This is a genomic window from Pseudomonas sp. A-RE-22, from assembly GCF_019956035.1.
GTDB classification, from domain to species: Bacteria; Pseudomonadota; Gammaproteobacteria; order Pseudomonadales; family Pseudomonadaceae; genus Aquipseudomonas; species Aquipseudomonas brassicacearum.
In genome coordinates this window covers 56,722-112,917 of the sequence record NZ_JAHBCZ010000006.1, presented here as the reverse complement: position 1 = coordinate 112,917, position 56,196 = coordinate 56,722, and the positions used below count along the sequence as shown (strand labels likewise).

General features: G+C 60.4%; 53 protein-coding genes, 4 tRNA genes and 1 pseudogene (2 of these 58 cut by a window edge). 41 read left to right on the top strand and 17 right to left on the bottom strand.

All coding sequences use genetic code 11. The annotated features are described in order from the left end of the window. The 7 genes from KGA89_RS04040 to KGA89_RS04010 form a co-directional block, all read left to right on the top strand. A protein-coding gene (locus KGA89_RS04040; protein ID WP_053163104.1) for a 2-oxoglutarate dehydrogenase E1 component crosses the window boundary here: on the top strand, positions 1–2,811 show its 3' portion. 21 nt of this gene lie to the left of the window's left edge; the window shows 2,811 of its 2,832 coding nt (coding positions 22–2,832); its start codon lies off the left edge, out of view; it ends in the stop codon at positions 2,809–2,811. A 44-nt stretch (positions 2,812–2,855) separates the two neighbouring features. Next, entirely contained in the window at positions 2,856–4,076 is a 1,221-nt protein-coding gene (odhB, locus tag KGA89_RS04035; protein WP_014339583.1) for a 2-oxoglutarate dehydrogenase complex dihydrolipoyllysine-residue succinyltransferase, read from the top strand. Between the two features lie 113 nt (positions 4,077–4,189). After that, positions 4,190–5,626 (top strand): dihydrolipoyl dehydrogenase, encoded by a 1,437-nt coding sequence (lpdA, locus tag KGA89_RS04030; protein ID WP_003204429.1) that lies wholly within the window; start codon positions 4,190–4,192, stop codon positions 5,624–5,626. A gap of 196 nt (positions 5,627–5,822) precedes the next feature. Then, the gene (gene sucC / locus KGA89_RS04025) at positions 5,823–6,989 is read left to right on the top strand and encodes an ADP-forming succinate--CoA ligase subunit beta (RefSeq protein ID WP_003179235.1); all 1,167 of its coding nucleotides are present in this window, start codon (positions 5,823–5,825) and stop codon (positions 6,987–6,989) included. Next, complete coding sequence (gene sucD, locus KGA89_RS04020) at positions 6,989–7,873, top strand: succinate--CoA ligase subunit alpha (RefSeq protein WP_003179236.1); 885 nt, start codon at positions 6,989–6,991, stop codon at positions 7,871–7,873. Before sucC ends, sucD begins: the two co-directional genes overlap by 1 nt. A gap of 426 nt (positions 7,874–8,299) precedes the next feature. Continuing rightward, positions 8,300–9,613 carry a branched-chain amino acid transport system II carrier protein gene (gene brnQ / locus KGA89_RS04015; RefSeq protein ID WP_223470672.1) on the top strand — a complete coding sequence of 438 codons (1,314 nt, stop codon included), beginning with the start codon at positions 8,300–8,302 and terminating at the stop codon, positions 9,611–9,613. Between the two features lie 233 nt (positions 9,614–9,846). Continuing rightward, positions 9,847–10,584, top strand: a complete 738-nt coding sequence (locus KGA89_RS04010) for a DUF599 domain-containing protein (protein WP_223470671.1) — start codon at positions 9,847–9,849, stop codon at positions 10,582–10,584. 73 nt (positions 10,585–10,657) lie between these two features. Here KGA89_RS04010 and KGA89_RS04005 read toward each other — a convergent pair whose 3' ends face one another. Further along, positions 10,658–10,906 (bottom strand): hypothetical protein, encoded by a 249-nt coding sequence (locus tag KGA89_RS04005; protein WP_223470670.1) that lies wholly within the window; start codon positions 10,904–10,906, stop codon positions 10,658–10,660. 157 nt (positions 10,907–11,063) lie between these two features. Between KGA89_RS04005 and KGA89_RS04000 the strand changes: the two genes are divergently transcribed. The 4 genes from KGA89_RS04000 (at position 11,064) to KGA89_RS03985 (ending at position 14,788) form a co-directional block, all read left to right on the top strand. Continuing rightward, entirely contained in the window at positions 11,064–11,540 is a 477-nt protein-coding gene (locus tag KGA89_RS04000) for a PaaI family thioesterase (RefSeq protein WP_223470669.1), read from the top strand. Further along, positions 11,537–11,998 (top strand): PaaI family thioesterase, encoded by a 462-nt coding sequence (locus KGA89_RS03995; protein ID WP_223470668.1) that lies wholly within the window; start codon positions 11,537–11,539, stop codon positions 11,996–11,998. Before KGA89_RS04000 ends, KGA89_RS03995 begins: the two co-directional genes overlap by 4 nt. Before the next feature lie 87 nt (positions 11,999–12,085). Then, entirely contained in the window at positions 12,086–13,990 is a 1,905-nt protein-coding gene (gene htpG, locus KGA89_RS03990) for a molecular chaperone HtpG (protein WP_003204412.1), read from the top strand. Between the two features lie 69 nt (positions 13,991–14,059). Then, positions 14,060–14,788, top strand: a complete 729-nt coding sequence (locus KGA89_RS03985) for a dienelactone hydrolase family protein (protein WP_223470667.1) — start codon at positions 14,060–14,062, stop codon at positions 14,786–14,788. A 141-nt stretch (positions 14,789–14,929) separates the two neighbouring features. On the opposite strand, the gene KGA89_RS03980 is transcribed toward KGA89_RS03985, so the two are convergent. Continuing rightward, entirely contained in the window at positions 14,930–15,790 is an 861-nt protein-coding gene (locus KGA89_RS03980; protein ID WP_223470666.1) for a pirin family protein, read from the bottom strand. Between the two features lie 126 nt (positions 15,791–15,916). On the opposite strand from KGA89_RS03980, the gene KGA89_RS03975 reads away from it, so the two are divergent. Further along, the gene (locus tag KGA89_RS03975; protein WP_027911517.1) at positions 15,917–16,933 is read left to right on the top strand and encodes an amidohydrolase family protein; all 1,017 of its coding nucleotides are present in this window, start codon (positions 15,917–15,919) and stop codon (positions 16,931–16,933) included. A gap of 136 nt (positions 16,934–17,069) precedes the next feature. Next, entirely contained in the window at positions 17,070–17,534 is a 465-nt protein-coding gene (locus tag KGA89_RS03970) for a DUF3859 domain-containing protein (RefSeq protein ID WP_027911516.1), read from the top strand. A 116-nt stretch (positions 17,535–17,650) separates the two neighbouring features. On the opposite strand, the gene fabB is transcribed toward KGA89_RS03970, so the two are convergent. The 5 genes from fabB to KGA89_RS03945 form a co-directional block, all read right to left on the bottom strand. Beyond that, complete coding sequence (fabB, locus tag KGA89_RS03965) at positions 17,651–18,871, bottom strand: beta-ketoacyl-ACP synthase I (RefSeq protein WP_013694028.1); 1,221 nt, start codon at positions 18,869–18,871, stop codon at positions 17,651–17,653. 11 nt (positions 18,872–18,882) lie between these two features. Further along, positions 18,883–19,398 (bottom strand): 3-hydroxyacyl-[acyl-carrier-protein] dehydratase FabA, encoded by a 516-nt coding sequence (gene fabA / locus KGA89_RS03960; protein WP_003204400.1) that lies wholly within the window; start codon positions 19,396–19,398, stop codon positions 18,883–18,885. A 248-nt stretch (positions 19,399–19,646) separates the two neighbouring features. Further along, a complete protein-coding gene (locus tag KGA89_RS03955; RefSeq protein WP_013694027.1) occupies positions 19,647–21,548 on the bottom strand; it encodes an ATP-binding protein in 1,902 nt (633 codons plus the stop codon). Continuing rightward, positions 21,545–22,477, bottom strand: a complete 933-nt coding sequence (locus KGA89_RS03950) for an ABC transporter substrate-binding protein (protein ID WP_003204397.1) — start codon at positions 22,475–22,477, stop codon at positions 21,545–21,547. The genes KGA89_RS03955 and KGA89_RS03950 overlap by 4 nt, the downstream gene beginning before the upstream one ends. Then, positions 22,478–24,601, bottom strand: a complete 2,124-nt coding sequence (locus KGA89_RS03945) for a TonB-dependent receptor plug domain-containing protein (protein ID WP_223470664.1) — start codon at positions 24,599–24,601, stop codon at positions 22,478–22,480. It abuts the gene before it with no gap. A 199-nt stretch (positions 24,602–24,800) separates the two neighbouring features. Between KGA89_RS03945 and KGA89_RS03940 the strand changes: the two genes are divergently transcribed. From KGA89_RS03940 to KGA89_RS03905, 8 genes are all read left to right on the top strand, one after another. Then, a complete protein-coding gene (locus KGA89_RS03940; protein ID WP_223470662.1) occupies positions 24,801–25,826 on the top strand; it encodes an NAD(P)H-dependent glycerol-3-phosphate dehydrogenase in 1,026 nt (341 codons plus the stop codon). Between the two features lie 30 nt (positions 25,827–25,856). Beyond that, positions 25,857–26,204 carry a DUF4389 domain-containing protein gene (locus tag KGA89_RS03935; RefSeq protein WP_003204392.1) on the top strand — a complete coding sequence of 116 codons (348 nt, stop codon included), beginning with the start codon at positions 25,857–25,859 and terminating at the stop codon, positions 26,202–26,204. After that, positions 26,201–26,653 carry a phosphohistidine phosphatase SixA gene (gene sixA / locus KGA89_RS03930; RefSeq protein ID WP_003204390.1) on the top strand — a complete coding sequence of 151 codons (453 nt, stop codon included), beginning with the start codon at positions 26,201–26,203 and terminating at the stop codon, positions 26,651–26,653. Before KGA89_RS03935 ends, sixA begins: the two co-directional genes overlap by 4 nt. Positions 26,654–26,705: 52 nt before the next feature. Continuing rightward, positions 26,706–27,149 carry a hotdog fold thioesterase gene (locus KGA89_RS03925; protein WP_003204388.1) on the top strand — a complete coding sequence of 148 codons (444 nt, stop codon included), beginning with the start codon at positions 26,706–26,708 and terminating at the stop codon, positions 27,147–27,149. A gap of 274 nt (positions 27,150–27,423) precedes the next feature. Beyond that, positions 27,424–28,218, top strand: coding sequence for an alpha/beta fold hydrolase (locus KGA89_RS03920; RefSeq protein ID WP_013694026.1), 795 nt, complete (start codon positions 27,424–27,426; stop codon positions 28,216–28,218). Further along, positions 28,215–29,066 (top strand): alpha/beta hydrolase, encoded by an 852-nt coding sequence (locus KGA89_RS03915; RefSeq protein ID WP_223470660.1) that lies wholly within the window; start codon positions 28,215–28,217, stop codon positions 29,064–29,066. Before KGA89_RS03920 ends, KGA89_RS03915 begins: the two co-directional genes overlap by 4 nt. Before the next feature lie 129 nt (positions 29,067–29,195). Next, positions 29,196–30,014, top strand: coding sequence for a DUF4892 domain-containing protein (locus KGA89_RS03910; protein ID WP_223470658.1), 819 nt, complete (start codon positions 29,196–29,198; stop codon positions 30,012–30,014). Between the two features lie 64 nt (positions 30,015–30,078). Further along, positions 30,079–31,116, top strand: coding sequence for an AI-2E family transporter (locus tag KGA89_RS03905; protein ID WP_003204378.1), 1,038 nt, complete (start codon positions 30,079–30,081; stop codon positions 31,114–31,116). An 87-nt stretch (positions 31,117–31,203) separates the two neighbouring features. Here KGA89_RS03905 and xopAW read toward each other — a convergent pair whose 3' ends face one another. From xopAW to KGA89_RS03890, 3 genes are all read right to left on the bottom strand, one after another. Next, positions 31,204–32,043: an EF-hand domain-containing protein gene (xopAW, locus tag KGA89_RS03900; protein ID WP_223470656.1), complete on the bottom strand. Its 840-nt coding sequence runs from the start codon at positions 32,041–32,043 to the stop codon at positions 31,204–31,206. Between the two features lie 131 nt (positions 32,044–32,174). Next, positions 32,175–33,221 (bottom strand): sensor histidine kinase, encoded by a 1,047-nt coding sequence (locus KGA89_RS03895; protein WP_223470654.1) that lies wholly within the window; start codon positions 33,219–33,221, stop codon positions 32,175–32,177. After that, the gene (locus tag KGA89_RS03890; RefSeq protein WP_053163098.1) at positions 33,221–33,979 is read right to left on the bottom strand and encodes a response regulator; all 759 of its coding nucleotides are present in this window, start codon (positions 33,977–33,979) and stop codon (positions 33,221–33,223) included. The genes KGA89_RS03895 and KGA89_RS03890 overlap by 1 nt, the downstream gene beginning before the upstream one ends. A 289-nt stretch (positions 33,980–34,268) precedes the next feature. On the opposite strand from KGA89_RS03890, the gene pyrF reads away from it, so the two are divergent. Then, a complete protein-coding gene (gene pyrF / locus KGA89_RS03885) occupies positions 34,269–34,967 on the top strand; it encodes an orotidine-5'-phosphate decarboxylase (RefSeq protein ID WP_013694023.1) in 699 nt (232 codons plus the stop codon). Between the two features lie 121 nt (positions 34,968–35,088). On the opposite strand, the gene KGA89_RS03880 is transcribed toward pyrF, so the two are convergent. After that, positions 35,089–36,093: an NADP-dependent oxidoreductase gene (locus KGA89_RS03880; protein ID WP_223470652.1), complete on the bottom strand. Its 1,005-nt coding sequence runs from the start codon at positions 36,091–36,093 to the stop codon at positions 35,089–35,091. A gap of 226 nt (positions 36,094–36,319) precedes the next feature. Here KGA89_RS03880 and KGA89_RS03875 point away from each other — a divergent pair, with 226 nt between their 5' ends. The 4 genes and pseudogenes from KGA89_RS03875 (at position 36,320) to KGA89_RS30650 (ending at position 40,752) form a co-directional block, all read left to right on the top strand. Continuing rightward, positions 36,320–37,081 (top strand): SDR family oxidoreductase, encoded by a 762-nt coding sequence (locus tag KGA89_RS03875; protein ID WP_003204364.1) that lies wholly within the window; start codon positions 36,320–36,322, stop codon positions 37,079–37,081. Positions 37,082–37,285: 204 nt separating this feature from the next. Further along, positions 37,286–38,674 carry a PLP-dependent aminotransferase family protein gene (locus KGA89_RS03870; protein WP_003204362.1) on the top strand — a complete coding sequence of 463 codons (1,389 nt, stop codon included), beginning with the start codon at positions 37,286–37,288 and terminating at the stop codon, positions 38,672–38,674. A 110-nt stretch (positions 38,675–38,784) separates the two neighbouring features. Beyond that, positions 38,785–39,891, top strand: a pseudogene (locus KGA89_RS30655) (HAMP domain-containing protein); the annotation flags it as partial. After that, entirely contained in the window at positions 39,871–40,752 is an 882-nt protein-coding gene (locus tag KGA89_RS30650; RefSeq protein ID WP_411740666.1) for a methyl-accepting chemotaxis protein, read from the top strand. The pseudogene KGA89_RS30655 and the gene KGA89_RS30650, both read left to right, overlap by 21 nt. A gap of 165 nt (positions 40,753–40,917) precedes the next feature. Here the strand turns inward: KGA89_RS30650 and KGA89_RS03860 are convergent, their stop codons facing one another. After that, positions 40,918–41,676: a hypothetical protein gene (locus KGA89_RS03860; protein ID WP_223470648.1), complete on the bottom strand. Its 759-nt coding sequence runs from the start codon at positions 41,674–41,676 to the stop codon at positions 40,918–40,920. Positions 41,677–42,047: 371 nt separating this feature from the next. On the opposite strand from KGA89_RS03860, the gene KGA89_RS03855 reads away from it, so the two are divergent. The 5 genes from KGA89_RS03855 to KGA89_RS03835 all read left to right on the top strand — a co-directional run bounded on the left by KGA89_RS03855 (position 42,048) and on the right by KGA89_RS03835 (position 43,365). Then, a tRNA-Glu gene (locus tag KGA89_RS03855) sits at positions 42,048–42,123 on the top strand. Between the two features lie 2 nt (positions 42,124–42,125). After that, positions 42,126–42,201, top strand: a tRNA-Gly gene (locus KGA89_RS03850). A gap of 104 nt (positions 42,202–42,305) precedes the next feature. Continuing rightward, positions 42,306–42,381 (top strand) — tRNA-Glu (locus KGA89_RS03845). Between the two features lie 3 nt (positions 42,382–42,384). Beyond that, positions 42,385–42,460, top strand: a tRNA-Gly gene (locus tag KGA89_RS03840). Between the two features lie 272 nt (positions 42,461–42,732). Beyond that, positions 42,733–43,365 (top strand): LysE family translocator, encoded by a 633-nt coding sequence (locus KGA89_RS03835; protein ID WP_003204356.1) that lies wholly within the window; start codon positions 42,733–42,735, stop codon positions 43,363–43,365. 67 nt (positions 43,366–43,432) lie between these two features. On the opposite strand, the gene KGA89_RS03830 is transcribed toward KGA89_RS03835, so the two are convergent. From KGA89_RS03830 to KGA89_RS03815, 4 genes are all read right to left on the bottom strand, one after another. After that, a complete protein-coding gene (locus tag KGA89_RS03830; protein ID WP_223470646.1) occupies positions 43,433–44,689 on the bottom strand; it encodes a PLP-dependent aminotransferase family protein in 1,257 nt (418 codons plus the stop codon). 61 nt (positions 44,690–44,750) lie between these two features. Continuing rightward, positions 44,751–45,896, bottom strand: a complete 1,146-nt coding sequence (locus tag KGA89_RS03825) for a PLP-dependent transferase (protein ID WP_027911509.1) — start codon at positions 45,894–45,896, stop codon at positions 44,751–44,753. Continuing rightward, on the bottom strand, positions 45,893–47,377 hold the full coding sequence (gene amrS, locus KGA89_RS03820; protein ID WP_223470644.1) for an AmmeMemoRadiSam system radical SAM enzyme: 1,485 nt from the start codon (positions 47,375–47,377) through the stop codon (positions 45,893–45,895). The genes KGA89_RS03825 and amrS overlap by 4 nt, the downstream gene beginning before the upstream one ends. Before the next feature lie 102 nt (positions 47,378–47,479). Next, positions 47,480–48,193 (bottom strand): YczE/YyaS/YitT family protein, encoded by a 714-nt coding sequence (locus tag KGA89_RS03815; protein ID WP_013694020.1) that lies wholly within the window; start codon positions 48,191–48,193, stop codon positions 47,480–47,482. A 188-nt stretch (positions 48,194–48,381) separates the two neighbouring features. Here KGA89_RS03815 and KGA89_RS03810 point away from each other — a divergent pair, with 188 nt between their 5' ends. Then, positions 48,382–48,813, top strand: coding sequence for an Lrp/AsnC family transcriptional regulator (locus KGA89_RS03810; RefSeq protein ID WP_003204346.1), 432 nt, complete (start codon positions 48,382–48,384; stop codon positions 48,811–48,813). 47 nt (positions 48,814–48,860) lie between these two features. On the opposite strand, the gene KGA89_RS03805 is transcribed toward KGA89_RS03810, so the two are convergent. Beyond that, positions 48,861–49,730, bottom strand: a complete 870-nt coding sequence (locus KGA89_RS03805) for a DNA-binding response regulator (RefSeq protein ID WP_003204344.1) — start codon at positions 49,728–49,730, stop codon at positions 48,861–48,863. Positions 49,731–50,042: 312 nt separating this feature from the next. Between KGA89_RS03805 and KGA89_RS03800 the strand changes: the two genes are divergently transcribed. From KGA89_RS03800 to KGA89_RS03760, 9 genes are all read left to right on the top strand, one after another. Beyond that, entirely contained in the window at positions 50,043–50,234 is a 192-nt protein-coding gene (locus KGA89_RS03800) for a Flp family type IVb pilin (protein WP_003204342.1), read from the top strand. Positions 50,235–50,379: 145 nt separating this feature from the next. Continuing rightward, the gene (locus tag KGA89_RS03795; protein WP_003204340.1) at positions 50,380–50,571 is read left to right on the top strand and encodes a Flp family type IVb pilin; all 192 of its coding nucleotides are present in this window, start codon (positions 50,380–50,382) and stop codon (positions 50,569–50,571) included. Between the two features lie 26 nt (positions 50,572–50,597). Beyond that, positions 50,598–51,128 (top strand): prepilin peptidase, encoded by a 531-nt coding sequence (locus KGA89_RS03790; RefSeq protein WP_003204338.1) that lies wholly within the window; start codon positions 50,598–50,600, stop codon positions 51,126–51,128. Positions 51,129–51,130: 2 nt separating this feature from the next. Next, on the top strand, positions 51,131–52,459 hold the full coding sequence (locus KGA89_RS03785) for an ATPase AAA (RefSeq protein WP_003204336.1): 1,329 nt from the start codon (positions 51,131–51,133) through the stop codon (positions 52,457–52,459). Between the two features lie 15 nt (positions 52,460–52,474). Beyond that, positions 52,475–53,290, top strand: coding sequence for a Flp pilus assembly protein CpaB (cpaB, locus tag KGA89_RS03780; RefSeq protein WP_223470642.1), 816 nt, complete (start codon positions 52,475–52,477; stop codon positions 53,288–53,290). Between the two features lie 70 nt (positions 53,291–53,360). Then, the gene (locus tag KGA89_RS03775; RefSeq protein WP_027911502.1) at positions 53,361–54,677 is read left to right on the top strand and encodes a pilus assembly protein TadG-related protein; all 1,317 of its coding nucleotides are present in this window, start codon (positions 53,361–53,363) and stop codon (positions 54,675–54,677) included. A gap of 8 nt (positions 54,678–54,685) precedes the next feature. Continuing rightward, positions 54,686–55,165: a TadE/TadG family type IV pilus assembly protein gene (locus KGA89_RS03770; protein WP_003204330.1), complete on the top strand. Its 480-nt coding sequence runs from the start codon at positions 54,686–54,688 to the stop codon at positions 55,163–55,165. Beyond that, positions 55,165–55,659, top strand: coding sequence for a TadE family protein (locus KGA89_RS03765; RefSeq protein ID WP_013694016.1), 495 nt, complete (start codon positions 55,165–55,167; stop codon positions 55,657–55,659). The genes KGA89_RS03770 and KGA89_RS03765 overlap by 1 nt, the downstream gene beginning before the upstream one ends. Then, positions 55,653–56,196, top strand: the start of a protein-coding gene (locus KGA89_RS03760) for an AAA family ATPase (RefSeq protein ID WP_003204325.1). Its footprint extends 677 nt past the window's final position; the window shows 544 of its 1,221 coding nt (coding positions 1–544); the start codon lies at positions 55,653–55,655; the stop codon falls past the right edge of the window. The genes KGA89_RS03765 and KGA89_RS03760 overlap by 7 nt, the downstream gene beginning before the upstream one ends.

Below are 56,196 nucleotides of genomic sequence, written 5' to 3'. Positions count from 1 at the left end.
CGCATGTGGAACAGTGCCCACCTTTCCGGTGGTAACGCTGCCTATGTGGAAGAGCTCTACGAGCTCTACCTGCACGACCCTAACGCTGTGCCAGAAGAATGGCGCACCTACTTTCAGAAGTTGCCGGCTGACGGTAACTCTGCCACTGATGTTTCGCACTCGACGATTCGCGATCATTTCGTGCTGCTGGCAAAGAACCAGCGCCGCGCTCAACCGGTGTCTGCCGGCAGCGTGAGCTCCGAGCACGAGAAGAAGCAAGTTGAAGTATTGCGACTGATCCAGGCCTACCGGATGCGTGGCCACCAGGCAGCCCAGCTTGACCCGCTGGGACTGTGGCAGCGTCCTGCACCTGCAGACCTGTCGATCACTCACTACGGCTTGACCAATGCCGACCTTGATACGACCTTCCGTGCCGGCGACCTGTTCATCGGCAAAGAGGAAGCGAGCCTACGCGAAATTCACGAAGCGTTGCAGCAGACATATTGCCGCACCATCGGCGCTGAATTTACGCATATCACCGATTCCGAGCAGCGCCAGTGGTTCCAGCAGCGTCTGGAAAGCGTTCGTGGCCGTCCGACGTACTCCGCCGACATCAAGAGCCACTTGCTCGAGCGCGTCACCGCCGGTGAAGGCCTGGAGAAATACCTGGGTACCAAATACCCGGGCACCAAGCGTTTCGGCCTGGAAGGCGGCGAGAGCCTGATTCCAATGCTCGATGAGCTGATCCAGCGTTCCGGTTCCTACGGCACCAAGGAAGTTGTCATCGGCATGGCCCACCGTGGCCGCCTGAACGTACTGGTCAACACCTTCGGCAAGAACCCGCGCGAGCTGTTCGACGAGTTCGAAGGCAAGAAGAAGGTCGAACTGGGTTCCGGTGACGTGAAGTACCACCAGGGCTTCTCGTCCAACGTAATGACCACAGGTGGCGAAGTCCACCTGGCCATGGCCTTCAACCCGTCCCACCTGGAAATCGTTTCCCCGGTGGTCGAGGGTTCGGTCCGTGCGCGCCAGGATCGTCGCAACGATCCGACCGGCGAGAAGGTACTGCCGATCTCCATCCACGGTGACGCGGCATTCGCCGGTCAAGGCGTGGTCATGGAAACCTTCCAGATGTCGCAGACCCGCGGTTTCAAGACCGGCGGTACCGTGCACATCGTAATCAACAACCAGGTCGGTTTCACCATCAGCAACCCGGAAGACTCGCGCTCTACCGAGTACGCAACCGACGTTGCGAAAATGATCCAGGCGCCGATTCTCCATGTGAATGGCGATGACCCGGAAGCCGTGCTGTTCGTGACCCAGTTGGCCATCGACTACCGCATGCAGTACAAGCGCGACGTGGTGATCGACCTGGTCTGCTACCGTCGTCGCGGCCACAACGAGGCCGACGAGCCAAGCGGCACCCAGCCCCTGATGTACCAGCAGATAGCCAAACAGCGCACCACCCGTGAGCTGTATGCCGAGCGCCTGACCCAGAGCGGTGTGCTGGATGCAGCGCGCGTCCAGGAAAAAGTCGATGAATATCGCAATGCCCTGGATAACGGCCTGCACGTTGTAAAAAGCCTGGTCAAAGAGCCGAACAAAGAGCTGTTCGTGGACTGGCGTCCTTACCTGGGCCACGCCTGGACCGCGCGTCACGACACCCGTTTCGACCTCAAGACCCTGCAGGAACTGTCCGCCAAGCTGCTGGAAATCCCGGACGGCTTCGTGGTTCAGCGCCAGGTCGCGAAAATCTACGAAGACCGGCAGAAGATGCAAGCCGGCGGCCTGCCGATCAACTGGGGTTATGCCGAAACCATGGCGTACGCGACCCTGGCGTTCGAAGGTCACCCGGTGCGCATCACCGGCCAGGACGTAGGCCGCGGCACTTTCTCGCACCGCCACGCGGCGCTGCACAACCAGAAAGACGCCAGCACCTACATCCCGCTGCAACACCTGTACAAAGGCCAGCCACGTTTCGACCTGTACGATTCGCTGCTGTCCGAAGAAGCCGTCCTGGCGTTCGAATATGGCTACTCCACCACCGAGCCGAATGCGCTGGTGATCTGGGAAGCCCAGTTCGGCGACTTCGCCAACGGTGCCCAGGTGGTTGTCGACCAGTTCATCACCAGTGGCGAACACAAGTGGGGCCGTCTCTGCGGTCTGACCATGCTGTTGCCGCACGGTTATGAAGGGCAGGGGCCGGAGCACTCTTCGGCACGTCTGGAGCGTTACCTGCAACTGTGTGCCGAGCACAACGTCCAGGTCTGCGTACCGACCACGCCGGCACAGATCTACCACCTGCTGCGTCGTCAGGTCATCCGTCCGCTGCGCAAGCCGCTGATCGTGCTGACACCCAAGTCGCTGCTGCGTCACAAACTGGCGATCTCCACGCTCGAGGATCTGGCCGAAGGCTCGTTCCAGACCGTTATTTCGGAAATCGACACCCTGGACGCGGCGAAGGTCACTCGCCTGGTCCTGTGCAGCGGCAAGGTCTACTACGACCTGCTGGAAAAACGTCGTGCCGAAGGCCGCGAAGACATCGCCATCGTGCGTATCGAGCAGCTTTACCCGTTCCCGGAAGAAGACCTGATGGAGGCCATCGCGCCTTACACCAACCTCACCCATGTGGTGTGGTGTCAGGAAGAACCGATGAACCAAGGCGCTTGGTACAGCAGCCAGCATCACCTGCGTCGCAGCATCGGCAACCATAACAAGGCCCTGGTCTTGGAGTATGCCGGCCGTGATGCTTCCGCTGCACCTGCGTGTGGTTATGCGTCGATGCACGCCGAGCAGCAGGAAAAACTGCTGCAAGATGCCTTCACTGTTTAACGCCTTCGCGCTGACTGAAACCGAATTTTAAGGACCCACAGATAATGGCTATCGAAATCAAAGCCCCGTCATTCCCGGAATCGGTTGCCGATGGCACCGTTGCCACCTGGCACAAGAAACCAGGCGAGGCCGTCAAGCGTGACGACCTGATCGTCGACATCGAGACCGACAAGGTCGTGCTGGAGGTATTGGCCGAAGCTGACGGCGTGCTGGGCGCAATCATTGCCGAGGAGGGCGCTACCGTTCTGTCGAACCAGGTCCTGGGCTCGATCGAAGAGGGCGGCGCTGCTGCTGCCGCTCCAGCCGCTGCTGCACCGGCTGCCGCCCAGGCCGCCGCGCCAGCCGCTGGTGGCGAAGACGATCCAGTCGCTGCCCCTGCTGCGCGCAAGCTGGCTGAAGAGAACGGCATCAACATCGCTTCCGTTGCCGGCACCGGCAAGGGTGGTCGCGTGACCAAGGAAGACGTGGTTGCAGCCGTTGCCGCCAAGAAAGCCGCTCCAGCCGCCGCGCCAGCCAAGCCTGCCGCACCTGCCGCTGCCGCTCCGGTGTTCGCTGCCGGTGACCGCGTTGAAAAACGCGTTCCGATGACCCGCGTTCGCGCTACCGTGGCCAAGCGTCTGGTAGAAGCCCAGTCGAACATGGCGATGCTGACCACCTTCAACGAAGTCGACATGACCGAAGTCATGGCCCTGCGTTCGAAGTACAAGGATCTGTTCGAGAAGTCCCACAATGGCGTACGCCTGGGCTTCATGTCGTTCTTCGTCAAGGCTGCCACCGAAGCGCTGAAACGCTTCCCGGCCGTCAACGCGTCGATCGACGGTTCCGACATCGTCTACCACGGCTACGCCGACATCGGTGTCGCTGTTTCCAGCGACCGTGGCCTGGTGGTTCCGGTACTGCGTAACGCCGAACTGATGAGCCTGGCCGAAATCGAAGGCGGCATCGCCACCTTCGGCAAGAAGGCCCGTGACGGCAAACTGTCCATCGAAGAGATGACCGGCGGTACGTTCACCATCACCAACGGTGGTACATTCGGTTCGATGATGTCGACCCCGATCGTCAACCCGCCGCAAGCGGCTATCCTGGGCATGCACAACATTCTGCAGCGTCCTATGGCGATCAATGGTCAAGTCGTGATTCGTCCGATGATGTACCTGGCACTGTCCTACGATCACCGCCTGATCGACGGTAAAGAAGCCGTGACGTTCCTGGTAACCATCAAGAACCTGCTTGAAGATCCGGCTCGTCTGCTGCTGGATATCTGATTTTCGCCGCGAGGGCCGGTCTGTTTTGACCGGCCTCTTGCTGAAACAACCGGTTTCGTCCCTCGACGGTCATCACAAGTGACCGTCCGGTTTGATTCGAAAAGGAATGACTCATGACTCAGAAATTCGACGTGGTAGTGATTGGTGCGGGCCCTGGCGGCTACGTAGCGGCCATCAAGGCTGCGCAACTGGGCCTTACCACTGCCTGCATCGAGAAATACACCGACAAGGAGGGCAAGCTGGCCCTCGGCGGTACTTGCCTGAACGTCGGCTGCATTCCTTCCAAGGCGCTGCTGGACAGCTCCTGGAAGTTCCACGAAGCCCAAGACGGCTTCGCGATCCACGGCATCAGCACGGGCGACGTGAAGATGGACGTGCCGGCGATGGTCGGTCGCAAGGCCAACATCGTCAAGAACCTGACCAGCGGTGTTGCCACCCTGTTCAAGGCCAACGGCGTGACTTCGATCCAGGGCCACGGCAAGCTGCTGATGGGCAAGAAAGTCGAAGTGACCAAGCCAGACGGCTCGGTTGAAGTGATCGAAGCCGAGAACGTCATCCTGGCGCCAGGCTCGCGTCCGATCGACATTCCACCGGCTCCGGTCGACCAGAACGTGATCGTCGATTCCACCGGTGCCCTGGAATTCCAGACCGTGCCAAAACGCCTGGGCGTGATCGGCGCTGGCGTGATCGGCCTCGAGCTGGGTTCGGTATGGTCGCGCCTGGGTGCGCAAGTGACCGTACTGGAAGCCCTCGATACCTTCCTGATGGCCGCTGACGCAGCGGTTTCCAAGGAAGCGCTGAAAACCCTGACCAAACAGGGCCTGGACATCAAGCTGGGCGCTCGCGTGACCGGTTCGAAGGTCAACGGCGAAGAAGTCGTGGTGACCTACACCGACACCAACGGCGAACAGACCATCACCTTCGACAAGCTGATCGTCGCGGTCGGCCGTCGTCCTGTGACCACTGACCTGCTGGCTGCCGATAGCGGCGTGGAAATCGACGAGCGCGGCTTCATTGCCGTTGACGACCAGTGCGCAACCGCGGTACCGGGCGTCTTCGCCATCGGTGACGTGGTTCGCGGCATGATGCTGGCACACAAGGCATCCGAAGAAGGCATCATGGTTGTCGAGCGCATCAAGGGCCACAAAGCCCAGATGAACTACGACCTGATCCCTTCGGTTATCTACACCCACCCGGAAATCGCATGGGTTGGCAAGACCGAGCAGGCCTTGAAAGCCGAAGGCGTTGAAGTTAACGTCGGCACCTTCCCGTTCGCAGCCAGTGGCCGTGCCATGGCAGCCAACGATACCGGTGGTTTCGTGAAAGTCATCGCCGATGCCAAGACGGATCGCGTATTGGGCGTTCACGTCATTGGCCCAAGCGCTGCCGAGCTGGTACAGCAAGGCGCGATCGGCATGGAATTCGGCACCAGCGCTGAAGATCTGGGCATGATGGTCTTCTCCCATCCGACCCTGTCCGAAGCCTTGCACGAAGCGGCCCTGGCCGTAAATGGCGGCGCCATCCACGTGGCCAACCGCAAGAAGCGTTAATAGACAATAAGAAACCACGGCGGTTTGGCCCGTCGTGAGCCTTGCGAGCAAGACTCACCGCGGAATATCCGCTGGACGCAGCCTTGCGTAGCCGAACCGGTTAACCGGAACGCTACGCAAGCAGCAGTCACAGGTGGTGCGGCACCAGAACGGTGCAGCACCGAATGCGCAGTACCTAACGAAGACGGTAATAAGCATGAATCTTCACGAGTATCAGGGTAAGCAGCTGTTCGCTGAGTACGGCCTGCCAGTATCCACCGGTTACGCGGTAGACACCCCGGAAGCGGCAGCAGAAGCTTGCGACAAAATCGGCGGCAGCGAATGGGTTGTCAAAGCCCAGGTTCACGCCGGTGGTCGCGGTAAAGCGGGCGGCGTCAAGCTGGTTCGCAGCAAAGAAGACGCCAAAGCCTTCGCACAGCAGTGGCTGGGCAAGCGTCTGGTGACTTACCAGACTGACGCCAACGGTCAGCCAGTCACCAAGATCCTGGTTGAATCGTGCACTGATATCGCTAAAGAGCTGTACCTGGGCGCTGTCGTTGACCGTTCGAGCCGCCGCATCGTGTTCATGGCTTCCACCGAAGGTGGCGTGGACATCGAGAAAATCGCTCACGATACCCCTGAGAAAATCCTCAAGGCCACCATCGATCCACTGGTTGGCGCACAGCCATTCCAGGGTCGCGAGCTGGCATTCCAGCTGGGCCTGGAAGGCAAGCAGGTCACTCAATTCGCCAAGATCTTCGTAGGTCTGGCCAAGCTGTTCCAGGACCACGACCTGGCACTGCTGGAAGTGAACCCGCTGGTGATCAAGGCCGACGGCGACCTGCACTGCCTCGATGCCAAGATCAACATCGATGCCAACGCCATGTACCGTCAGCCTAAGCTGAAGACTTTCCACGATCCGTCGCAAGACGATCCGCGCGAAGCGCACGCTGCCAAGTTCGAACTGAACTACGTAGCCCTGGAAGGTAACATCGGCTGCATGGTCAACGGTGCCGGCCTGGCCATGGGTACCATGGACATCGTCAACCTGCATGGCGGCAAGCCAGCCAACTTCCTCGACGTGGGCGGTGGTGCTACCAAGGAACGCGTAACCGAAGCGTTCAAGATCATCCTGTCCGACACCAACGTCGCTGCAGTACTGGTCAACATCTTCGGCGGCATCGTTCGCTGCGACATGATTGCCGAAGGCATCATCGGCGCCGTGAAAGAAGTTGGCGTGAAAATCCCGGTTGTTGTTCGCCTTGAAGGCAACAACGCTGAGCTGGGCGCTAAAGTACTGGCAGAAAGCGGTTTGAACATCATCGCTGCTACCAGCCTGACCGACGCTGCTCAACAAGTTGTCAAAGCTGCGGAGGGCAAATAATGAGCGTCCTGATCAATAAAGACACCAAGGTTATCTGCCAGGGTATTACCGGTTCGCAAGGTAGTTTCCACACCCAGCAAGCCATCGAATACGGCACCAAGATGGTTGGCGGCGTAACACCGGGCAAGGGCGGCACCGAGCACCTGGGCCTGCCAGTGTTCAACACCGTGAAAGACGCTGTAGCTGCCACTGGCGCCACCGCCAGCGTGATCTACGTTCCAGCTCCTTTCTGCAAGGACTCCATCCTTGAAGCAGCGTTCGGCGGCATCAAGCTGATCGTCTGCATCACCGAAGGCATCCCGACCATCGACATGCTGGAAGCCAAGGTCAAGTGCGACGAGCTGGGTATCACCCTGATCGGCCCTAACTGCCCAGGCGTGATCACTCCAGGCGAATGCAAGATCGGCATCATGCCAGGTCACATTCACTTGCCAGGCAAGGTCGGTATCGTTTCCCGTTCCGGCACCCTGACCTACGAAGCTGTGAAGCAGACCACTGACGCCGGTTTCGGTCAGTCGACTTGCGTCGGCATCGGCGGTGACCCGATCCCAGGCTCGAACTTCATCGACATCCTGAAGCTGTTCCAGGAAGACCCGAAGACCGAAGCTATCGTCATGATCGGTGAGATCGGCGGTTCGGCTGAAGAAGAAGCGGCTGCCTACATCAAGGCCAACGTGACCAAGCCGGTTGTTTCCTACATCGCTGGTGTGACTGCTCCTCCGGGCAAGCGCATGGGCCATGCTGGCGCAATCATCTCTGGCGGCAAAGGCACTGCAGACGAGAAATTCGCTGCACTGCAAGACGCAGGCGTGAAAACCGTGCGTTCGCTGGCAGACATCGGCAAGGCCCTGGCCGAGCTGACTGGCTGGGAAATGAAGAAGTAAGCTTCGGCTGACCTTTTCGTTCCAGCAACAAAGGCCACCTTCGGGTGGCCTTTGTCGTTTCTGGCTTCATGGCGCCAGTTAGGGCCTTATCGCGAGCAAGCTCGCTCCCACAGGGGAAGGGGGCTGTCTCGAATATTACAGTCAACACAAAACAACTGTGGGAGCGAGCTTGCTCGCGATGACGGAATGACAGTCGCCAACCATTTACATGCAAAAACGCGACACGCGAACGTCGCGCATCGGATAGTTCGCCCCTTAACAGTGCGTTCTCTCGCTAAATTCGTTAGGCTAGCAGCCATTTTTGCGACCGCTGCCCACAAGGAAGCGCCGCGCTAAACGGGTCGGTCCCATACGGATCGGCAGCATTTCCCTCACCCATAAGGGAAATCCCTCTCTAAATTCCGATTCAGTAGTGTGGTTTCCTTAATGAAAGTGTTGAAAGGCCAGGACATCCTGGCGCTTGGTTTCATGACATTTGCCCTGTTCGTCGGGGCCGGCAACATCATCTTCCCGCCTATCGTCGGTTTGCAGTCCGGACCTCATGTCTGGATGGCGGCGCTGGGCTTCTTGATCACGGCGGTCGGGCTGCCGGTCATCACGGTCGTTGCACTGGCCAAGGTGGGCGGTGCGATGGATGCCTTGAGCAGCCCCATCGGCAAGCTCGCCGGTGGTGTACTGGCGGCAGTGTGCTACCTGGCCGTCGGTCCATTGTTCGCCACGCCGCGTACCGCCACCGTTTCGTTCGAAGTCGGCCTGGCGCCGTTGACCGGTGAAAGCCCGCTGGCGCTGTTTCTCTATAGCGCAGTGTATTTCCTGCTGGTGTTTTTCATTTCGCTCTATCCGGGCCGTCTGCTGGACACCGTCGGGCGCTTCCTCGCGCCACTGAAGATCATCGCCCTGGCCGTGCTCGGCATCGCGGCGTTTGCCTTGCCCGCGGGGGATATCGGCGTGGCGACCCCCGAGTACATCGCGGCACCGTTCTCCCAAGGGTTCATCAATGGCTACCTGACCATGGATACCCTGGGCGCCTTGGTGTTCGGCATTGTCATCGTCAACGCGATCCGTTCCCGGGGCGTCGAGTCACCGGCCTTGATCACCCGCTATGCGATCATCGCCGGGCTGATCGCCGGGGTGGGCCTGGCGCTGGTCTACGTCAGCCTGTTCCGCCTGGGTTCGGGCAGCCATGAAGTGGCCGTGGGCGCAACCAACGGCGCCGCTGTGCTGCATGCCTACGTGCAACACACCTTCGGTAGCCTGGGCAGCGGTTTCCTTGCAGTGTTGATCTCCCTGGCGTGCCTGGTGACCGCGGTCGGCCTGACCTGCGCCTGCGCCGAGTACTTCAGCCGCGTCCTGCCGCTTTCCTACAAGACCTTGGTCGTGATCCTGGCGGCTTTTTCGCTGCTGGTGTCCAACCTGGGCCTGACCAAGCTGATCGCGTTCTCGATTCCGGTCCTCACCGCGATCTATCCGCCGTGCATCGCCCTGGTGGCCCTGAGCTTCTGCAAGGACTTCTGGCACGAGCAGGGGCGTATCGTTGGCCCGGTGATGCTGGTGTCGTTCCTGTTTGGCCTGATCGATGCGCTCAAGGGCGCCGGCCTGGCGGACTGGATGCCGGCGCAACTGGCTCACCTGCCGCTGAGCGAGCAAGGCCTGGCCTGGCTGGTGCCTTCGGTGATGACCCTGGTGGTCGCGGTGGTGTGCGATCGCCTGCTGGGCAAGCGCAGCGAAGCGTTGGCTTAAGCGACAACAGGCAGATCCATCGGCAAGAACTGAAATGCCCCGTATCAATCGATACGGGGCATTTTTTTTGAGTGCAGTGTCTTTTTCCGTGGACTGTGGGAGCGAGCCTGCTCGCGATAGCGTTGGAACTGCCGACATCGAAGTGAAAGTTATACCGCTATCGCGAGCAGGCTCGCTCCCACAGGGTTCGCTGATACTATTGCCACAGATTTTGTTTCGTCACAGGAAATCGAATGTCATTCATCCAAGCCAACCTGATCCATCTGCTTGCCGCCGCCTGGTTCATCATCTGCTGGGCGGGCTACACCCGTTATGCCTCTTGGAGGGCGCGCGACACGGCGTGCCTGGCCAGCGTGATGCACCTGTACCGCGAAGACTGGATGCGCCGCATGTTGCTGCGTGAGAACCGTATCGCCGATGCCAGCGTGATCGGCAACCTGGAGCGCAATGCATCCTTCTTCGCCTCCAGCACGCTGATCATCCTGGCCGGTATCCTGACGGTACTCGGGGCATCTGATCGGGCGGTGTCGTTGCTTGCGGACATACCGATGGTGCAGCAGGCTTCCCAGGGCATGGCGGAGGTCAAGTTGCTGTGCCTGGCACTGGTGTTCGTATATGCGTTCTTCACGTTCAGCTGGTGCATGCGCCAATACAACTTTGCGGCAGTGCTGATTGGCTCGGCGCCGATGATCGGCGAGCGCCATGTGTCGGAGCAGGAGCGCAAGGCCTTTGCGCTGAGGGCGGCGCGAGTGATCTCCATGGCCGCCAACCAGTTCAACTTCGGCCTGCGTGCCTATTATTTCGGCATGACCATGTTGGCGTGGTTCGTCAGTCCCTGGTTATTCATGTTGATGAGTGCTGGTGTGGTGTTCGTGCTGTATCAGCGCGAGTTTCACTCCGATGTGCTGGACGTGATGGTCTATACCCCCACCGAAGCGCCAGTGTCCGAGGTGGGCAAGGAAGCGGCCTGACAGGCGTTGCCGCCAAATCGCAGGCAAAAGAAAACCCGCACCAGGCGGGTTTTCTCTTGCTGCTAAAACCGTATCAGTTGGTTTTAGGCGCGGTAGCAGGTGCTTCCTGCGCGGCGGCGTCTTTCGATTCAGACTGAGCTTTGGCGGCTTCGGCGTTTTCTTTCGCCGCCTCGTTCACTTTATCCTGTGCTTTGTTCATGTCTTGCTGAGCTTGCTCAGCGTGTTGGTTGGCATCTTGAGCTTTGTCCTCGGATTTTTTATCGCAGGCAGCGAGGCCGAGGGAAGCGGCCAACATCAAGGCAATAGCAAAAGTCTTACGCATGGGGTGTTTCTCCTTATGGAAATAACTACTGGCCTTTTGAACGCCACCCCTTGAATTAAGTTCCTGTTGTGTAACAGATATATAACTTTGCACTGCGATGGAACTTTGTGGATTGCGCCTGTTGTCAGGTCTCGTCACTCACTGGAGCGTTGATCGAATGGCCGAAGACCCCGTTTTTGAGCGTGCGACACGTTTTCTATCCGCACTCAGGCATTGCCAGGTGCTGGGCTTGAAGTTGCACAGTGCCAGTCGTGACGGGCTGACGGTCATCTTGCCGTTCAGCCCGAAAATCGTCGGCAATCCGCTGACGGGCATCATCCACGGCGGGGCCTTGACCTCATTGATGGACACCGCGTGCGGCATGTCGACCTTATGTGTGCTGCCGCAATTCGAAGTCTGTCCCACCCTCGATCTGCGCATCGACTACATGCACGCCGCCGAGCCCCATAAGGATGTCTACGGCTTCGCGCAATGCTACCGAGTCACCCCGGACGTGATCTTCACCCGGGGTTTCGCCTACCAGGACGATCCCGAACAACCCATCGCCCACGTGGTGGGTACCTTCATGCGCCTGGGCCAGCATGCCAGGGGAATAGGGAAGGGCGGCCCGATGACCGCTGTGGGCCAGCCATGACCGATATCACTCAGGAACAACTGTGCCGCGCCTGCGAGCAGGGCGACTACGCGCTGCTGCTCGCTTCGATCCCCTATGCCCAACTCATCGGCGTCGAATGCACGCGCCAGGGCGACGACTTGTTGTTTCGCCTGCCGGCCAACAAAGACAACATTGGTAACCCTTTACTGCCGGCCATCCATGGTGGGGTCATCGCCGGTTTCATGGAACTGGCCGCTGCCGTGCATCTGTTGATCGCCACCGGCACGCCAGGCATACCGAAAATCATCGATTTTTCCCTGGATTACCTGCGCACCGGGCAGTTTCGCGACACCTATGCCAAATGCCAGGTCTGGCGCCAGGGCCGGCGGGTCGCCAACGTCGCGATCACCGCCTGGCAAGACGTCGAGGCCGAACCCATCGCCACTGCCCGGGCGCATTTCAAGATCCAGGAGCCGTCAAAACCGGATCGCCCTTGAAATCATCAGCGTTGCCCCCACCTTGAGGACATCCCGCCGCCAATCTCAGCGAGGCGGACACCACCATCCACTTGGAGTTTGATGACCATGAGCGTGGAAACTCAAAAGGAAACCCTGGGCTTCCAGACCGAGGTGAAGCAACTGCTGCACCTGATGATTCACTCGCTGTATTCCAATAAGGAAATTTTCCTTCGCGAGTTGATTTCGAACGCCTCTGACGCTGTCGACAAATTACGTTTCGAAGCCCTTTCCAAGCCTGAATTGCTGGAAGGCGGCGCTGAGCTGAAAATCCGTGTGAGCTTCGACAAGGACGCGAAAACCGTCACCCTCGAAGACAACGGCATCGGCATGAGCCGCGAAGAGGTGATCACGCACCTGGGCACTATCGCCAAGTCTGGCACTGCCGATTTCATGAAGAACCTGTCCGGCGACCAGAAGAAAGATTCCCACCTGATCGGCCAGTTTGGCGTCGGTTTCTATTCCGCGTTCATCGTTGCCGACCAGGTCGAAGTGTTCAGTCGCCGTGCCGGCCTCGCTGCGAGCGAAGGCGTGCACTGGTCGTCCAAGGGCGAGGGCGAGTTTGAAGTCGCCACCATCGACAAGGCTGATCGCGGTACCCGCATCGTGCTGCACCTCAAGTCCGGTGAAGACGAGTTCGCCGATGGCTGGCGCTTGCGCAACATCATCAAGAAGTACTCCGACCACATCGCGCTGCCGATCGAGCTGCCGAAGGAAGTCACCGCTGCCGAAGGCGAAGAAAAGCCTGAAGTGGAATGGGAAACCGTCAACCGCGCCAGTGCCTTGTGGACCCGTCCGCGCACCGAGGTGAAAGACGAGGAATACCAGGAGTTCTACAAGCACATCGCCCACGACTTCGAGAACCCGCTGAGCTGGAGCCATAACAAGGTCGAAGGCAAGCTGGAGTACAACTCGCTGCTGTACGTGCCGGCCCGTGCACCGTTCGACCTGTACCAGCGCGAAGCGCCACGCGGCCTGAAGCTGTACGTGCAGCGCGTGTTCGTGATGGACCAGGCCGAATCGTTCCTGCCGCTGTACCTGCGCTTCATCAAGGGTGTGGTGGACTCCAACGATTTGTCGCTGAACGTTTCGCGGGAAATCCTGCAGAAAGATCCGATCATCGATTCCATGAAGTCGGCACTGACCAAGCGCGTGCTGGACATGCTGGAAAAACTGGCGAAGAACGAGCCCGAGCAGTACAAGAGCTTCTGGAAAAACTTCGGCCAGGTGATGAAAGAAGGTCCGGCCGAGGACTTCGCCAACAAAGAGAAGATCGCCGGCCTGCTGCGCTTTGCGTCGACCCAAGGTGATGATGGCGAGCAGATCGTTGGCCTGGCCGATTACCTGGCTCGCGCCAAGGAAGGTCAGGACAAGATCTACTACCTGACCGGTGAAACTTATGCACAGGTCAAGAACAGCCCGCACCTGGAAGTCTTCCGCAAGAAAGGCATCGAAGTGCTGCTGCTGACCGACCGCATCGACGAGTGGCTGATGAGCTACCTCAACGAGTTCGACGGCAAGAGCTTTGTCGACGTGGCCCGTGGTGACCTGGACCTCGGCAACCTGGATTCGGAAGAAGACAAGAAAGCCGCCGAAGAAGTCGCCAAGAGCAAGGAAGGCCTGGTCGAGCGGATCAAGACGGCCCTGGGCGATGCTGTCAGCGAAGTGCGTGTCTCGCACCGCCTGACCGATTCCCCGGCGATCCTGGCCATCGGTGAGCAGGACCTGGGCCTGCAAATGCGCCAGATCCTCGAAGCCAGCGGCCAGAAAGTCCCGGACTCCAAGCCGATCTTCGAATTCAACCCGGCGCACCCGCTGGTGGAAAAACTCGACAACGAGCAGAGCGAAGAGCGTTTCGGCGATCTGTCGCACATCCTGTTCGACCAAGCGGCCCTGGCGGCTGGCGACAGCCTGAAGGACCCGGCGGCGTATGTGCGTCGCCTGAACAAGCTGCTGGTTGAACTGTCAGCTTAAACAAGTGCAGGAAAAACCCGCTTCGGCGGGTTTTTTCATTTCTGGTGTTCAGTCAAAAAGGAGTCCGACATGAGTCAGGTTACGGTTCGTTCGCTGGTCTATCAGATCGAAGGTCAAACCTATGAAGGCCGCCTGGCCTTCGACGTCAGCCAACAGGGCTCGCGCCCGGGGTTGCTGATGGCGCCGAATTGGATGGGCGTAGGGGCGGGGGCCGAGGACATCGCCAGATCGGTGGCGGCCAACGGTTATGTGGTGTTGATCGCCGACCTCTACGGGCAGACGGTCCGCCCGAGCAATGCTGATGAGGCGGGGGCGGCGATGATGCCCCTCAAGAACGACCGGGCGTTGTTGCGCAAGCGCATGCAGGCGGCGCTCGAGCAACTGCAGAGCCAGGGCGAAGCGCAGGTCGACGCTTCCAGGCTGGCCACGTTCGGCTTTTGCTTCGGGGGTTGCTGCGCCCTGGAACTGGCCCGCAGCGGCGCACCGCTGAAGGCGGCGATTTCCTTCCACGGCACCCTGGATACACCGACCCCGGCCGATGCGCAGAACATCAAGGGCGCGGTGTTGGTCATGCATGGCGCCTCGGACCCGCTGGTGCCGAAAGAGCAGCTACCGGCCTTCGAAGATGAAATGAACGCCGCCGGGGTGGATTGGCAACTGCTGAGCTACGGCGGTGCAGTGCATTCGTTCACCGACCCGCAGGCCAATGTGCCGGGCAAGATGATGTACGACGCCAAGGTCGCCGGGCGGGCGTTCCGGTCGATGCATAACTTGTTGGATGAAGTGTTCAGGGGCTGAGATTGGGGCGTTTGATACAAAACCATCGCGAGCAAGCTCGCTCCCACATTTGACCGGGGGGGGCGCAGCACTTGCGAACGACACCGATCCAGTGTGGGAGCGAGCTTGCTCGCGATGACTGCCTGACAGGCAACCTTGAATCTAGGGCAACTCGATCCGCTCACTTTCCCCCGGCACCGTCGGCCAGTCCCCAGCCGCCCAGCGCCGGCGGGCTTCATCGATCCGGGCCGGGTCGCTGGAAACGAAGTTCCAGTTGATCCGTCGCGGCCCGTCCAGGGGCGCACCGCCGAATAGCACGGCGTGGCAGTCACTGTCGGCAAACAGCGTCATTTCTTCCCCTGTCGGCAAGATCACCAGGGAAAGGGCTTCTACCGGCTCGCCATCCAATAAGGCCTCGCCGCTCAGCACATACAGGGCTCGCTCTGCATGCTCGTTGGGAATCAACAAGGTCGTCGCGGTCTGCAGGTTCAATTCGGCATACAGCGTCGGCGACAGCACTGGCACTGGCGATTCCAGGCAAAAGCCTGACCCGGCGATCATCCGGATGCTGACCCCCAGGTTCTCGCTGACCGGCAGGCTCTGTGCCGGGTGATGGCTGTAGTGCCCGGGGCCTTGTTCATGGACCTTGGGCGAGGCCAGCCAGACTTGCAATCCGTGCATGACGAACGTGCTGCCCAGCAATGACTCGGGGGTGCGCTCGACGTGGGCGATGGCGCTGCCGGCGGTCATCCAACTGACATCCCCGGCGTCCACCACCTGGTCGGAACCCAGGCTGTCCTTGTGCTGGAGTTTTCCTTCGAACAGGTAGGTGAGGGTGGACAGGCCGATATGCGGATGCTGGCGGATATTCATGCCTCTCCCGGCCGGGTAGGTGGTTTGCAGCATGTGATCGAAGAACACGAAAGGCCCGACGCTGCGGCATTTGGCGGACGGCAGCGGGCGAAGAATCGGCTGGCCTTCGACATCTTCGGCGCGGGGGCGAACGGTCAGGGGAGTGCTCATGTTGTCTTCCAGGTTGAACAACGGTTGCACGAAGCATAACCCGTCGCCGGCAGACGCGGCAGATACCCCTTGAACCCCGGCGGGACGGTTGGGGTCTACGCTGTTCAAGGCTTCTGGAGACTGCCCGTGCCCCTGACCCGTTTGATCTGCGCCTGGCTACTGGTCGTTTCCAGCAACGGCGCCGTGGCTCGCGAGTATGCCTACAGCGATGCACACCTGCATTACGTCGATTTCTTCCAGGAAACCGCCGGCATGCCCAAGTTGCTCCAGGCGATGGCGGACAATCGCATTGAGCATGTGATGATTTCCGGTGTGCCGGTGGCCAAGAAATGGCATGAGGACGAGCCCAAGCGTCCGCGCTATTACGCCGGTGACGATGCGGATGCCTACTGGTACAGCGCCACCGACGTGATTGTCGCCGCGGCGGTGAGCAAGCTGACCGATGAGCAGCGCCGGCACTTTCATCCATTCCTGTCGGGCTTCAATCCCAACGACAAGAACTCCGCCGCCCATATCCAGCGCATGCTCGATCTCTACCCGGGTTTGTGGCAAGGCATCGGCGAGGTCTTCACCCGCCATGACGATCTGACGGCGCTGACCTCGGGCGACACCCCACGGGCCAACAACGAAGCCATGACGCGGATCTATCACCTGGCGGCCGAGAACGACCTGCCGGTGATGCTGCATTCCAACATCACTTCCAAGCGTGAGAAAAATCCGCTGTACCTGGCAGAAATCGAGGAGCCGTTGCGCAATCATCCGCACACGCGCTTCATCTGGGCCCATGCCGGTACCAGCATGGAAATCCATCGCCACCAGACCCGCTTGGATTTTCTGTTGCCGACCCTGATCCGCATGCTCGAGGCCTATCCCAATCTGTACATAGACCTGTCCTGGAGCGTGCTCACGCCGTACTTGCTGGACGAGGCGGGCAAACCCCGGGATGAGTGGGTAACGCTGGTGGAGCGCTTTCCCGAGCGCTTCATGGTGGGCTCGGATGTCGTCGGGCGGTTCAACAAGTTGGGCAAGGAGCTGCGCAGCTTCGGTCCGTTTCTCGATGCCTTGCCCGAAGACGTGGCGCGGAAGGTGGCGCGGGATAACTTTCTGGCGGTGTTGTGTGGGAGCAAGGCTTGCCCGCGATGAAGACGACGCCGGTTCTCGGGGAAACGAGGTGCCTGCATCGCGAGCAAGCTTTGCTCCCACAGAGCAACATCGCTTTGTCATCAGCCTGTCACTCCCGCGTCATACCCTCGCGCTCATCTCAATCAAGGAGCGCACTATGCATCTCACCCGTTCAAGCGCACTGGTCGCGCTGTTGTTGACCTGCGGCCTGGCACAGGCCGAAGTCCGTGTCGAAGGCCCGGTGGAGTACGGTGTTTTCGAAGGGCCGCAAGCCGAGCTGCAATCGGGAGAGCGGGTCCTGCGGCGCGGCAACGAGCAGATCCGCCAGACCGAGAGCGTGCCGGCGAAGCTGGGTACCAAGTTCGGCATGCGCTACCAGTTGGCCGGCAAGGTCGCGGATGACCAGCCGTTGACCCTGTTGTACTTCACCCCCGGCATCCGCACCCCCGATGGCGTGCGCCACGACAAGTTCGAGGTCATCCAGAAACTGGTGCCCGGCGCGCCCCAGGATGTCATGGCCTATGAATTCACCGAAAGCCACGAAGTGGTGCCGGGGGAGTGGCGGTTCATGGTGTTCCAGGGTGATCGGCTGCTGACGCAGCAGCGGTTTGTCGTGCGCTGATTGAGGGAACACGTGGGAGCGAGTTCGCTCCCACAATGAACTCAGGCATATTCGCCAGGCAAAAAAAACGCCCCGAACCAGTCGGGGCGTTTTTGTGTGTGGCGTAGCGGCGGGGCTTACTTGCCCTGCCAGCGCTTCAGTACCAGGGTGGCGTTGGTGCCGCCGAAGCCGAAGCTGTTGCTCATCACGGTATTGATGGTGGCGTTTTCGCGAGTCTTGGTCAGGATTGGCAGATCGGCTACTTCTGGGTCCAGCTCGTCGATGTTGGCCGAACCGGCCATGAAGTTGCCTTCCATCATCAGCATGCAGTAGATCGCTTCGTGAACGCCGGCGGCGCCCAGGGAGTGACCCGACAGGCTCTTGGTGGAGCTGATGGCCGGGGCATTGCCGCCGAACACTTCGCGCACACCTTTCATTTCCGCGACGTCGCCGACCGGGGTCGAGGTGCCGTGGGTGTTCAGGTAGTCGATCGGTGCGTCAACGGTGGACATGGCCATCTGCATGCAACGGATGGCGCCTTCGCCACTTGGGGCGACCATGTCGTAGCCGTCGGAAGTGGCGCCGTAGCCGACGATTTCCGCGTAGATCTTGGCGCCACGGGCCAGGGCGTGTTCCAGCTCCTCGACCACCACCATGCCACCGCCGCCGGCGATGACGAAACCGTCACGGTCGGCATCGTAGGCACGGGAAGCTTTTTCCGGCGTGTCGTTGCGCTTGCTGGACAGGGCGCCCATGGCGTCGAACAGGAACGATTGGCTCCAATGTTCCTCTTCACCGCCGCCAGCGAACACGACGTCCTGCTTGCCCATCTGGATCTGTTCCATGGCGTTGCCAATGCAGTGGGCACTGGTGGCGCAGGCAGAGGCGATGGAGTAGTTCAGGCCCTTGATCTTGAACGGCGTGGCCAGGCAGGCGGAAACCGTGCTGCTCATGGTCCGAGTGACGCGGTATGGGCCAACGCGCTTGACGCCTTTCTCGCGCAGGATGTCCAGCGCTTCCATCTGATTCAAGGTGGAGGCGCCACCGGAACCGGCGATCAGGCCGGTGCGCGGGTTGGAAACCTGCTCTTCGGTCAGCCCGGAGTCAGCGATGGCGTCCTTCATGGCCAGGTAGGCGTAAGCCGCCGCGTGGCCGACGAAACGGTAGATCTTGCGATCGATCAGCTCTTCGAGGGGAAGGTCAATGGAGCCGGAAACCTGGCTACGCAGACCCATTTCGGCATATTCCGGGTTGAACCGGATGCCAGGGCGACTTGCACGCAGGTTAGCGGAGACGGTCTCTTTGTCATTGCCCAGGCACGAAACGATGCCCAGACCAGTGATAACGACGCGGCGCATGCGGATAACCCTTAGAAGTTGTCAGTGGAGGTGAAAACGCCGACCCGAAGGCCTTCGGCGGTGTAGATCTCGCGACCATCCACGGCAACCGAACCATCGGCAATGGCCATGTTCAGCTTGCCCTTGAGGACGCGTTTGATATGAATGTTATAGGTGATTTTCTTGGCGGTCGGGAGGACCTGACCAAAGAACTTCACTTCGCCCGAACCCAGGGCGCGACCGCGACCCGGCAGGCCTTGCCAGCCGAGGAAGAAACCGACCAGTTGCCACATGGCGTCCAGGCCCAGGCAGCCCGGCATCACCGGATCACCTTCGAAATGGCAGGCGAAGAACCACAGGTCCGGAGTGATATCCAGCTCGGCGACCAATTCACCTTTGCCGTACTTGCCACCCTCTTCGCTGATATGGGTGATGCGATCCACCATCAGCATGTTCGGGGCGGGCAGTTGCGCGTTACCTGGGCCGAACAGCTCACCGCGACTGCAGCGCAGCAGATCTTCCCGGGTAAAGGCGTTTTGTTTGGTCATGCGAGCTCCTCAATAGTCCCATGCGGCAGGGTGGGGCAAATCTTCCCGGCCGATCGAAGCGTTCATGCCTCGAGTCGACAGCCTACTCATAGACTATTGCGTTGTAGTGAAAGTCACAGCACACGGGAAATGAATGTACACCTGTGCACTGAAATTTTTATTCAAGCCCCAATCGAGGCTTGTTCGGGTGCCTAAGACTGCCGCACTTTCGCCTTTCACGCCAGTCACAGATGGTCCAGTGACCTGTTCTAGTTCACCCAGCGCTGCAGAATCTGCTGCAGGTCGTTCCTTTTGAACGGCTTGGCCAGGTAATCGTTCATGCCCGCCGCGAGGCAGGCTTCGCGGTCACCCTGCAAGGCGTTGGCCGTCAGGGCGATGATCGGCACCTCGCCGCAGCCTGGCAACTGACGGATCTGCCGCGTGGCTTCGTAGCCATCGATGATGGGCAATCGGCAATCCATGAGGATCGCTTCGAAAATCAGGCTTTCGGCGCTGCGTACAGCTTGGGCGCCATCGGTGGCGATGCTGACGGTGAAGCCGAGGCTGCGCAGCATGGCTTCGACCACCGTCTGGTTGACCGGATTGTCTTCCACCAGCAACACGTTGCGGCCTTCGCCATCGCCGCTGCCAACCGGCAGGCGCGGCGCCAGGATCGGTGGTGTCTGGCGCGACAGGGCCAGCGGGATTTCGAGGGTGAACACCGAGCCCTGGCCTTCTTCGCTCTGGGCCCGCAGCGTCCCGCCCATGCGCTCGGCCAGGGTACGGGCGATCGGTAGGCCCAGGCCGGTGCCGCCGTAGCGCCGGGAGATCGAATTGTCGGCCTGCTGGAAGGCGTCGAACATGCGCTCCAGGCTCTCTGCCGGGATACCGATGCCACTGTCGCGCACTGTGCAGGTGAACCACAGCAGTTCGTGGTCCAGGGCCTGCCACTGGCATTGCACGGTGACACGGCCTTGCTCGGTGAATTTCAGTGCATTGCCGATCAGGTTGACCAGGATCTGCCGTATCCGCGTCGGATCGCCCTGGACCTGCAAGGCCTGCATGTCGTCCGGGACCAGCAGGTCCAGGCCCAGCTTGCGCTGCGCGGCGCTGTGCTGGAACGACTGCGCGCAACTGCTCACCAGCTCTGCCAGGTTGAACGGGATGTGCTCCAGCTCCAGGGCCGAGCGTTCGATGCGCGAGAAATCGAGGATATCGTTGATCACCTTCAGCAGGTGTTCGGTGGATTCCGAGGCCAACGCCGTGTACTCGTGCTGCTCGTCGGTCATGCGGGTGGTTTCCAACAACTGCAGCATGCCCAGTACGCCGTTCATGGGCGTGCGCAGTTCATGGCTCATCATCGCCAGGAATTCGGACTTGGCGCTGTTGGCTTTTTCCGCTTCTTCGCGGGTCTTGATCAACTGTGCCATGGCCTGGTGCTGTTCGCGGCTGGCTTGCCCCAAACCATCGGCCAGGTTGTTGATGTGCCGCGACAAGGCCCCCAGTTCGGCGTCGTCGACGATGGGCAGCGGGGTGCTGTAGTCGCCTTGCTGGATGGCCTTGACCGCGTTGCCGATATCGCGGATCGGCCGGGACAGGTTGGTCGCCAGCCGGCGTGCCACCAGGAAGGTGAACAGCAGGGCGAACAGCGCCAGGATCGCGGCCTTGAACAGGATTTCCTGCTGCCGCTGACTGAAGGCGTCACTGGACATGCCGACGATCACGCGGCCCAGGTAATCTTCGCCGGAGGCCTCCACGGATGGGCTGTTGCCCTGCAGGAAGTCATTGTTCAGGGCGATGCGCTGCAGGCGCACCGGGGCCTGGAAGACTTCGACCTGCTGGGCACGGCTGCGGGTTTGCTCGGGTTGTTCGACGTACACCAGGACCTTGTCGGTGCTGTCCTGGATCTCCAGGAAGCGCACGTGTGGGGTCGCCAGGGTGGCGGTGAGCAGGCTTTCCAACACTTCTTTGTTGCCGGAAATCACCCCGTATTCCGTGGCAGGGGCCAGTTGGTTGGCGATCAGTTGCCCGGTGTGATTGAGTTCCTGGCGCAAGTCCTGGATCCGCACGAAGGTAAAGAAACTGATCAGCAGCACGGTCAGCAACAATGCCGGGCCGAGGGCGATGAGCTGGGTTCGGGTGTTGATGTCCCAACGGCGACGCAAGGTCATGGGCGGTGTTCTCCTTCGGCCAACGTTGCCGCGACGGATTCGGCATCAATCGGTTCGATCCCCAGTGAGCGGGAGACTTGCCGGTTGCCCAGGACCTTGAAACGGTCCGGATAGAGGGTGCGCGGCCAGGTGGTGGCGGGCCGGTCGAGCAGCTCGTCGAGAATCGCCAGCCAGTCTTGTTGGTCGCTATAGGTGCTGGCCAGGCTGCCGGCCTTGACGAACGCGGCGCTGGGCCCGATCAGGGCGCGTTGCCGGGCGTAGCTGCTGAGCAACAGGTTCTTCACGGTCTTGGGGTTGTACAAGTCGGGGTCATCGAGACCCAGCAGCACGTCGCTCTGGCCCAGCAGGTTTTGCAGGGGACGGCTGTCGTTGGTGTCGTCCCAGCGTTCGCTGACGATGGCCAGGCCCAGCGGTGCCGCGGCCTGTTGAATGTCCTTGAGCAGGAATTCGCTGTGGGTGTCGTAAAGCACACCGACCCGTCGCACCTGCGGCAGGATGGTGCGAATCAGCCGCAATTGCCGCGCCATCGGTGGATCGCTCCACAGCAGGCTCAGGTGCGCAGGCGTTGCTTCGCCCAGGCGATCGCGGGCTTGCTGGCGGCTGATGCGCAGCACCAGGGTGGCCGGGCCCCGGGCGTCTTGCAGGCGCCAGTCGAGGCTGGGCAGGTCAAGCAGGACCAGGCGGACATTGCCCGGCAACTTGTCTGGCGCTGGCAGGTTGGCCAGCGGCGTGAACCGCACGCTGTCTTCGGGGCGCAGGGTTTTCAGGGCCTGGGTAAAAGATTGCACGCCGGGGCTGTCCTCGGCGCCGGTCAGCAGGATCTCGGCGGCCCGGGCCTCGATGGTCGCCAGCCAACCGGCAAACGCCAGGCATAGGGCTAGCGTCAGGCGGCCATGAAATGGCGTCTTGCGCGGTGGGCGTCGGGACATCTAGAAGGACAACTCCGCGCTGAAGTACACGACATGGCGGGAGTCGTAGCGGTTGTCGATAAAGGTGGTGGGCTGGTTGTCCAGGCGTTGCTGCAGGACCCCCGCCAGTTCCAGGCTGGCCTTGCCCAGGGGAATGCGCCGGGCGAGGCGGGTGTCCATCCGTTCGTAGCGATAGCCATTGAGGGCGTCGGCGGCGTAATAGAACAACGCACTGTTCCAGCCTTGGCCCCAGTCCCGTAGCCAGCCGGCCGAACCGCTGTTGCGGGCGGTCAGTTGTTCGTCGAGGGGGTTGCTGGCCTGGGCGTCGACATAGGCATAGGTCAGGCGCAGGCGGTCGGTGCTGGTCAAGCGCCAGTCGAACTGGGTTTCAGCCCCGGAGAATTGCGATTCGTTGCTGTTGCTGGCGATGTACTGATTGTTGCGCAACGGTTCGCTGATCATGCCGGTGATTTCGTCATGGAACAGTTTCACGTCGACCGCCAGCCCCAGATCCACGAAATAACCGTTGTAGCCCAGTTCCCGGGAGCGCATGTGCTCTTGCTCCAGGTTGCCCGGGCCGCGGGTCCGGACGAAGTAACGGGCGCTGTTCTGGCCGAAGGCGGCGGGTTGCAGGTTGGTGACCTGATAGCTCCAGTTGACGTTGTTCTCGAACATGTCCGGGGAGCGCACGGCTTCGGAGTACACCGCCCTCAGGCCGTGGCGCGGGGTGATCAGGTAGTTGACCGCGACCCGTGGGGTCAGCGAGCTGCCGGTCAGGCGGGTGTCTTCGAACATCGCGCCGCCCTGCAACAACCAATGTTCGGTGGCCCGCCATTCGAGCTGGCCGAACAGGCGCCACGTGGTGTCGTCCAGGGTGCCGTTGAAGTAGGTTTCCGAGTCGGCCCGGTCATAGCGATAGTTGGCGCCGGTGACCAGTCGCAGGCTGTCGGACAGGCTCAGGGTGTCCTGGATCTCCAGGTCGTAGCGCGATTCCCGGGCGCTTTGGTCGATGTCGCCGCACAGGGTTTGCGAGGCGCCGTTGCGCCACTGGTCGAGCACCTGATTGGCCAACGTTTGTTCCTGTGGCGTGCCGGCTGGCGCGCCGCTGTTGATGTAGCTGGGGATATTGCGTGCCAGCTTCTCGGCATAGTTGGGGTTGAGCTGCCACAGGTCGGTCAGTTGCGGGCTGAAGGACACCTCGGCGTCGCAGGCGCGCCAGGTCTGCTGGCGATCCCAGTGCTGGATCGAACCCTGTACATAAAGACTGTGGTCGGGGTCCAGGTCCAGGTTCCAGCGCAGTGAGCCGGCGTAGTCCTTGGCGATGACGTCGGAGTTATCCCCAGCGGCTGTAATCCCGGCAAACACGGGATGGTAGGTATAGGGCCGCTGATTGGTCCCGTCCTTGGCGTTCAATTGCCAATCGATACTTTGCTGCTCGTCCAACGTCTGGCTGACGGACAGGTTGAAGCGGTTCAGGCGGCGGCTGTCGCGGTAATCGGCGCCGTTGCGGTCGCTGTCAAAGCCATCGTCTTCCTGGCCGGACAACGACAGCCGCAGGTCGCCGCCGTCCCAGCCGCTGCCCTGGCTGGCGTACCAGTCGCTGATGCCACGCTGGCCACGGGTGATTTTCAGCCGGGTGCCATGGCTGTCGGCCGGGGCGCGGGTGATGATATTGACCACCGCCATCAGCGCATTGGCGCCGTAGCTGACGGTGTTGGGGCCGCGGAAGACTTCGATCCGCTCGATGTCCTCCATGGCCACCGGAATATCGCTCCAGTCCACCGTGGCCAGGCCGGCGCGGTATACCGAGCGGCCGTCGATCAGCACTTGCATGCGGCGGGCTTCGCTGGCGTTGGTGCCATGGTAGTTCACGGCAGCCTGGTTGCCGCTGATGTTGCCGACCATCATGCCCGGCACCAGGCGCAGCAGTTCGCTGATATCGCGAGCGCCGCTGGCCTTGATCAACTCGCTGTCGAGCACGGTCATGCTGCCTGGCACTGCCGCTGGTGATTGCTTGAGGCGCGTGGCCGTCAGCACCTGGGGCATGGGCTGGCTGTCCACGAACAGGTCGTCGCCCAGCACTGGCGGGCTGATGATCAGTGCCAATAGCAGGGACGAACCTGGACGGGAAGGGCCAACGGACACGGCACAGCCTTTGAGATAGGGTGGATGGCGGGCATGTTAACCGAGCTGAACGACTTTTCCATTCGCGTTGACAGCATTTTCCTAGGAATTGATGGTCAGCTTCCTACAGCTGGTGGTAATTGTTGCCGGGGCTGGTCGCGCTCTGGCCGCTCCGTATAATGCCCCGCATTGCCACTTGGTATGGATGAACGGATTGCATATGACTGAACAGCGCCCGATTGCTGTCCTGGGAGGCGGGAGTTTCGGCACCGCCGTGGCTAACCTGCTGGCCGAGAATGGTCACCCGGTGCGCCAGTGGATGCGTGACCCGGAGCAGGCCGAGGCCATCCGGGTCAATCGCGAGAACCCGCGTTACCTCAAGGGCATCAAGATCCACCCGGAAGTGGAACCGGTGACTGACTTGCAGGCAACCCTGGAGGGCAGCGACCTGTTCTTCGTCGCCCTGCCGTCCAGCGCCTTGCGTTCGGTGCTGGCGCCCTACGCGGAACGCTTGAGCGGCAAGCTGTTGGTGAGCCTGACCAAGGGCATCGAAGCCAAGACCTTCAAGCTGATGAGCGAGATTCTCGAAGAAATCGCGCCCAAGGCTCGGATCGGTGTGATCTCCGGGCCGAACCTGGCGCGGGAAATCGCTGAGCATGCGCTGACCGCTACGGTGGTCGCCAGTGAGGATGAGGAGCTGTGCCAGCGGGTCCAGGCGGCACTGCATGGCCGTACCTTCCGGGTCTACGCCAGTGCCGACCGTTTCGGTGTGGAGCTGGGCGGGGCGTTGAAGAACGTCTATGCCATCATCGCCGGCATGGCGGTGGCGCTGGGCATGGGCGAGAACACCAAGAGCATGCTGATCACCCGTGCGCTGGCGGAAATGACCCGCTTTGCCGTCAGTCAGGGCGCCAATCCGATGACCTTCCTGGGGTTGGCCGGCGTGGGCGACCTGATCGTCACCTGTTCCTCGCCCAAGAGCCGCAACTACCAGGTCGGTTTTGCCCTCGGCCAAGGCTTGAGCCTCGACGAGGCCGTGTCGCGCCTGGGTGAAGTGGCCGAAGGGGTCAATACCCTCAAGGTGCTCAAGGCCAAGTCCCAGGAGGCGGGGGTGTACATGCCACTGGTCGCCGGGTTGCACGCGATCCTGTTTGAAGGGCGCACGCTCGAACAGGTGATCGAGCTGTTGATGCGTGGCGAACCGAAGACCGATGTCGATTTCATTTCCACCAGCGGTTTCAACTGAACCTTTATTGACCGCAAGCAGGAGCGAGCCATGAACGATCCGCAAGGGCAACCCCAATACGAATCCATCCTGCTGCGTGTGCTGTGGATGGTGATTTACCTGCTGGTCTGGCAGGTGGCGCAATTCATCCTCGGCGCCGTGGTGCTGGTGCAGTTGATCTATCGGCTGATCTACGGCGCACCCAGTGCCAGCCTGATGAATTTCGGCGACAGCCTGAGCCAGTTCCTGGCCCAGATCGGTCGTTTCGGCACCTTTCACAGCGACCAGAAACCCTGGCCGTTCGCGGACTGGCCGACCCCGCGCACCCCGGAAGGTGAAGCACCTCACACCGTGGCGCCGGCCCCGCATCCCGCCCGGGACGAGGAGCCGAAGCTATGAAGTTGTGGGTGTTGCGTCATGGTGAGGCGGAGCCGTACGGTGCCCGTCCGGATCCGGAGCGGGCCCTGACGGCTCACGGTCGCGAGGAAGTGTTGCGCAGTGCCGCGCAATTGATCGGCCAGCCCCTGGCCGCCATTTACGCAAGTCCCTACTTGCGCGCCCAACAGACCGCACAACTGGTGCGCGAAGCGCTGGGTTTTCAGCCTGAGCTGATCACGGTGAACTGGCTCACGCCGGACACCCGGCCGCAAAAAGTCCTGGAGCGCCTCGAGGACCAGGACAATGTGCTGCTGGTCAGTCATAACCCCTTGGTGGGCAGCTTGCTGGGCTTTCTGCAGCACGGCCATCTGCAACACCCCGAGCAAGTGCAAACCGCCGGCCTGGCCGAGCTGGAAGGCGACATGCCGCTGGCCGGGGCGATGAAGCTCAAAGGGATCAGGCATCCCTGAGCAGATCGATTGCAGGACTGGGTAAAACAACAATCACACAGGAAGGGCAACGATGAGTCTGTGGCGCACCACCCCCAACATCGAGCAACTGAACGCCGCCGGTAAAAACACCATCAGTGAAGTGCTGGACATTCGTTTCGAGTCGTTCGACGACGAATCCCTGACCGCCAGCATGGTGGTCGATCATCGCACTCACCAGCCGTTCGGCCTGCTGCATGGCGGTGCTTCGGTGGTGTTGGCCGAAACGGTCGGGTCCATGGCGGCCTATCTCTGTGTCGATGCCAGCAAGTTCTATTGCGTGGGCCTGGAGATCAACGCCAACCATCTGCGCGGCGTGCGCAGCGGACGGGTGACCGCCACGGCCCGGATGGTCCACCTGGGCCGCACCACCCAGGTCTGGGACATTCGCCTGGTCAATGACGAGGGCAAGGTCAATTGCGTGTCGCGCCTGACCATGGCCGTGGTGCCGCTGGGCGAGCAACCGCCGGCGCGTTGATGTTCTAGCTGGACGCAATCCTGTCATGGGGTGATTTCCTGTGGGAGAAGGCTTGCCCGCGATGGCGTCGACGCGCAACACCTGATCCACCCCAGCGTCTGCATCGCGGGCAAGCCTTGCTCCCACAAGTCTCCTCGCCACATGGGGCAGTGCTTACCGCTTGATAGCCCCATAGCCCAAGCCCGACTGTCATCATTCCTGTCAGTTACGGTCATTGCCGTGCCGTCGGGTTCTGCGGACAATCTGCCCCAGTTCCCCCAATGGATCGGCTGTCATGTCGCAACAGATTTTTTTCGCCCACGCCAACGGTTTTCCCTCGGCCACCTACGGCAAACTGTTCGCCGCGCTGGCGCCGCAGTACCAGGTCGCGCATCTGGAGTTGCACGGTCATGACCCGCGTTTCCCGGTTGACGATAACTGGCACAACCTGGTGGACGAACTGATTCATCACCTGGAGCAGCAACCGGCGCCGGTGTGGGGCGTTGGTCACTCCCTGGGCGGCGTGCTGCACCTGCACGCGGCGTTGCGCTGCCCCCAGTTGTATCGCGGCGTGGTCATGCTCGATTCGCCGGTGCTGACCCGTACCGACCAGTGGGTGATCCTGGCCGCCAAGCGCCTGGGCTTCATCGACCGCCTGACACCCGCGGGCCGGACCCTGGGTCGGCGTGAGGAGTTCGCTGACCTGGAGTCCGCCCGGCAGTATTTTGCCGGCAAGACCCTGTTCCGCGGCTTTGACCCGGATTGCTTCGACGCCTACCTGCAACACGGCCTGCAACAAGTCGGCGACCGGCTGCGACTGCGCTTTGACCCTGCCACCGAAATCAGCATTTACCGCGGCGTGCCGCACACCAGCCCCGGACGGCCCCGCAAGCTCAAGGTGCCGCTGGCCGTGGTGCGAGGCCGGCAGAGTCGCGTGGTGATGCGTCATCACACCCGTTCGGTGGGGCGCATGCTCCATGGCGAATCCCTGAGCATGCCCGGCGGCCATATGTTTCCCCTCGAACGTCCACAGGACACGGCCAACCTGCTCAAGAACCTGTTCCAGCGTTGGGAAGGGCGCAGCGCATGAGTGTGGTCGAGGAAGTCCGCCTGAGCTTGCCGCACATCGAACTGGCGGCCCACCTGTTCGGGTCGGAAGACGGACTGCCGGTAATTGCCCTGCATGGTTGGCTGGACAACGCCAACAGCTTCGCCCGCCTGGCGCCCAGGCTCGAGGGCCTGCGGGTGATTGCCCTGGACATGGCCGGCCACGGTCACTCCGGGCATCGGCCGCCCGGTGCCGGTTATGCCCTCTGGGACTATGCCCACGATGTGCTGCAAGTCGCCGAACAACTGGGCTTGAAGCGTTTCGCTCTGTTGGGGCATTCCATGGGCGCCATTGTCTCGCTGGTGCTGGCCGGCTCCTTGCCGGAGCGGGTGACGCACCTGGGGCTGATCGACGGGGTGATTCCTCCGACAGCCAAAGGCGATAACGCGGCCGAGCGCATGGGCATGGCCCTGCAAGCCCAGTTGGATCTGCAGCAGAAACGCAAGCCGGTCTACAAAACCCTGGAGCGGGCCATCGAAGCGCGGATGAAGGGGCTGGTGGCGGTCAGCCGCGAGGCCGCTGAACTGTTGGCCCAGCGTGGCCTGATGCCGGTGCCCGGGGGCTATACCTGGCGCACCGACAACCGCCTGACCTTGCCATCGCCTTTGCGCCTGACCGATGAACAGGCCATGGCGTTCGTGGCGCGGGTCGCTTGTCCGGCGCATCTGGTGGTGGCGGCCGACGGCATGCTGGCCCAGCACCCGGCGTTGCTGGAGCGTCTACCCTTCAGTCATGAGCAGTTGCCCGGCGGCCATCATCTACACCTGAACGACGAGGTCGGTGCCACGCTTGTAGCAGACTGTTTCAATCGGTTCTTCACCGTTCCTTGACTTGCGGCGGGCAACTGTCGAGGCTGGGCGGGTTGAAAGGGAGACAACCATGACAGACCTCTGTTTATCAGCCTCGCGGTGCATCGACGACGCCCGTTGCGTCCAAGCGTCCCAGGCCAAGCCGACCCGATGAAATTATCCGTTCACTCACTCGTCCTGCTGGTGCTGGCCTGCTTCAGCCCGGCGTCGTTCGCCGCCGATGTGCCAGGCAGTCGCGACCTGGAGCGTGTGCCGCGCATGCCCGACGCGCAGATTGTCGATTACCGGCAGACCAGCGACCTGGAACGCGTCTACCCCATGGGCTCGATCCGCAAGATCAGCGGCCAGCTGCGCTTCGACGGCCAGGTCGATGCCCGTGGGAACGTCACGTCGGTCACCTACGAACTGCCGCCGGAACATTCCGCCACCCAGGCCTTTACCGCAGCGCGCGAAGCGTTGCAGAAACAGGGCGCCGAGCTGTTGTTCTGGTGTCAGGCCCGCGATTGCGGCGAAAGCAGCCTGTGGGCCAACGACGTCTTCGGCAACTCCAAGCTCTATGGCGCCGACAACGGCCAGGCCTTCCTGCTGCTGCGCCTGGCGCCACCGACGGACAACACACTGATTGCGCTGTATGCCATTACCCGTGGCAATCGCAAGGCCTACCTGCATGTCGAGCAGTTCGAGGCGAGCGGGCCGCTGGGGGACCTGCTGCCGACGTCGGCCACGCTGCTGCGCCAGCTCAAGGACACAGGGGTCCTGGATTTGCCGCGTCTTGCCGGTGAGCCGGACGATACCTGGTTGCGCCTGTTGTCCCGGGCGCTGAACCTGGACACGGGCTTGCGGGTCAGTATCGCCGGGCCCCGGGCCGAGGATTGGCTTGAGGCTCTGGCGGGCCAGGGCGTTCGGGCGGCGCGCATGGAGGCCGCCAGCGGCGAGGCGGCGGGATTGCACCTGGAGTTGCTGCGCTAAGCTGTTTCGGGGCGGCGGCTTTCACGCCGTTGCCTCGCTCCTGTTCATTTTTTCGAGACCCTACATGATCAATAACGATCGGCTGTTGGTGCAGATCCTGCTCCTGGTGTTGTTCGGTGCAAGCCTCTGGGTCATGGCGCCGTTCTGGTCGGCGCTGTTCTGGGGCGCGGTGCTGGCGTTCGCCAGTTGGCCGCTGATGCGCCTGCTGACCCGCTGGGTCAATGGCCGCGAATCCCTGGCGGCGGCGTTGCTGACGGTGGGTTGGATGTTGCTGGTGGCGGTGCCGCTGGTGTGGCTGGGTTTCAACCTGGCCGACCATGTGCGCGATGCCACCGCATTCATCAAGGACGCACAGGTCGACGGCCTGCCCGAAGCCCCGACCTGGTTGGCCGGTGTACCGCTGGTGGGCGAACGGCTGGTCGGCATCTGGAACAGCATCGACCAGCAGGGGGCCGCGCTGATGGTGTCCGCCAGGCCTTACCTGGGACAGGTCGGCAACTGGCTGCTGGCCCGCAGTGCGCAGATCGGCGGCGGCATACTCGAACTGACCCTGAGCATCGTGTTCGTGTTCTTTTTCTATCGCGACGGCCCGCGCCTGGCGGTGTTCGTCCACGGGTTGCTGGAGCGTCTGATCGGCGACCGTGCCGGTTACTACATCGAACTGGTGGCCGGTACGGTGCAACGGGTGGTCAACGGCGTGATTGGCACTGCGGCAGCCCAGGCCGTGCTGGCGCTGATCGGCTTCCTGATCGCCGGGGTCCCGGGGGCGCTGGTACTGGGTATCGTCACGTTCCTGTTGAGCCTGATCCCCATGGGGCCACCGCTGGTGTGGATCCCTGCCACGGCGTGGCTGGCGTGGAAGGGTGAGTACGGGATGGCGGTGTTTCTTGGCATCTGGGGCACGTTCATCATCAGTGGCGTGGACAATGTGCTCAAGCCGTACCTGATCAGCCGTGGCGGAAACCTGCCCCTGGTCATCGTGCTGCTGGGGGTGTTCGGCGGGTTGATCGCCTTCGGTTTCATCGGCCTGTTCATCGGCCCGACCCTGCTGGCGGTGGCGTATAGCCTGTTGACGGACTGGAGCAAGAGCCAGGCGCGGTAACCCACCCCAGAGGCAAGCACAAACCTTTGTGGCGAGGGGATAAATCCCCTCGCCACAAGTGAGTTTCAATCCAGGCTTGCCGGTGAATCAGGTCGCCACGTTCAGGTGTTTCCCTACAGTGGCGACGTTATCCAGCGAGTATTGCCGGCTGAGGTTGGCGATCATTCTGTTCAACGCCTCGCTGACATTGGCCTGTTCGGTGGAGCTGTCGCTGCGGCGACCGGCCTGCAAGGCGTTGTTGAATTCGTCGCTGCTGACGCCACCGCTGCTGTCGCTGTCGAGTGCTTCCATCAGCATCGCGCTAGTGTCGGTGCTCGTGGATGTACCGTTGCTGGCCTGCAAGGCGCTGCTCAGTTCGCTGGCGGTGACGGTGGCGTCGCCATCGGCATCGAGCTGGCTGAACAACTCTTCACTGGAGGCCTGTTGCGGTGGTGGCGGTGGCGCAAGGCTGGCGGCGAGTTCGTCGAGGCTGACGGTGCCGTCTTCATTCTTGTCCAACGCCGAGAACACTTGCTGGCTGTCGGCATCGCTGTCCGTGCTGGCCAGGCCGTTGCTCAACTCATCGCTGCTGACCACGCCATCACCGTCGGTGTCCAGGACGCTGAGCAGCGCATCGGCCAGTTCGGTATTTGGTGCCTGGTCCCGTGGCGGTGGAGGCGGAGGCGCCATCGCAGCCATTTCTTCGCTGCTCAGGTCACCACTGCCGTCACTGTCCAGGTCACTGAAGTTGTCGCTCAGGCTGACCAGAATGCCGTCGTCGCTTTTTTGCGACAGGGCGGTGCTCAACTCTTCCTGATTGACCGAACCGTCGCCGTCACTGTCGAGTTTGCTCAGCAATTCCTTTTGAAACTGCTGGCTGCGGGCACTGCTGGTTGCGGTACTGCTGGTGCTGGTATAGGTCGAGTAACTGCTGACGCTACCGATCATGGGCGCTCTCCTTGGGCTGGGATAGCCGGTGAGTGCACCGGCTTATGCAGCCTCGGCGGGGGAGTTGTCGTGGGTGTGTGGAGTTTGTACCGAGAGAAATACACAGTGTTCGCCCCTGTGAGATAAGAGTCTTAGAGACGAGGCAGGCTGATCACCGCCGTCAACCCGCCCCCTGGCGTCTCTTCCAGGGTCAATTGCCCGCCCAGGCGTTCGGTGGCTTCGCGGGCGATGGTCATGCCCAGGCCGACGCCGCCGGAGTTGCGGTTGCGCGAGCCTTCCAGGCGAAAGAACGGTTCGAACACCGCCTCGCGTTTGTCCGCCGCGATACCGGGACCATGGTCGATGACTCGAATCAGCACCTGCTTATGTTGGTCTTCCAGGCTGATCAAGGCATGGCCGGCGTAGCGCAGGGCATTGTCGATAAGGTTGTTGAGGCACGAACGCAGCGCCATCGGTTGCACCTGCAGTGGCGCGCAGGTGCCGCTGACCTGCACATCGGCGCCCTGGTCCTGGGCGTTTTCGCTCAACGATTCCACCAAGGCCTGCACGTCCATCCATTGCAGCGCTTCACTGGTGCGCTGTTCGTGCAAGTAGGTGAGGGTGGCATCGAGCATGCCGATCATGTCGTCCAGGTCCTGGCGCATCTGGCCTTGCAGCTTGATGTCATCGATCTGCTCCAGGCGCAGCTTGAGCCGCGAAAGCGGCGTGCGCAGGTCATGGGACACCGCGCCGAGCATGCGCGAACGCTGCTGCACCTGCTCGCGAATCCGTTGCTGCATCAGGTTGAACGTATGGGCCGCCTGTCGTGCTTCACGGGGGCCGTCTTCATCCAGCGGCGGGCTGTCGAGGTTTTCGCTCAGGCGCTCGGCTGCATCGCTCAGGCGCTGGATGGGTCGGGTCAGCAGCTTGGCGCCGTACCAGGCCGCGACGATCAGGAACACGAATTGAAAGGTCAGCGGCACCACCGGGCCGCCGAACCAGGGCCGTCGAGGGTGGTTAGGGGGCGGGCCGAAACGCGGGGGGCCTTCGCCTTGTCGGGCCATTTCAGGCGGCGGCCCGGGAGGTGGGGGCTGGTCGTAGTGGAAAAACCAGGCAAAGGCCAACAGATGCGCCAGGACAATCGCCAGCAACAGCACACCAAACAGGCGGCCGAACAGGGAGTCGAGGCGCAGTTGCATCAGCCGATGTCCCGAGCGTCGAACAGGTAGCCCTCACCGCGTACGGTCTTGATCAGTTGCGGCGCCTTGGGGTCGTCGCCCAGCTTCTGGCGCAGGCGTGATACAAGCAGGTCGATGCTGCGGTCGAAGGCCTCGATGGAGCGCCCGCGAGCCGCATCCAGCAGTTGTTCGCGGCTGAGCACTCGGCGCGGCCGTTCGATGAAGACCCACAACAGGCGGAACTCGGCATTGGACAGCGGCACCACCAGCCCATTGGCGGAGATCAGTTGGCGCAGTACGCTGTTGAGCCGCCAGTTGTCGAAACGGATATTGGCCCTCTGCTCGCTGCGGTCGTCGCGCACCCGGCGCAGGATGGTCTGGATACGCGCCACCAGCTCCCTGGGTTCGAACGGCTTGGCCATGTAGTCATCGGCGCCCAGCTCCAGACCGATGATGCGGTCAGTGGGCTCGCAGCGGGCTGTGAGCATCAGGATCGGGATGTCCGATTCGGCGCGCAGCCAGCGGCACAACTGCAAGCCATCTTCACCCGGCAGCATCAGGTCGAGCACGATCACGTCGAAGTGTTCGGCCTGCATCGCCTGGCGCATGGCCGCGCCATCGGTCACGCCGCTAGCCCTTATGCTGAAGCGGGCCAGGTAGTCGATCAGCAGCTCGCGGATCGGCACGTCGTCATCGACGATCAGCGCGCGGGTGTTCCAGCGCTTGTCATCGTCGAGCACTTTTTGATCGTCAGAATTTGCAACAGGGGTGTTCTGCATGGATGCATCATCTGCCAGGTAGGCTGCCAACCGCAAAGTAGGCGGCGAGGTTGAGCCCTCAGCATAGGCTTCGTGCCGTGAGGCGTGAAGCGCTGAAAGGACGGGTTGCGGCGGCGGACGGTAGCGTGTGGACGTGTTGTACGCATGTCATGAGTGTATCGGCTTCGACACAAAGGCCGGTATCGTCCATGCTGCAGGGGGACGATGAGATTTACCGATCATCGGGTCCCGCACGGGCGCTCGTTCCGCTACAATGCGCGCCGATTTCGACTTGCCTGAGAGCCCGCTCATGTCCGCCTGCCAGACGCCCATCATCGTCGCCCTGGATTTTCCCACCCGTGACGCCGCCCTGAAGCTGGCCGACCAGTTGGACCCCAAGCTTTGCCGGGTCAAAGTCGGCAAGGAACTGTTCACCAGTTGTGCTTCGGAAATTGTCGGGACCCTGCGCGACAAGGGTTTCGAAGTGTTCCTGGACCTGAAGTTCCACGACATTCCCAACACCACCGCCATGGCCGTCAAGGCGGCTGCGGAGATGGGTGTGTGGATGGTCAACGTGCATTGCTCCGGTGGCCTGCGCATGATGGCGGCCTGCCGTGAAGTGCTGGATCAGCGCAGCGGCCCGAAACCGTTGCTGATCGGCGTGACCGTGCTGACCAGCATGGAGCGCGAGGATCTGGCCGGGATCGGCCTGGACGTTGAGCCCCAGGAGCAGGTGCTGCGGTTGGCGGCGCTGGCCCAGAAGGCCGGCCTGGACGGTCTGGTCTGTTCGGCCCTGGAGGCCAGCGCCCTGAAGGCGGCTCACCCGTCGCTGCAACTGGTGACCCCGGGGATTCGTCCGGCGGGCAGTGCCCAGGACGACCAGCGTCGCATCCTGACCCCACGCCAGGCGCTGGACGCCGGTGCCGATTACCTGGTGATCGGTCGCCCGATCAGCCAGGCCGCCGACCCGGCCAAGGCGCTGGCGGCGGTCGTGGCCGAACTGGCCTGACCAAACACCGAAGATCCCCAATGTGGGAGCGAGCTTGCTCGCGATAGCGGTATGTCAGTCATATCAATGTTGACTGACACGGCCCCATCGCGAGCAAGCTCGCTCCCACAGTTGTTTTGTGTCAGACCTTCAATACCAACTTCCCGAAGTTCTCCCCACTGAACAATTTGGTCAGTGTCTCGGGGAATGTCTCCAGCCCTTCGACAATGTCTTCCTTGCTCTTGAGCTGCCCCTTGGCCATCCAGCCGGCCATTTCCTGCCCGGCGGCGGCGAACTGCGCGGCGTAGTCCATGACCACGAAGCCCTCCATGCGCGCCCGGTTGACCAGCAGCGACAGGTAGTTGGCGGGGCCTTTCACCGCTTCCTTGTTGTTGTACTGGCTGATGGCGCCGCAAATCACCACGCGGGCCTTGAGGTTCAAGCGGCTGAGCACGGCATCCAGGATGTCGCCGCCGACGTTATCGAAATACACGTCCACGCCCTTGGGGCATTCGCGCTTGAGGCCGGCGTGGACGTCTTCGTTCTTGTAGTCGATGGTGCCGTCGAAACCCAGTTCATCGACCAGGAACTTGCATTTGTCGGCTCCACCGGCGATGCCCACCACGCGACAGCCTTTTATCTTGGCGATCTGCCCGGCGATGCTGCCCACCGCACCGGCGGCCCCTGAGAGCACCACGGTCTCGCCAGCCTTGGGCGCGCCGACGTCCAGCAGGGCGAAATAGGCGGTCATGCCCGTCATGCCCAGGGCGGACAAATAACGTGGCAGCGGAGCCAGTTTCGGATCGACCCTGTAGAAACCTCTTGGCTCGCCGAGGAAATAATCCTGCACCCCCAACGCACCGTTTACGTAGTCCCCGACCGCGAACCCCGGGTTGTTCGAGGCAATTACCTGGCCGACACCCAATGCGCGCATCACCTCGCCGATGCCGACCGGCGGTATATAGGACTTGCCCTCGTTCATCCAGCCGCGCATGGCCGGGTCCAGCGACAGGTATTCGTTTTTCACCAGGATCTGGCCGGCTGCCGGTTCGCCGACCGGTACTTGCTGATAGGTGAAAGTCTCGCGGGTCGCCGCGCCTACCGGGCGTTTGGCGAGCAGGAACTGGCGATTGGTCTGGGCAGTCATGGCGGGCACTCAAGATGAATGAAGCCTTGTTGATAGACCTTCGAAGCATTTGTCGCAAGGTTTGCTGGTACAGCGAATGCAGTTCGATCCAACACAGTGATAGTTCGCCTGGGGGGCTTATCACTGGCGCCCATGAGTGCTCAAACGGCAGTTGGATAGTGCTGCCGCGTCCTCGGGACCTGTGACTAGACTGGCGGCATCTCCCGCATTCTTCGAGGAACAGACAATGAGCATGACGTTTTCCGGACAGGTCGCCGTGGTTACCGGCGCCGCCGCTGGCATCGGCAGGGCCACTGCCTTGGCGTTCGCGGCAGAGGGCCTGAAGGTGGTGGTGGCCGACCTGGACGTGGCGGGCGGCGAGGGCACGGTACAGTCGATTCGTGATTCGGGCGGCGAAGCGGTGTTCGTGCGCTGCAACGTGACGCTGGAAACCGATGTGCAGCAGCTGATGGACGAGGTGATCAAGACCTACGGTCGCCTTGACTACGCCTTCAACAACGCCGGGATCGAGATCGAGAAGGGCAAGCTGGCCGACGGTACCCTTGATGAGTTCGACGCGATCATGGGGGTCAATGTGAAGGGCGTCTGGCTGTGCATGAAGTACCAGTTGCCATTGCTGTTGGCCCAAGGCGGCGGGGCGATCGTCAACACGGCCTCGGTGGCGGGCCTGGGGGCGGCGCCGAAGATGAGCATCTATGCGGCGTCCAAGCATGCCGTGATCGGCCTGACCAAATCGGCCGCCATCGAATACGCCAAGAAGAAGATTCGCGTCAATGCAGTCTGTCCGGCGGTGATCGACACCGACATGTTCCGTCGTGCCTATGAAGCAGACCCGAAAAAAGGCGAGTTCGCCAACGCCATGCACCCGGTGGGACGTATTGGCAAAGTCGAGGAAATCGCCAGCGCCGTGCTGTATTTGTGCAGCGACGGGGCGGCTTTCACCACGGGCCATTCCCTGGCGGTGGACGGCGGCGTCACGGCGTTCTGAGGACGTGTCCCTCAGCTTGTAGGACGAAGCCCGCACTGGTTGCGGGCTTTTTCGTGTAGGGCCGAAAAAACCTCGGAACGGCCCTCAATGTGTTTCAAAGGGTGAGAATCGACGGTTTTGGCGACGTTGTCGTACATCGTCCCATAGCGGCCTGTGCTTAACTGTTTCCGGAAATAAAACAAACGCTTAGGAGCTTGGTTACTCATGGAGTTGAGAATCGACCGACAGGCCCTGGTGCCTGTCGTGCAGCAAATCGTCGACGCGCTGACCGGCTGGATCCGACAGGATGCGGTGCAACCGGGAACTCGGCTGCCATCCGTCCGTCAACTGGCGCGGGAGAACCTGCTCAGCCAGTCCAGCGTCAATGAAGCGTGTGAACGCCTGGTCGCCCAGGGCCTGTTGGCGTCCCGCCATGGTTCCAGCTTTTTTGTCGCACCACCCCCGTCGCCCGGGCCCGAGCCCAACGATCAGAATCGACAGCAGGACACGTTCGCCGACGGGGGCGACAGCTCGCAATGGGAATTGAAGCTGGGGTGTGGCGGGCTGCCCGAGAGCTGGCGCGAAAGCGATGACCTGGGCTATGCGATCCGTCAGGTCACTCGCACCGACATGGCGGGATTGTTCAACTACAGCACATCGTTGGGGCTGCCCGCCCTGCGTGAGCAACTTTCCAGGCGCTTGAAACAATTCAATATCGAGGCCGATAAAGACCTGATCCTGACCACCACCGGAGCGACCCACGGGCTGGACCTGATCGTACGGACGCTGTTGCCGCCGGGTTCCTGCGTGGTCGTGGAGAACCCCGGCTATTCAAGCCTGTTCGACCTGCTCAGGTTGCACGACATCGACATGATCGAATTGCCCAGGACCCCGCGCGGCCCGGACGTCGATGCGCTGCAAGACCTGTTGACGATGCACCGGCCCACTGCGCTGTTCGTCAACAGCGCCTGCCATAACCCGACTGGCAGCAGCCTGGCTCCGGCTGTTGCTCAACGGCTGCTGCAATTGACGAAGGAACACGGCGTACTGGTGATCGAAGACGATGCCTATGGCGATTTCCAGAGCTCGGCACGGACCCGGCTGGCGGCACTGGACCCCGAGGTGGTCTACGTGGGCAGCTTCTCGAAAACCCTGAGCAGTTCGTTGCGCGTCGGTTTCGTGGTGGCCGGGCCCTCCATCATCGCGCGCCTGAGCGAGGTCAAGGGTATTACCAGCATGGGTGGATCGCGGTTCTGTGAGTCGGTCCTTGCCTGCCTTCTGGCCAATGGTGCCTATCGCAAGTTGGTCCAGCGCCAGCGGCAGCGCCTGGGCGCCGATATGGCGGCGCTGTTGCAGGTTCTGGAAGACGCCGATTGGGAGGTCTTCGGCAAACCGGCCGGCGGGCTTTTCATCTGGGCAAGACCGCCATTGTGTGACTACGCTGGAGTACAAGGTCTGGCCAGGCGTTTCGGCGTGCTGCTGTCTTCGCGTAGCGCATTCAGCCCTTCGGGCGCCGACAGCGACTGGCTACGGATCAACGTGGCGTATGCCCGTGACCCCAGGGCGCAGGCGTTCTTCCGGGCCGCGGCTCTGGATCGACCTCTAGTGTCCTGAAAACGACGCGGCTGTAGCTTTTTGCCATTATTCCGACGCCAGCATCTTGTGTTGCAGGGCGTCTCGTTGCGAATCTGCAATCAACACACACTGGCAGAGGACTGAGCGCAATGATTTCGGCCGTGCAAGGACGTTTTGCCAACCTGGGTATGGCAAAGAAACTGGGTATCGGATTTGTCCTGGTGCTGTTGCTGACCGCAGTGGTCGCGGCCATCGGTGTCTGGTCCCTGCAGACCATCAGCTATCGCTTCGATGGCCTGAAACAGATGTCCTCGCTCAACAGCGGGTTGCTCAAGGTTCGGCTGCTGGAGCAGGAATACGCCTCGCGCTCCGACCCCAAGACGGCCGATGCCCTGCGCCAAGGTGTCGATGGGCTTCTGGCCCAGGCGAACGAACTCAAGGTGCAGTCGGCTGCCAACGTGCCGGTGATGAACGACGTGGAGCAGGCGCTGGCCGCGTATCGCAAGGCGTTCGACGAATTTGTCGGGTTGAGCCAGAGCAAGGACCTGGCGCTGGAAATGGCCAGTTGGTCGGTGTCCAGCGTCGCCAATAACCTGGATGTGTTGCAGGCCGGGCTGGCGGATGACGGCGCCTATACCTTGAAAGATTCCGAGGGCAAGGAGGGGGCCGAGTTCATCGAGCAGGCCAACCAGGTCAGCGAAGTATCACGCTTGATGTTGCAGGCCATGAACGAAGCGCGGGTCCGCCTGGACCAGAGCCGCAAAGGCAATGTCGAGGGCGCCGCAGAAGGCAGCATCGAACAGGCCGAGCAGGCGATGAAACAGGCCGAAGTGCTCAAGACCACCGTCAAGGACCCGGGTTACCAGACCGTGCTGAATGAAGTGGCCGGGCATATCGCCGGGTTCAATGAACAATTGGCCGAATACACCGGCCTGCTGGCGAAGGAAAAAGTCGTCTACCTGCAACTGCACGAGCGGGCCGACCAAGTGGTGGCGCGGGTTGACCAAGCCTTCAGTGCCGAAGATCAGGCCATGCAGACCGAACTGAAGAAAAATTCGCTGCTGATCATCGGTTCGTCGGCCTTGGCCTTGCTGGTGGGATTGATCGCGGCGTGGGTCATAACCCGGCTGATCGTGACGCCGCTGCGCAGTGTCATTCGCGTGGCCCAGCAGATTGCGGCGGGTGACTTGAGCGCCACGGTCGAAGTGACGCGCCGGGACGAAATTGGTCAGTTGATGCAGGCGATGCAACAGATGGGCGCGGGGCTGAGCAGTATCGTCAGCGGTCTACAGGCCGGTATCGAGCAGTTGGCCAATTCGGCCCAGTCGCTGTCGGCCGTGACTGAACAGACCAACCTGGAAGTCAGCAGTCAGAAAGAGGAAACCGAGCAGGTCGCCACGGCGATGAACCAGATGACGGCGACCGTGCATGATGTGGCACGCAACGCCGAAGAAGCCGCACAAGCGGCCCAGACTGCCGACGACAAGGTCGAAAGCGGCCAGCAAGTGGTGCGTCAGAGCATGGTGCGCATCGAGCAGTTGGCCGATTCGGCCACGTCGGCCAGCTCCAGCATCGAAAGCCTCAGCGCCGAGATCCAGAACATCGGCACGGTGCTGAGTGTGATCAAGAGCGTGGCCGAGCAAACCAACCTGTTGGCGCTCAATGCCGCTATCGAGGCGGCCCGGGCCGGGGAGCAGGGCCGGGGCTTTGCGGTCGTGGCCGATGAGGTGCGGGCGTTGGCCAGGCGCACGCAACAGTCCACCGAGGAGATCGAGCGACTGGTGAGTGCCCTGCGGTCAGCGGCCCAGGCGTCCGTGCAGCAGATCCAGAGCAGCGGCGAGTTGGTGAAGATGGCGGTCAGCGATGCACTGCAGACCGAAAGCGCCTTGGGCAGTATTGCGGCGGCTGTATCACTGATCCAACAGATGAACCAACAGATCGCGGCGGCGGCCGAGCAGCAGAGTTCGGTGGCCGAGGAGATCAATCGCAGTGTCACCAGCATTCGCGCCAGTGCAGATCAATCCTCCCTGGCGATGCGCGGCAATGCCGCTTCCAGCATCGAGCTGGCGCAGTTGGGGGTTGAGCTGAAAGGGATGGTGGGGCATTTCAGGTTGTGACAAAGACGACGCAAACCCTTGTGGCGAGGGGATTTATCCCCGCTGGGGCGCGAAGCGGCCCTAAGATCTAAAAAGTTGGTGCAGTAGTTCGATGACTTGGGGCTGCTTCAGCCCAGCGGGGATAAATCCCCTCGCCACAAATGATTCGTATCCGACAATGAATCCTCAGTCGTAAACCTTCTTCTTCTTCCACTCGTCGTTGACTTCGGCGTCCTTCAGCCCTTCGGTCAACTGGTTGACCTCGCCTTCGACCGGCTGGGTGCTGGCCAGGACCTGGGCATTGGCGCGGGCCAGGAGTTTCTCCAGATAGGCCAGTTGTTCGGCGTAGACCTGGGGTTCCTGTTGCTTGCGCAGGTACTGTACGCCGCGCTCGAAGGCCAGGCGGGCCTGCCCGGGTTGTTCTTGCTGCAGGGCTTGCTGGCCGAGGTTGTTGAAGAACTCGATGTGCAGCAGCACCAGGATGTGCCGCACTTCGCGAATCCAGCGCTTGGCTTCGTTAGACGGCAGGAAACCGTCCTGGGCAGCGCGGGTGATCTGGCCGTGCAAGGCCTCGAGCAGAAAACGTACGTCCTTGGCCTTGGCTTCGGTCTGGATCGGTGCCGGTGGATTGTTCACCGGGATCGATTCACCTTGGGCGGCGAGTGCGCTCAATTCGTCCAGGCGTGCCTTGACCGCGGAATTGGTTTTCTCCAGGTTCAGCAGGCGCTGGCAGACATTCATCTCAAGGCGCGTCATCAACAACTTCAGGGCAGGGGTCATCAACTGCCCGGGGAAGGTTTCGGTGAGCTCGCCACAGCGACGCATGCGGTCGTTGAGTTCTACCTTGGTGCGGGCTTTTTCCAGCTTGTTGTTTTCCACCACGTGGTTCATGTAGCCAATGGCGATCAACAGGGCGATCCCGGCTACGACGAGCAGGGTGATCATGAGTGGTGTCACCGGTAAGACCTCTTTATTGTGGTACGCATGTCATGAGTGTAGTGGCTTGGCTTTTAAGCGCATAGGCCCGAGCGACGCGATTAGACGGGCGTCGTGCTGTTTATAGGAAGCATAACCGGGTGGACGCACATTGCCATCATTTGCCGGGCGCGACTATAGCGTCTCGGCGGGTGACAGAATATAGGCGTCAGAGACCGGGCGGGCGAAATGTCCGGATCGCCTCCAAACCGGGCGAAGTCATTGATTTAAATAAATTTATATCTGGGGGTTGACGACCCTTCAATCCATCCATAGAATGCGCGCCACTTACAGCGTAAAGCACTCAGCCAAACGCTATAAGTAGTGAATGTTGTACGTGTGTCCCCTTCGTCTAGTGGCCTAGGACACCGCCCTTTCACGGCGGTAACAGGGGTTCGAGTCCCCTAGGGGACGCCAATGCGGGAATAGCTCAGTTGGTAGAGCACGACCTTGCCAAGGTCGGGGTCGCGAGTTCGAGTCTCGTTTCCCGCTCCAATTTTAAACAGCGTTGCTTTCGGGCAGGGCTGAGTGAAACCAGAACCAAGTCTTCGGAGGCGGGTCTGGGCACTGGAACACACACCATGTGTTCCGGGCAGCGTGTCCCCTTCGTCTAGTGGCCTAGGACACCGCCCTTTCACGGCGGTAACAGGGGTTCGAGTCCCCTAGGGGACGCCATTTGCGGGAATAGCTCAGTTGGTAGAGCACGACCTTGCCAAGGTCGGGGTCGCGAGTTCGAGTCTCGTTTCCCGCTCCAAATTCAAAAAGACGCCGCTCATTTGAGCGGCGTTTTTTTATGCGCGTAAAAAAGCCATTTAAATGCCCAAGGTTATGTATCCGGCGCTCAAGGGCCTTTAACGAGCGATTTGCGTTGTCTGCGGGGGCTGGCAACGATTTTCCTTAATATTGAAGGGAAGGTGAGAGTACTTCCTGCAAAATTTAAGGGAAAACGCTTAGGAAGATTAATAGTTCATTCCTAAAGAAATGCACTTCTCCTAACCTTCCAGTACCCATTCTGGAGATGCATTTATGCTGATTTTCGTTAAATCGATGGTCATTGGGCTGTGCATTGCAGCCCCTGTAGGACCCATTGGGCTGTTGTGCATACAGCGAAGCCTGATGCTTGGGTGGAGAGCCGGTTTCGCGACGGGATTGGGCGCGGCCACAGCCGACTCGATCTATGGATTCATCGGTGCCCTGGGTGTCACGGCCATCATTGCGACGCTCATCAGCTTCAAACCCTGGTTGTGTATCTTTGGAGGGCTGTTCCTCGCCTACATTGGCTATCAGACAATACGATCGAAGGGCGGCTCGACGGCCATGGCGGGCGAGCGGGCCAATATGTTCAAAGCCTACTCGACCACGCTGTTCCTGACGCTGTCCAACCCCATGACCATCTTGTCGTTTATCGCGATATTTGCCGCATTGAGTGACGGCATGGCCAGTGACCAAGGCGGCCAGCACGCCTTGCTGCCGATGGTGACCGGTATCTTCCTGGGTTCGGCGGCCTGGTGGTTGGGGTTGAGTGGGTTCTCCTCCATTTTCAAGGCGCGGATTGCCGAATCAAAGCTCAGGCTGATCAACTACTTTTCAGGGGCAACCATCACCATCCTGGGGGCCTACCAGGTCGCCACTGGCGTCATGCTCGCCACGGGAACCTGACCTGGAGCTTATGCCTCGCTGAGCGAGGCATAAGCCTGGTATCTCCCCTGCGTTGCATGGGGACGTTTTACTGCAGTCTGAACTCGACGTACGCCCTGAAACGGCCTATCGCCTGGGTGATTTGCGAGGCGGTTGCATTGCTGAACGACAGCCTGACCTGGGTGGTGGCCTCATTCATCAGCGAAAACAAGGTGGTGGGAAATACAATCACCTTGAACAGCCTGGCGCACTCGCGCATTTCAGAATATCCAAAGACGAAAGGCAGCTGCACATTGATGAAGAAGCCGCCTGCCGGATGATTCCAGCTGACCGCTCTTTGAGCGCCGATCCTGAATGGAAATTCGCGCTCAAGGCATTCAAGCATGTGATTTCTTTTCTTTGTATAAGACAGCACCCTGGGTTGGTTCAGCCTTTTCAACGAGTAGTCGTTCTCGATCAGCAGGCCTGCGACAACCGCCTGGCACAAGGCAGGGGTGTTCACCGTGATCAGGCTTTTGGCTTTGCACAATCGGCTGCTGAAGGACATGACCCCAGTGCCCTCTGGGGCGACCACATAGCCCATGCGCAAGCCCGGGAAAATCGATTTGGCAAACGAGCCCAGCAAGAACACTCGGCGGCTATCGATGGACTTCATGGACGCAATGGCATCGCCTTCGTACCTGAAGTAGCGGTAGGCAGTGTCTTCGAGGATGAAAAAGTTCTTTTCATCGGCCAGGGAGAGCATGGCTCTTCTGTTGTCATGGGAAAGGCTGTCGGCGGTAGGATTGCTGAAATCAGGAATCGCATAAAGCGCCTTGATTCTTTCACCTCTGGATTCCAGCGCTTCAATGAGCCTGCGCAGGGCGATCGGATCAAGAAAGGTCGTCATGGGGACGGGGACTATTTTTATATCCAGCAGTTTTGCGATACCCGTGATGCCGGAAAACACCGGGTCAGGTACCAATAAAACCCCACTGCCTTCAAAAATGGACAGGAGCGTCAAGGTGCAGGCTTCTTGAAAGCCCATGCACACCACAATGCTTTCAGGGTTGGAAACGTTGATCGCTTCATCCACCAGCAAATGGCTGGCGATTATTTCATTGATGATTCCAGAGGTTTTTCCATATTGGCAAAGCAGCGTCGCAAGTGACTGTTCGGTGCCGGCAACGTGATCTTTGTATTGGGCCAGGCCCCTGTCGATGAGCGAAGGGTCGCACTGCTCATCATCGGGTCGACCGGAGGCCAGTGAAATGGCCTCCGGGTTCTCTTGGGCAATGGAGTTCAGTAGGTGGATGACGTTCAGGATGGGGTCGTCGAATATTGTGCTTTCGAATGCGCTGGACACTTTCGCTTCTCCATAAAAAGCAACGAGCCATTGAAGGCCCGTTGCTCATGATCAACACCCGCTACGCAGGATCGAGTGAGCGTTCTTGATCGACCTGCCTCTCCATGGCTTCGAATGCCTGCAGCAGGTCGTCCTTGAGGTCATCCAGGTCCTCCAGGCCGAAGCACAATCGAACCAGGCCTTTCTCGATGCCCATGTCCGCTTTTTCCTGATCCGTCATCGAGGCATGGCTGCCACTGAAGGGCTGGGCAACCATCGACGTCACGCAGGCCATTCCAGTGCCCGTGCCAAACCATTGGAGCGTGCTGGTGAACGTTTTGTAGAAGGGAACCAGGTCGGGCCGAATATCAACAAACACAATGCCGCCATAACCGGTCAGTTGTTTGCCATCGACGCGTGGGTAATAGACATGCTCAATAAAAGGCAGCTCGCGCAGATAGTTGAGCATGCTTGCTGTCGTCTGGCTGTGCTTTTCCATGCGCAGGTTGAACGTCTGCATGCTTCTGCGAAGCAACCATGCGCTATGGGGCGTTAATATCGTGCCTGAATAAAAGCGACCCTCAAGCAGGCGGTTGTAAATCATTTCACTGTTGACCAGAACCAGGCCGCCCATGACATCGCTATGCCCGGAGAAGTATTTGGTTGCGCTGTACAGTGAAATGTCGGCGCCAAAATTCAACGGCTTCTGAAATATCGGCGTGGCCCAGGTGTTGTCAACCACCACCAGTGCTTGCGGGTTGTTTTGCTTGACGGCCCGGCTGACCGCATGAATATCGATGTCTTTCAGGAAGGGGTTGGTCGGTGTTTCGAAAATGACCATGTCGACGTTCGCCGGCAAGGCATTCAACCCATCTTGTGTGGTGAGATCCAGAATCGTCAGGTGTGCGCCGATGCGTGCCGCATAGCGTTGGAACAATTTATAAGAGCAGCCATAGATGTATTTGTTGATGACCAGCGAAGCACCCGGTTTCAACAGTTCCAACACCATGTAGATGGCGCTCATCCCGGTGCTGTAGGCCAGGGCATATTCGCTGCCCTCCAGGGACGCGACAACCTGTTCCAATTCGGTCACATTGGGATTGGCCTTCCTTGAGTAGAAGAAGGCCGAGTCGGCGCTGAAGGCGCTGCACTGATAAATAGGCGTGACCGAAGGACGCGCGTCCCGGTCATCGACCTTGATATGAAGTATTTCAGTGGACACTTTCATGCTTGGCTGACCAGTTTGATGACCTGTTCATACATGTTCTGCTTGCCCTCGTAACCAATGGTCGGGGTAATGTCGTTTTGCGAAATACCAATCTCTTCAATCGACTCCGTGGGGAAGTGAGCCCTGTCGAATACTTCATGAAGGTTCGAGTTCACTCCGTTGGGGAGCCAGACCTCAGGACCGGTTTCATCGATGCGTGCCTTGGCAATAATGAATCGATAGCTTTCATGCGGCCGCAGCGTCAGTGATTTCCAATCGCTGTTGTGCCCGTCCGTATAGTTGCGCCGCAGGTAGACGGTCTGTTCGAAATCTTCGGTATTCAGCACTTGGGCGTGCAGCGACACGATATCCCCATGCCACTCGAACTTGCGTTTCTCGTAAGCGCTCAGCGCGTCCTCTCGCAGCTCGACTGGAGCGTTCGCCTGGTGTTCGCCCAGTAATTTGAAATGCGCATCGTGCCCGCATTGAGAGCAGCAACCCTCGCTGTCCAGCCCGATGATTTCAGCGTTCAAGCCGTAGCGGGTGACGAGCAGGGCGTTACAGTTGTTGCAACTGGTGTTGGTTCCCTCGACATCATTCACGTTGCCCAGGTAGACATGCTCAACGCCCATGCTGCGAGCAACGTCCCGAGCCTTCAGCAGCCGGTCTACAGGGGTACGGATGCTGTTGCTCATTTTGTAATCGGGGTGGAACCTGACGAAGTGCAGCGGCACATTCGGGCCCAGCTCATCCAATACCCACTGGCTGATTTTCCGGGCCGTTTCCTCGTCGTCGCTGATGTCGGTCACCATCAAGGTGCTGACCTCGACATATTTGCCGGCGTCATAGACCTTCTTGATGCCCGCGAGGACCGGTTCTACCCAGCCGGTCGTGACCTTGCGGTAGTATTCCGGGGAAATGGATTTCAACGAAATCGAGAAAATATCGATGACCGGCAATAATTCATCGATGGCTTCTTCACTGATAAAGAACGCCGATTTATACAGGTTGATCAGGCCCGCTTCCTTGGCCAGCTTTGCCGTGTCGAGGATGAATTCATGCCAGACAACGGGATCGTTATACGTCCAGGAAATGACGCGTATTCCGTGCTTGAGTGCGGTTTCCACAACTTGTTCAGGGGTGTAGTAGTAAACGTCTTTGTCGGTGACGTACTTGGCTTGCGAGGTCTTCCAGTTGTGGCAATAACCGCAGTTGAGCATGCAGCCGATATTGCCCAGCGACAGGATCCGCTCTCCAGGCGCAAAGTGGAAAACGGCTTCGGTCTCAATCGTTTCTTCCGTACTGTGAACGCCTTTGCCGTAGTTCAATGTAACGAGTCTGCCGCCACGGTTTCCGCGCACTTTGCAAAAACCTACCTTGCCCTCCTGTATGACACAGTTTCGCGGGGAAAGATGACACTTGACGACGCCCCCTGGGAGTATTTCTTCCAGTTTTGCCGGGCTGCTTTCCAAGGTCCAGTTTTTATTTTTTGTAGTGTCCATCTTTCTCACTCCTCATCACGGAAGTTGCTGTCAATATCATCGGTTGAAAAAGTCGAGGCGAAACAATCCTGCCGCCATGAATGGCAATCATCTTTATGGGTATTAGTAGGCGGATGAAGCGCGAATCAATCCATGGTTCTTGAGTGAAAAGCGCTTGGCATTCATGTTCATGAAGGGTTGGATAAGCGGGCCGATCACTAACAGGAATGCAATCGTTCCCACGCCGAACGGGCCGCCTAAAAGCCAGCCGCTCGAAAAGATGCCGATTTCAATGATCATTTTGGCTTTGGTGAATGACCAGCCCCACTTGGAAACCATGGTCAGTACCACGAGGTCCATGATTCTGATTCCAATACCGCTCATGATGATCAACGCGGAGGAATAGGCACATAACATCAGCCCTGTCGCCAATAACGTGTACTCATTCATTCTCGCGATCAAATACTCTCCGAGCCCCAGCCATGACCAGAGATCAATCAAAAGACCGGTCAGTGTTGTTGTAATAAAGGGGCTTATCGGCGGGTATTTTCTATTCCAGAGCATCCACCATGTCAGGAAGAAGAGGGACACGATAGCCGAACAGATGCCCATGCCCAGCATAAGTATTTTATCGATCGAGATGATCAAGACGTCTAGTGGGTCGGTACCCAGTTGACTGATGATGAAGCACTTGGCGCCCAGCGAAAAGAGACCGACACCCATCAAGTACATCAGGATCTGGTCCTTCTTGAAGCGCCGCAGATTTAGCACTTGCGTGCCAATGTGCTGGGTGAAAGAGTATGACTTTTTTCCACACTTTATCTTTTCATCTTCCATGCGAACACCATCCCTGGAGAGAATATTTTATTATGAGTGCGTCACGCTAAAGCGCAGGGCTATTGATTGCCCTCAGGCTTTCAGGCTGGAAATAGACTAGCGCTATGCTTTATTTTGGTGCATGCTTTTTTTAATGAAAAACGCGGGCTTTTCATTAAAATTTATACTTTTAACCGGGGAAAACGCACATGGATCGTATAGACGTCAAAATCCTGGGTAAGGTACAGGACTGTGGTCGCATTTCCATCACAGAGCTTTCCAAGCACGCAGGTCTTTCTATTCCTGCCACCAATGACAGGTTGCGTAAACTTGAAGACTCAGGGGTGATCAAGGGCTATTGCGCTCAGTTAGATCCAACCAAACTGGGGTACGGCATATCAGCTGTCGTCGGCATCACCACTCTCAAGCCGGCGAAGTCCAAATTAATAGCAACGCTCACCGACATACCCGAAGTCGTAGAGTGCCTGCACATCACCGGAAACGACTCCTATCTGATCCGGATCTACGCCAGATCCATGGCTGAGATCGAGGACATCATTGCGAAAATCAACGCGTACGGAGAGACGCGTACCAGCATTGTTCTGTCCATTCCTATCGAGAGAAGAAAGCTCGCCCCATGAGCCTGGGTGCTGCGCACTGACTACGTACTTTGCTGAACAAACATGGCTCACCTCTCAAGGCTGTGCACCAGGTTTTCAATCGCTTCCAGAGCCGCCTCATCCGGAGGTGGCGGTGCAGGGTTTGCGCTGCGCATCTGGTACGCAAGACGGTACTCACTGGGGGTGCAACTGGCGTATTGCTTGAAGGCGCGGGCGAAGTAGGACGGGTCCTTGAAGCCTGCCTCGTAGCCGATGCTGGTGATGGGCATCTGGCTGTTATCGAGCAGTTCCTTGGCAAAGCTCATGCGTTTGTTCAGCACATAGTCGGTGAAGCCGAGCCCGTTGGCTTCCTTGAACACCCGGCTGAAGCGAAATGTGGTCATGCCGCAGCGCTTGGCCAGATCGCGCTGATCGATGCTTTCGCGAAAATGCTGGTCGATGTACAGCATGATGTGGCTGAGAGCCTGGTGTTTCTGGTGCCCGGAGGTCAGGCGGATACTGTCCGGCAGGGTCGGGGAGTGGTCGATCTGCGAGGTCTTGCCCCGGCCATTGGTATTGCGACGCAGTTCGCACAGTTGCACCACGGCCGTCAGGTAGCGCTTTCTCTCGGCGGTAGACAAGGGCACCACCATGTATTCCCAGACGCTGGAGCGCATGGCCCACACCGCCAGTTCTTCGGAGTGCTGCACGGTGAACATGGTGATGGGGGTGGCAGGAACGGTCCGCTTGATCTCCAACAGGCGCCGCAGGCCCGGCGTGTCCGGGCGATCGAAGTGGATGCAGATCATGTCGACCTGTTCCCCGCCGGGCAGCATGGCGTTCTTTGCCAGCGTGCAGTCGCAGGTGTCCTGGAACTGGGAGACGAGTTCCTTGGTGGACCGATCGTGAGTCAGATCGAACCATAACAGCTTTGGTTTTTCAGTCAGACTTGGCGCCATAGGACGACTACCCAGAGGTTCTTTCTGCCCTTTAGCTAGCAGTATTGTCACAGTGCTATCACTTCGCCGAATAATTTTTTATAAAAAACCGATCTTTTAGCGCCGTCCCCGCCATGCGCCGCTTGCAAGCACCCGCTTGTGCTGCCGCACGGGATGGATTTCCCCGATTCGAGTCATTTTCCATTCCCGCAAAAAAATCCTAGCGATGTGCAAAATCCTCCTAACGGCTATGACCACCTGCTGACTAGGGTTGCATCAGGCAGTTCGCAATGTACTGCCTCTTTGAAAAACAACCCCAATGAGGTGTGCGAAATGACTCTTCAAACTATCAAGGCTTCGGTACTGAAGTTCGCCAAAGATGAAGACGGCCTGACCATTGTGGAATACGCCGTGGCCGGTGGGTTGATCACGGTGGCTGTGGCGGCGATGTTCGTCTTGCTGGGCAGCGCCGTGAACACCCGGATTACCGCACTCTGCGCCGCGGTCAAGGGCTCTGCCTGCTGACAACCGCTCCCTTTCGGGAATGGGATGAAGCCCATCGAGGCGCCGGTTTCAGCATTGCCTGATAAAGCTTCGAAGTATTTGCTCAATGGGCTTCGCATTGTTCTTTATCAGCCGGTTTTATGACCGTTGAAGTGAGGTAAATGACATGAAAGTTCAAAGACTCAGAACTTCGATAGTTAAGTTTATCGATGATGAAGACGGCCTGACCATTGTGGAATATGCCGTGGCCGGTGGGCTGATTACGGTGGCGGTTGCCGCGATGTTTGTTCTGCTGGGCGGTGCGGTGAATGATCGGATCACTGCGCTCTGCGCCGCGGTAAAAGGCTCTGCCTGCTAACTCCAACCGCACGATGGAGACGCATCATGTCCATGGAATTGCTGATGTCGACGGTATTGCTGCTAGGACTACTGGGTGTGGCGGTGGTGAGCGATCTGCTTCGCCACCGCATCCCCAACACGCTGGTGCTGTTGGGCCTGGCCTTGGGATTGGCCAGCCAGATTTATACAGACGGGATTGGCGGGCTCGGCGACAGCCTGTTGGGCATGCTGATCTGTTTCGCGCTGTTCCTGCCCATGTACGCCGTCGGTGGCATGGCTGCCGGTGACGTCAAGCTGATGACCATGGTCGGCAGCTTCCTGCCCTTTCATTACGCACTGTGGGCGGCGCTGTTCAGCCTGATCGCCGGCGGTGTGTGCGGTTTCCTGATCGTCCTGGCTCGCGGCCAACTGCTCCAGACCCTGCAGCGCTACTGGTTGAGCGTCCGTGCGCAGGCGTATCTGGCGCCTGGGTCGGATGAAGTGGCCGGCAAACCTTTTCCTTACTCGATTGCGATCCTGATCGGCACTTTGAACAGCGTTTACTGGCAGCTGGTTGCCGGTGGCTGGGGAGTCTAGTCATGCACGTCATTAACGATAGCGATGCCTACCCCAGCGAACGGGAAGCAGTACAGCGGTTGGCGCCGCAGCCGAGCTCGATTCGCGACACGGGGCTGACCGACAGTTTTCTCGGCGAGCTGGTGTGCAAACATCTGCACGATGCCGGTGTGTTGGACATGTCGCGGCTGGTGGAGCGCCTGGCGCTAACCGGCGCGGTGCTGGAAGAAGTCCTGGCGTTCCTGCGCAAGGACGGTCGCGTCGAAGTGCTGGGCCAGTTGGGGCAATCGGGTGGACAGACGCTGCGTTATGGCCTGACCGAGCGCGGCCGCAGTTCGGCGCGTGACGCCCTGGCCCGTAGCGGCTACATCGGCGCGGCCCCGTTCCCGGTGAGCACCTATCGCTCGCTGATCAAGATCCAGACCATTCACCATGGCCGCATTACCGCCAAGGACATGAATCACGCCCTGGCAGGCATGGTGTTGAGCCAAGGCATGCTCGACCAGTTGGGCGTCGCCCTGAATTCCGGGCGGGCAATTATGATCTACGGCCCGGCGGGCACGGGCAAAACCTACGTCAGCAGCCGATTGATCCGGCTGTTCGCCGAGGCGATCTGGGTGCCCCATGCCATTGTCATCAACGAGTCGGTGATCGAGATCTACGATCCGCAGGTGCACCAGCGCCTGGATGACAACGGCCAATCGAACAACCTGATGCTCAACGAAGGCATCGACCGCCGGCTGCTGTGCTGCAAACGCCCGATCGTCATCACCGGCGGCGAGCTGAACATGGAACAGCTGGACGTGCGCTACGACCCATTCACCCGGCAATACCAGGCGGCGTTGCAGCTCAAGGCCAGCAATGGCCTGTTCATCATCGATGACATGGGCCGCCAGCGCATGGCCCCGGCCGAATTGCTCAATCGCTGGATCGTGCCCATGGAGGAGAAGCGCGACTTCATCAACCTGGGCGGCGGCCGGCATTGCGAATTACCGTTCGACCTGGTGCTGGTGTTTTCCACCAACCTCAATCCCCTCGAATTGGCCGACGAGGCCTTCCTGCGGCGCATTGGCTACAAGGTGCAGTTCGGCTACCTCAAGCCCGAGGAATACGAACAAATCTGGCGCCAGGAGTGCGAACGCCTGGGCATTCCTTATGACCCGCTGTTGGTGCGCTATGTCCTGCAGCGGTTGTATGCAGCCGAAGGCATGCCGCTGGTGCCTTGCCATCCCCGTGACCTGTTGAACATGGCGCTCGACCGTCAGCGTTACCTGGGCGGTTCCGGCCCCCTGTCGCCGCAAGAGCTGGAATGGGCCTGGCACAACTACTTCGTTCAGCTCGACTTCCTTTGATCTGGAGATACCGACATGAGCTCTCGTACGCTTCCGCTGATAGGCATTTCCCTGGTAATGGGCCTTGGTGCCGCATGGATGGCTGACTCCTGGTTGAGCGCGCGACTCAACGCGACCCCCGACGATCACTTGCGAAGCGTGGTGGTCGCTACGGTGGAAATCCCCTTTGGGCAAATGGTCGAGGCCCAGCAAGTCACGACCGTGCGCATGCCCATGGACACGATCCCGGACGACGCCTTCGATTCCAGCGAGCAGGCCGTGGGCAAGATCGCCACCTTCGACATCCTGCGCGGCGACATCGTGCGGGGTGCGCGTCTGAGCGAGCACTTGGGCGGCAGCACCCTGGCTTCGCTGATCGCACCGGACAAGCGGGCCATATCGGTGCGTGTGGATGATGTGGTCGGTGTCGGCGGGTTCCTGCTGCCAGGCAACCGGGTCGACGTGTTGGCGACCAAGACCACCAACGCCGGCAGCAACAGCGCGACGTCCCGGACCCTCCTGGAAAACCTGCGGGTGCTGGCGGTAGACCAGACCGCCGGCACGGACAAGACCCAACCGGTAGTGGTGCGGGCCGTGACGCTGGAAATGTCGGCCACCGAAGCGGAATTGCTGGTCACCGCGCAGACCGAAGGCAAGCTGCAATTGGCCTTGCGCAATCCGTTGAACCTGGAGAAAAAAGCCGTGGCCGTTGCGCCGCCAGCCCCTGCGCCGGTCATGGCGATGGCGGCGTCCCCAATGCCAAAACCTGTGATGCAGCGCAGTGCCAAGCCGCAAGGCGGGGCGATCACGTTGATCCGCGGGGTTGAAAGCAGCGTGATCAATGTCCGCTGAGTGATGCCTCCATGCCAGGCCGTTAAAGGTCGTGGCGATGCCGATCCTCAAACGTTGTAATGAGGGCTCGATGATGAATGCCAATATCCGGCGCCAGGGAGGGGCGGTGAGTGTTTTGATGGTGATAGCGTTGGCGGCGATTGCCATGATGGCGGCCTTGGCCCTGGATGGCGGGCACATGCTGCTGAACAAGACCCGTTTGCAAAATGCCGTGGATGCCGCGGCTCTGGGCGGCGCCAAGACGTTGAGCCAGGTGACGGGCGGCATGAACATGGCCAGCACGACGCGCGCCGCAGCCTTGGATACCTTGAGCAGAAATGCCAGCGCCGTGGGCAACGCCGAACTGGCCACCGCCGTCGCCGGCAATCCGGGTGCTTTTGCGGCGGTGGAATTGTCCAGCAGTGTCTATGGCCCTTTCTCTTACCCCGGCCCCACGGACGCCAAGTACGTGCGGGTGTCGGTTGCCAACTATCAACTCAACGGTTTTTTCTGGAGTTTCGTCCAGTCGATGGGCAGCGGCGGCTTGGGTGGCAAAGCCGTGGCGGCGATCGCCACCGCCGGGCCCAGTCCCACTTCACCTTGCGATGTGGCACCCCTGATGGTCTGTGGCGACGCCAGCCAATATGACCCCGCCGCGGGTAACTTCTGGAGCTACCACTTTGGCGACCTGGTGGTCTTGAAGACGGCGGCGGGCAATACCTCACCGATCGGACCGGGCAACTTTCAATTGCTCGATTTCGGCTCCGGCGGCAGTTCGGTTCGTGAGGATCTGGCGGGTGGCGGCTCGGTCTGCCGTGCCGTTGGAGACAACGTCCAGACGTCCCCAGGTAATACCGTCGGCCCGGCGTCCCAGGGACTGAATACACGCTTCGGCATCTACAACGGCCCGGTCAGTGCGTCCGACTATCCGCCGGATCTGATCACCGCTTCGAGCTCACCGGCGATGACCTACAACGATGCGCTCTCACAGGCGCAATACAAGGGCAAGCCGGTTGTTTCAAGTAGTGGCGATCTTTCGGCGGGCGGCGAGGAGATACAGGACTACAACGACTGGCGGACCCAGGTCGCCGCGTGTGTGGCGGGAAGCGGCAGTGGCTGCCAGAGCAACGGGGTGTTCGAGCGCCGGATGCTGAAAATCGTAGTGGGCAACTGCACCGGCAAACAAGGGGGCTCGACTTCTATTCCTGTTCTGGGGTTCGGCTGCTATTTCGTCGTGCAGCCCATGAGCGGCGGTGGCACCCAGGCGCAGATATTCGGCCAGTTCGTCCATGAATGCGAGGGTGACAACGTCCCTGGCCCGACGCCGTCCAACGACGCTGGCCCGCAAATCATCCAGCTCTACAAAACCTATCTCAACGGCAGCGGCACGCCGAGCACCGACTCGTAGGAGGCGTCATGGGACTTTCTCATTTCAAACCAGCGCAAGCCCAGCAAGGCGTGGCGCTGGTGGAGTTCACCCTGGTGCTGCCGTTGCTGCTGTTGTTGCTGCTGGCCTTCGGCGAGTTCGGTCGCATGCTCTACCAGTACAACGTGCTGTTGCAGGCCAGCCGCGATGCCGACCGCTTCGTCGCCAGCCAGGCGTGGAACTCCACCCTCGGCGCCGTCGCCTTGGGCGGCACGCTCCTGACCCAGACGAAAAACGTCGCGGTGTATGGCGTGCCCAGCGCTACTGGAACCGCCGTGGTGTCCGGGTTGACCACGGCTAACGTGCAGGTCGCCGCCGTGGGCATTGATCATGTGCGCGTCACCATTACCTACACCTTCTGCCCGGTGATTGGTGCGGGCAGTTGCAATGGGTCGATCCCCGGTTTTTTTGGCAACGCCATTCCGCTGGGCATCCAGTTGGTGGCGACCACCGTCATGAGGGCGCTCTGATGAACAATAAGCACATGCGCGGCACGTACGTCGTGGAGTTCGCCTTCGTTGGCCTGCTGGTGTTCACCCTGCTGTTCGGGGTGCTGGAAATGGGCCGGTTGTATTTCACCGTCAACGCCCTGGATGAAGCCGCACGGCGCGGTGCGCGTCTGGCGGCGGTGTGCAACATCAGCGACCCGGTGGTGTTGCGCCGGGCCATCTTCAACGCCGCAACGGACGCCGGGACCAGTCAACTGATCAGCAGCCTGGCGACCACGAACCTGGCGCTGACCTACCTGGACGTCGATGGCGCCGTGGTGGCGAACCCCGGCGACACGTCCAGCGCCACAGGGTTTCGTGCCATCCGCTATGTCCGGCTGAGCGTGCAGAACTTCGTTTTCAACCTGTTCATTCCCGGCTTAGGCGTGCCCATCACCTTGCCCACGTTCCGGGCAACCTTGCCACGCGAAAGCCTTGGGCGTCATTCCGATTCCGGGGAGATCACACCATGCTGAACACCAGGGAAACTCCGCTTTCGACCGCGACTGGCAGAGCCGGGCTGCGGATACTGATCAGCAGTCGCGATGCCACGTCCCTGCGCGACCTGCAATGCGTCTGCCAGCGCATGCCTGGCCTTGAAGTGAGCACGCGCCTGGTCAGCAACGGCCATGTCGACCCGCTCTACGGCCTGGACCGCATGCCCGACCTGCTGCTGCTACGCGTCAGCCACCTGTGGCGTGAAGAACTGTCGGCGTTGCTGCAACGTCCGGCCCATGAACGTCCGCCGATGCTGGTGTGTGGCCCTTTGGGTGAGCAGGAGGGCATGCGCCTGGCAATGCAGGCCGGCGCCCGGGACGTGCTGCCCGAACCCATTGCCGATACCGAATTGGTGGCGGCGTTGAATCGCCTGGTCGCGGATGTGCGCCTGGGCAGTGGCAACGAGGGCAAGCTGGTCGCCGTGATCAGCGCCAAGGGCGGCTCCGGCGGAACCCTGGTGGCCTGCAACCTGGCCCAGCAGCTCAGCGCCCGGGCAGGCAATACCTTGCTGCTGG

Bases quoted from the DNA above. Each gene is read 5' to 3' on its own strand.
- odhB (WP_014339583.1), top strand. From the start codon at position 2,856: ATGGCTATCGAAATCAAAGCCCCGTCATTCCCGGAATCGGTTGCCGAT.
- lpdA (WP_003204429.1), top strand. From the start codon at position 4,190: ATGACTCAGAAATTCGACGTGGTAGTGATTGGTGCGGGCCCTGGCGGC.
- sucC (WP_003179235.1), top strand. From the start codon at position 5,823: ATGAATCTTCACGAGTATCAGGGTAAGCAGCTGTTCGCTGAGTACGGC.
- sucD (WP_003179236.1), top strand. From the start codon at position 6,989: ATGAGCGTCCTGATCAATAAAGACACCAAGGTTATCTGCCAGGGTATT.
- brnQ (WP_223470672.1), top strand. From the start codon at position 8,300: ATGAAAGTGTTGAAAGGCCAGGACATCCTGGCGCTTGGTTTCATGACA.
- KGA89_RS04010 (WP_223470671.1), top strand. From the start codon at position 9,847: ATGTCATTCATCCAAGCCAACCTGATCCATCTGCTTGCCGCCGCCTGG.
- KGA89_RS04005 (WP_223470670.1), bottom strand. From the start codon at position 10,906: ATGCGTAAGACTTTTGCTATTGCCTTGATGTTGGCCGCTTCCCTCGGC.
- KGA89_RS04000 (WP_223470669.1), top strand. From the start codon at position 11,064: ATGGCCGAAGACCCCGTTTTTGAGCGTGCGACACGTTTTCTATCCGCA.
- KGA89_RS03995 (WP_223470668.1), top strand. From the start codon at position 11,537: ATGACCGATATCACTCAGGAACAACTGTGCCGCGCCTGCGAGCAGGGC.
- htpG (WP_003204412.1), top strand. From the start codon at position 12,086: ATGAGCGTGGAAACTCAAAAGGAAACCCTGGGCTTCCAGACCGAGGTG.
- KGA89_RS03985 (WP_223470667.1), top strand. From the start codon at position 14,060: ATGAGTCAGGTTACGGTTCGTTCGCTGGTCTATCAGATCGAAGGTCAA.
- KGA89_RS03980 (WP_223470666.1), bottom strand. From the start codon at position 15,790: ATGAGCACTCCCCTGACCGTTCGCCCCCGCGCCGAAGATGTCGAAGGC.
- KGA89_RS03970 (WP_027911516.1), top strand. From the start codon at position 17,070: ATGCATCTCACCCGTTCAAGCGCACTGGTCGCGCTGTTGTTGACCTGC.
- fabB (WP_013694028.1), bottom strand. From the start codon at position 18,871: ATGCGCCGCGTCGTTATCACTGGTCTGGGCATCGTTTCGTGCCTGGGC.
- fabA (WP_003204400.1), bottom strand. From the start codon at position 19,398: ATGACCAAACAAAACGCCTTTACCCGGGAAGATCTGCTGCGCTGCAGT.
- KGA89_RS03955 (WP_013694027.1), bottom strand. From the start codon at position 21,548: ATGACCTTGCGTCGCCGTTGGGACATCAACACCCGAACCCAGCTCATC.
- KGA89_RS03950 (WP_003204397.1), bottom strand. From the start codon at position 22,477: ATGTCCCGACGCCCACCGCGCAAGACGCCATTTCATGGCCGCCTGACG.
- KGA89_RS03940 (WP_223470662.1), top strand. From the start codon at position 24,801: ATGACTGAACAGCGCCCGATTGCTGTCCTGGGAGGCGGGAGTTTCGGC.
- KGA89_RS03935 (WP_003204392.1), top strand. From the start codon at position 25,857: ATGAACGATCCGCAAGGGCAACCCCAATACGAATCCATCCTGCTGCGT.
- sixA (WP_003204390.1), top strand. From the start codon at position 26,201: ATGAAGTTGTGGGTGTTGCGTCATGGTGAGGCGGAGCCGTACGGTGCC.
- KGA89_RS03925 (WP_003204388.1), top strand. From the start codon at position 26,706: ATGAGTCTGTGGCGCACCACCCCCAACATCGAGCAACTGAACGCCGCC.
- KGA89_RS03920 (WP_013694026.1), top strand. From the start codon at position 27,424: ATGTCGCAACAGATTTTTTTCGCCCACGCCAACGGTTTTCCCTCGGCC.
- KGA89_RS03915 (WP_223470660.1), top strand. From the start codon at position 28,215: ATGAGTGTGGTCGAGGAAGTCCGCCTGAGCTTGCCGCACATCGAACTG.
- KGA89_RS03910 (WP_223470658.1), top strand. From the start codon at position 29,196: ATGAAATTATCCGTTCACTCACTCGTCCTGCTGGTGCTGGCCTGCTTC.
- KGA89_RS03905 (WP_003204378.1), top strand. From the start codon at position 30,079: ATGATCAATAACGATCGGCTGTTGGTGCAGATCCTGCTCCTGGTGTTG.
- xopAW (WP_223470656.1), bottom strand. From the start codon at position 32,043: ATGATCGGTAGCGTCAGCAGTTACTCGACCTATACCAGCACCAGCAGT.
- KGA89_RS03895 (WP_223470654.1), bottom strand. From the start codon at position 33,221: ATGCAACTGCGCCTCGACTCCCTGTTCGGCCGCCTGTTTGGTGTGCTG.
- KGA89_RS03890 (WP_053163098.1), bottom strand. From the start codon at position 33,979: ATGCAGAACACCCCTGTTGCAAATTCTGACGATCAAAAAGTGCTCGAC.
- pyrF (WP_013694023.1), top strand. From the start codon at position 34,269: ATGTCCGCCTGCCAGACGCCCATCATCGTCGCCCTGGATTTTCCCACC.
- KGA89_RS03880 (WP_223470652.1), bottom strand. From the start codon at position 36,093: ATGACTGCCCAGACCAATCGCCAGTTCCTGCTCGCCAAACGCCCGGTA.
- KGA89_RS03875 (WP_003204364.1), top strand. From the start codon at position 36,320: ATGAGCATGACGTTTTCCGGACAGGTCGCCGTGGTTACCGGCGCCGCC.
- KGA89_RS03870 (WP_003204362.1), top strand. From the start codon at position 37,286: ATGGAGTTGAGAATCGACCGACAGGCCCTGGTGCCTGTCGTGCAGCAA.
- KGA89_RS30650 (WP_411740666.1), top strand. From the start codon at position 39,871: ATGCAGGCGATGCAACAGATGGGCGCGGGGCTGAGCAGTATCGTCAGC.
- KGA89_RS03860 (WP_223470648.1), bottom strand. From the start codon at position 41,676: ATGATCACCCTGCTCGTCGTAGCCGGGATCGCCCTGTTGATCGCCATT.
- KGA89_RS03835 (WP_003204356.1), top strand. From the start codon at position 42,733: ATGCTGATTTTCGTTAAATCGATGGTCATTGGGCTGTGCATTGCAGCC.
- KGA89_RS03825 (WP_027911509.1), bottom strand. From the start codon at position 45,896: ATGAAAGTGTCCACTGAAATACTTCATATCAAGGTCGATGACCGGGAC.
- amrS (WP_223470644.1), bottom strand. From the start codon at position 47,377: ATGGACACTACAAAAAATAAAAACTGGACCTTGGAAAGCAGCCCGGCA.
- KGA89_RS03815 (WP_013694020.1), bottom strand. From the start codon at position 48,193: ATGGAAGATGAAAAGATAAAGTGTGGAAAAAAGTCATACTCTTTCACC.
- KGA89_RS03810 (WP_003204346.1), top strand. From the start codon at position 48,382: ATGGATCGTATAGACGTCAAAATCCTGGGTAAGGTACAGGACTGTGGT.
- KGA89_RS03805 (WP_003204344.1), bottom strand. From the start codon at position 49,730: ATGGCGCCAAGTCTGACTGAAAAACCAAAGCTGTTATGGTTCGATCTG.
- KGA89_RS03800 (WP_003204342.1), top strand. From the start codon at position 50,043: ATGACTCTTCAAACTATCAAGGCTTCGGTACTGAAGTTCGCCAAAGAT.
- KGA89_RS03795 (WP_003204340.1), top strand. From the start codon at position 50,380: ATGAAAGTTCAAAGACTCAGAACTTCGATAGTTAAGTTTATCGATGAT.
- KGA89_RS03790 (WP_003204338.1), top strand. From the start codon at position 50,598: ATGTCCATGGAATTGCTGATGTCGACGGTATTGCTGCTAGGACTACTG.
- KGA89_RS03785 (WP_003204336.1), top strand. From the start codon at position 51,131: ATGCACGTCATTAACGATAGCGATGCCTACCCCAGCGAACGGGAAGCA.
- cpaB (WP_223470642.1), top strand. From the start codon at position 52,475: ATGAGCTCTCGTACGCTTCCGCTGATAGGCATTTCCCTGGTAATGGGC.
- KGA89_RS03775 (WP_027911502.1), top strand. From the start codon at position 53,361: ATGATGAATGCCAATATCCGGCGCCAGGGAGGGGCGGTGAGTGTTTTG.
- KGA89_RS03770 (WP_003204330.1), top strand. From the start codon at position 54,686: ATGGGACTTTCTCATTTCAAACCAGCGCAAGCCCAGCAAGGCGTGGCG.
- KGA89_RS03765 (WP_013694016.1), top strand. From the start codon at position 55,165: ATGAACAATAAGCACATGCGCGGCACGTACGTCGTGGAGTTCGCCTTC.